At 38.6% G+C, this 57,671-nt stretch carries 54 protein-coding genes (1 of these 54 running past the window's edge); 36 read left to right on the forward strand and 18 right to left on the reverse strand.

Annotated elements, in window-relative coordinates:
* From ltrA to DHD80_RS07255, 7 genes are all read left to right on the forward strand, one after another.
* Positions 1 to 1,109, forward strand: a 1,109-nt coding sequence (gene ltrA / locus DHD80_RS07225) for a group II intron reverse transcriptase/maturase (RefSeq protein ID WP_251740492.1), incomplete at its 5' end; no start/stop codon positions are given.
* 144 nt (positions 1,110 to 1,253) lie between these two features.
* Entirely contained in the window at positions 1,254 to 1,934 is a 681-nt protein-coding gene (locus tag DHD80_RS07230) for a hypothetical protein (RefSeq protein ID WP_251740493.1), read from the forward strand.
* 108 nt (positions 1,935 to 2,042) lie between these two features.
* The gene (eno, locus tag DHD80_RS07235) at positions 2,043 to 3,332 is read left to right on the forward strand and encodes a phosphopyruvate hydratase (RefSeq protein WP_251740494.1); all 1,290 of its coding nucleotides are present in this window, start codon (positions 2,043 to 2,045) and stop codon (positions 3,330 to 3,332) included.
* 159 nt (positions 3,333 to 3,491) lie between these two features.
* Complete coding sequence (locus DHD80_RS07240; protein ID WP_251740495.1) at positions 3,492 to 5,030, forward strand: glycogen/starch synthase; 1,539 nt, start codon at positions 3,492 to 3,494, stop codon at positions 5,028 to 5,030.
* Positions 5,031 to 5,203: 173 nt separating this feature from the next.
* Positions 5,204 to 6,490, forward strand: a complete 1,287-nt coding sequence (locus DHD80_RS07245) for a citrate synthase (protein ID WP_251740496.1) — start codon at positions 5,204 to 5,206, stop codon at positions 6,488 to 6,490.
* A gap of 73 nt (positions 6,491 to 6,563) precedes the next feature.
* A complete protein-coding gene (locus DHD80_RS07250; protein WP_251740497.1) occupies positions 6,564 to 7,475 on the forward strand; it encodes an arginine deiminase-related protein in 912 nt (303 codons plus the stop codon).
* A 1-nt stretch (position 7,476) separates the two neighbouring features.
* Positions 7,477 to 8,403: an arginine deiminase-related protein gene (locus DHD80_RS07255; protein WP_251740498.1), complete on the forward strand. Its 927-nt coding sequence runs from the start codon at positions 7,477 to 7,479 to the stop codon at positions 8,401 to 8,403.
* Here the strand turns inward: DHD80_RS07255 and DHD80_RS07260 are convergent.
* Together DHD80_RS07260 and DHD80_RS07265 are read right to left on the reverse strand one after the other, a co-directional pair.
* The gene (locus DHD80_RS07260; RefSeq protein ID WP_251740499.1) at positions 8,400 to 9,890 is read right to left on the reverse strand and encodes a BCCT family transporter; all 1,491 of its coding nucleotides are present in this window, start codon (positions 9,888 to 9,890) and stop codon (positions 8,400 to 8,402) included. The genes DHD80_RS07255 and DHD80_RS07260 overlap by 4 nt on opposite strands.
* A 4-nt stretch (positions 9,891 to 9,894) precedes the next feature.
* The gene (locus DHD80_RS07265) at positions 9,895 to 11,331 is read right to left on the reverse strand and encodes an SDR family oxidoreductase (protein WP_251740500.1); all 1,437 of its coding nucleotides are present in this window, start codon (positions 11,329 to 11,331) and stop codon (positions 9,895 to 9,897) included.
* A gap of 70 nt (positions 11,332 to 11,401) precedes the next feature.
* Here DHD80_RS07265 and DHD80_RS07270 point away from each other — a divergent pair, with 70 nt between their 5' ends.
* Positions 11,402 to 11,605: a hypothetical protein gene (locus tag DHD80_RS07270; RefSeq protein WP_251740501.1), complete on the forward strand. Its 204-nt coding sequence runs from the start codon at positions 11,402 to 11,404 to the stop codon at positions 11,603 to 11,605.
* 136 nt (positions 11,606 to 11,741) lie between these two features.
* On the opposite strand, the gene DHD80_RS07275 is transcribed toward DHD80_RS07270, so the two are convergent.
* A complete protein-coding gene (locus DHD80_RS07275; RefSeq protein WP_251740502.1) occupies positions 11,742 to 12,167 on the reverse strand; it encodes a hypothetical protein in 426 nt (141 codons plus the stop codon).
* Between the two features lie 107 nt (positions 12,168 to 12,274).
* On the opposite strand from DHD80_RS07275, the gene argS reads away from it, so the two are divergent.
* Entirely contained in the window at positions 12,275 to 14,053 is a 1,779-nt protein-coding gene (argS, locus tag DHD80_RS07280; RefSeq protein WP_251740503.1) for an arginine--tRNA ligase, read from the forward strand.
* Positions 14,054 to 14,200: 147 nt separating this feature from the next.
* On the opposite strand, the gene DHD80_RS07285 is transcribed toward argS, so the two are convergent.
* Positions 14,201 to 14,833, reverse strand: a complete 633-nt coding sequence (locus tag DHD80_RS07285) for an MOSC domain-containing protein (RefSeq protein WP_251740504.1) — start codon at positions 14,831 to 14,833, stop codon at positions 14,201 to 14,203.
* 573 nt (positions 14,834 to 15,406) lie between these two features.
* Here DHD80_RS07285 and DHD80_RS07290 point away from each other — a divergent pair.
* The 5 genes from DHD80_RS07290 to DHD80_RS07310 all read left to right on the forward strand — a co-directional run bounded on the left by DHD80_RS07290 (position 15,407) and on the right by DHD80_RS07310 (position 21,480).
* Entirely contained in the window at positions 15,407 to 16,966 is a 1,560-nt protein-coding gene (locus DHD80_RS07290) for a thioredoxin family protein (RefSeq protein ID WP_251740505.1), read from the forward strand.
* 368 nt (positions 16,967 to 17,334) lie between these two features.
* A complete protein-coding gene (locus tag DHD80_RS07295; RefSeq protein ID WP_251740506.1) occupies positions 17,335 to 18,594 on the forward strand; it encodes a DEAD/DEAH box helicase in 1,260 nt (419 codons plus the stop codon).
* Between the two features lie 204 nt (positions 18,595 to 18,798).
* Positions 18,799 to 20,127, forward strand: coding sequence for a signal recognition particle protein (gene ffh, locus DHD80_RS07300; RefSeq protein WP_251740507.1), 1,329 nt, complete (start codon positions 18,799 to 18,801; stop codon positions 20,125 to 20,127).
* A gap of 54 nt (positions 20,128 to 20,181) precedes the next feature.
* Positions 20,182 to 20,553 (forward strand): four helix bundle protein, encoded by a 372-nt coding sequence (locus DHD80_RS07305; RefSeq protein WP_251740508.1) that lies wholly within the window; start codon positions 20,182 to 20,184, stop codon positions 20,551 to 20,553.
* Positions 20,554 to 20,586: 33 nt separating this feature from the next.
* A complete protein-coding gene (locus DHD80_RS07310) occupies positions 20,587 to 21,480 on the forward strand; it encodes a bifunctional 5,10-methylenetetrahydrofolate dehydrogenase/5,10-methenyltetrahydrofolate cyclohydrolase (RefSeq protein ID WP_251740509.1) in 894 nt (297 codons plus the stop codon).
* A 36-nt stretch (positions 21,481 to 21,516) separates the two neighbouring features.
* Here DHD80_RS07310 and DHD80_RS07315 read toward each other — a convergent pair whose 3' ends face one another.
* Genes DHD80_RS07315 through DHD80_RS07325 form a run of 3 tightly spaced genes read right to left on the reverse strand, consistent with a single transcriptional unit; the run spans position 21,517 to position 23,405 of the window.
* The gene (locus DHD80_RS07315; protein WP_251740510.1) at positions 21,517 to 21,921 is read right to left on the reverse strand and encodes a YkvA family protein; all 405 of its coding nucleotides are present in this window, start codon (positions 21,919 to 21,921) and stop codon (positions 21,517 to 21,519) included.
* 18 nt (positions 21,922 to 21,939) lie between these two features.
* The gene (locus tag DHD80_RS07320) at positions 21,940 to 22,959 is read right to left on the reverse strand and encodes an AI-2E family transporter (RefSeq protein ID WP_251740511.1); all 1,020 of its coding nucleotides are present in this window, start codon (positions 22,957 to 22,959) and stop codon (positions 21,940 to 21,942) included.
* 23 nt (positions 22,960 to 22,982) lie between these two features.
* The gene (locus DHD80_RS07325) at positions 22,983 to 23,405 is read right to left on the reverse strand and encodes a VOC family protein (protein ID WP_251740512.1); all 423 of its coding nucleotides are present in this window, start codon (positions 23,403 to 23,405) and stop codon (positions 22,983 to 22,985) included.
* A gap of 282 nt (positions 23,406 to 23,687) precedes the next feature.
* Between DHD80_RS07325 and DHD80_RS07330 the strand changes: the two genes are divergently transcribed.
* On the forward strand, positions 23,688 to 24,611 hold the full coding sequence (locus tag DHD80_RS07330) for a hypothetical protein (protein ID WP_251740513.1): 924 nt from the start codon (positions 23,688 to 23,690) through the stop codon (positions 24,609 to 24,611).
* Positions 24,612 to 25,233: 622 nt separating this feature from the next.
* Here DHD80_RS07330 and rluF read toward each other — a convergent pair.
* The gene (gene rluF, locus DHD80_RS07335) at positions 25,234 to 25,977 is read right to left on the reverse strand and encodes a 23S rRNA pseudouridine(2604) synthase RluF (RefSeq protein ID WP_251740514.1); all 744 of its coding nucleotides are present in this window, start codon (positions 25,975 to 25,977) and stop codon (positions 25,234 to 25,236) included.
* A 172-nt stretch (positions 25,978 to 26,149) separates the two neighbouring features.
* On the opposite strand from rluF, the gene DHD80_RS07340 reads away from it, so the two are divergent.
* From DHD80_RS07340 to dnaG, 4 genes are all read left to right on the forward strand, one after another.
* Positions 26,150 to 26,716: a sigma-70 family RNA polymerase sigma factor gene (locus DHD80_RS07340; RefSeq protein WP_251740700.1), complete on the forward strand. Its 567-nt coding sequence runs from the start codon at positions 26,150 to 26,152 to the stop codon at positions 26,714 to 26,716.
* A complete protein-coding gene (locus DHD80_RS07345) occupies positions 26,703 to 27,494 on the forward strand; it encodes a hypothetical protein (RefSeq protein ID WP_251740515.1) in 792 nt (263 codons plus the stop codon). Before DHD80_RS07340 ends, DHD80_RS07345 begins: the two co-directional genes overlap by 14 nt.
* An 83-nt stretch (positions 27,495 to 27,577) precedes the next feature.
* On the forward strand, positions 27,578 to 28,603 hold the full coding sequence (locus DHD80_RS07350) for a hypothetical protein (RefSeq protein WP_251740516.1): 1,026 nt from the start codon (positions 27,578 to 27,580) through the stop codon (positions 28,601 to 28,603).
* 97 nt (positions 28,604 to 28,700) lie between these two features.
* Entirely contained in the window at positions 28,701 to 30,659 is a 1,959-nt protein-coding gene (gene dnaG / locus DHD80_RS07355) for a DNA primase (RefSeq protein ID WP_251740517.1), read from the forward strand.
* On the opposite strand, the gene DHD80_RS07360 is transcribed toward dnaG, so the two are convergent.
* Positions 30,652 to 31,290, reverse strand: coding sequence for a response regulator transcription factor (locus tag DHD80_RS07360; RefSeq protein WP_251740518.1), 639 nt, complete (start codon positions 31,288 to 31,290; stop codon positions 30,652 to 30,654). The genes dnaG and DHD80_RS07360 overlap by 8 nt on opposite strands.
* A gap of 113 nt (positions 31,291 to 31,403) precedes the next feature.
* The gene (gene nadE / locus DHD80_RS07365; protein WP_251740519.1) at positions 31,404 to 32,195 is read right to left on the reverse strand and encodes an NAD(+) synthase; all 792 of its coding nucleotides are present in this window, start codon (positions 32,193 to 32,195) and stop codon (positions 31,404 to 31,406) included.
* Positions 32,196 to 32,298: 103 nt separating this feature from the next.
* On the opposite strand from nadE, the gene gldB reads away from it, so the two are divergent.
* The 3 genes from gldB to DHD80_RS07380 are packed head-to-tail and all read left to right on the forward strand — an operon-like array spanning position 32,299 to position 33,955.
* Positions 32,299 to 33,258 carry a gliding motility lipoprotein GldB gene (gldB, locus tag DHD80_RS07370; RefSeq protein WP_251740520.1) on the forward strand — a complete coding sequence of 320 codons (960 nt, stop codon included), beginning with the start codon at positions 32,299 to 32,301 and terminating at the stop codon, positions 33,256 to 33,258.
* The gene (gene gldC / locus DHD80_RS07375; RefSeq protein ID WP_251740521.1) at positions 33,258 to 33,593 is read left to right on the forward strand and encodes a gliding motility protein GldC; all 336 of its coding nucleotides are present in this window, start codon (positions 33,258 to 33,260) and stop codon (positions 33,591 to 33,593) included. Before gldB ends, gldC begins: the two co-directional genes overlap by 1 nt.
* A gap of 2 nt (positions 33,594 to 33,595) precedes the next feature.
* Complete coding sequence (locus tag DHD80_RS07380) at positions 33,596 to 33,955, forward strand: GTPase (RefSeq protein ID WP_251740522.1); 360 nt, start codon at positions 33,596 to 33,598, stop codon at positions 33,953 to 33,955.
* Here the strand turns inward: DHD80_RS07380 and DHD80_RS07385 are convergent.
* Genes DHD80_RS07385 through DHD80_RS07395 form a run of 3 tightly spaced genes read right to left on the reverse strand, consistent with a single transcriptional unit; the run spans position 33,936 to position 36,012 of the window.
* The gene (locus DHD80_RS07385) at positions 33,936 to 34,622 is read right to left on the reverse strand and encodes a hypothetical protein (protein WP_251740523.1); all 687 of its coding nucleotides are present in this window, start codon (positions 34,620 to 34,622) and stop codon (positions 33,936 to 33,938) included. The genes DHD80_RS07380 and DHD80_RS07385 overlap by 20 nt on opposite strands.
* A gap of 16 nt (positions 34,623 to 34,638) precedes the next feature.
* A complete protein-coding gene (gene yihA / locus DHD80_RS07390) occupies positions 34,639 to 35,238 on the reverse strand; it encodes a ribosome biogenesis GTP-binding protein YihA/YsxC (protein WP_251740524.1) in 600 nt (199 codons plus the stop codon).
* A gap of 9 nt (positions 35,239 to 35,247) precedes the next feature.
* Positions 35,248 to 36,012 carry an alpha/beta hydrolase gene (locus tag DHD80_RS07395; RefSeq protein WP_251740525.1) on the reverse strand — a complete coding sequence of 255 codons (765 nt, stop codon included), beginning with the start codon at positions 36,010 to 36,012 and terminating at the stop codon, positions 35,248 to 35,250.
* A 290-nt stretch (positions 36,013 to 36,302) separates the two neighbouring features.
* Here DHD80_RS07395 and mraZ point away from each other — a divergent pair, with 290 nt between their 5' ends.
* The 13 genes from mraZ (at position 36,303) to ftsZ (ending at position 51,843) form a co-directional block, all read left to right on the forward strand.
* Positions 36,303 to 36,770 (forward strand): division/cell wall cluster transcriptional repressor MraZ, encoded by a 468-nt coding sequence (mraZ, locus tag DHD80_RS07400; protein WP_251740701.1) that lies wholly within the window; start codon positions 36,303 to 36,305, stop codon positions 36,768 to 36,770.
* Positions 36,757 to 37,653, forward strand: coding sequence for a 16S rRNA (cytosine(1402)-N(4))-methyltransferase RsmH (gene rsmH / locus DHD80_RS07405; RefSeq protein ID WP_251740526.1), 897 nt, complete (start codon positions 36,757 to 36,759; stop codon positions 37,651 to 37,653). Before mraZ ends, rsmH begins: the two co-directional genes overlap by 14 nt.
* Before the next feature lie 6 nt (positions 37,654 to 37,659).
* The gene (locus DHD80_RS07410; protein WP_251740527.1) at positions 37,660 to 37,977 is read left to right on the forward strand and encodes an FtsL-like putative cell division protein; all 318 of its coding nucleotides are present in this window, start codon (positions 37,660 to 37,662) and stop codon (positions 37,975 to 37,977) included.
* A gap of 6 nt (positions 37,978 to 37,983) precedes the next feature.
* Complete coding sequence (locus DHD80_RS07415) at positions 37,984 to 39,975, forward strand: penicillin-binding protein (RefSeq protein WP_251740528.1); 1,992 nt, start codon at positions 37,984 to 37,986, stop codon at positions 39,973 to 39,975.
* The gene (locus DHD80_RS07420) at positions 39,972 to 41,438 is read left to right on the forward strand and encodes a UDP-N-acetylmuramoyl-L-alanyl-D-glutamate--2,6-diaminopimelate ligase (RefSeq protein ID WP_251740529.1); all 1,467 of its coding nucleotides are present in this window, start codon (positions 39,972 to 39,974) and stop codon (positions 41,436 to 41,438) included. Before DHD80_RS07415 ends, DHD80_RS07420 begins: the two co-directional genes overlap by 4 nt.
* Positions 41,438 to 42,670, forward strand: a complete 1,233-nt coding sequence (gene mraY, locus DHD80_RS07425) for a phospho-N-acetylmuramoyl-pentapeptide-transferase (RefSeq protein WP_251740530.1) — start codon at positions 41,438 to 41,440, stop codon at positions 42,668 to 42,670. Before DHD80_RS07420 ends, mraY begins: the two co-directional genes overlap by 1 nt.
* Before the next feature lie 3 nt (positions 42,671 to 42,673).
* Positions 42,674 to 44,008: a UDP-N-acetylmuramoyl-L-alanine--D-glutamate ligase gene (murD, locus tag DHD80_RS07430; RefSeq protein ID WP_251740531.1), complete on the forward strand. Its 1,335-nt coding sequence runs from the start codon at positions 42,674 to 42,676 to the stop codon at positions 44,006 to 44,008.
* 98 nt (positions 44,009 to 44,106) lie between these two features.
* A complete protein-coding gene (locus DHD80_RS07435) occupies positions 44,107 to 45,309 on the forward strand; it encodes an FtsW/RodA/SpoVE family cell cycle protein (RefSeq protein WP_251740532.1) in 1,203 nt (400 codons plus the stop codon).
* A complete protein-coding gene (gene murG / locus DHD80_RS07440; RefSeq protein WP_251740533.1) occupies positions 45,310 to 46,401 on the forward strand; it encodes an undecaprenyldiphospho-muramoylpentapeptide beta-N-acetylglucosaminyltransferase in 1,092 nt (363 codons plus the stop codon).
* Positions 46,398 to 47,756 (forward strand): UDP-N-acetylmuramate--L-alanine ligase, encoded by a 1,359-nt coding sequence (gene murC / locus DHD80_RS07445; protein WP_251740534.1) that lies wholly within the window; start codon positions 46,398 to 46,400, stop codon positions 47,754 to 47,756. The genes murG and murC overlap by 4 nt, the downstream gene beginning before the upstream one ends.
* Positions 47,746 to 48,462, forward strand: a complete 717-nt coding sequence (locus DHD80_RS07450; RefSeq protein ID WP_251740535.1) for a cell division protein FtsQ/DivIB — start codon at positions 47,746 to 47,748, stop codon at positions 48,460 to 48,462. Before murC ends, DHD80_RS07450 begins: the two co-directional genes overlap by 11 nt.
* A gap of 3 nt (positions 48,463 to 48,465) precedes the next feature.
* Complete coding sequence (gene ftsA, locus DHD80_RS07455; protein ID WP_251740536.1) at positions 48,466 to 49,824, forward strand: cell division protein FtsA; 1,359 nt, start codon at positions 48,466 to 48,468, stop codon at positions 49,822 to 49,824.
* Positions 49,825 to 49,851: 27 nt separating this feature from the next.
* Positions 49,852 to 51,843, forward strand: coding sequence for a cell division protein FtsZ (ftsZ, locus tag DHD80_RS07460; RefSeq protein WP_251740537.1), 1,992 nt, complete (start codon positions 49,852 to 49,854; stop codon positions 51,841 to 51,843).
* A 62-nt stretch (positions 51,844 to 51,905) separates the two neighbouring features.
* Here the strand turns inward: ftsZ and DHD80_RS07465 are convergent, their stop codons facing one another.
* The 5 genes from DHD80_RS07465 to DHD80_RS07485 form a co-directional block, all read right to left on the reverse strand.
* Positions 51,906 to 52,109 (reverse strand): hypothetical protein, encoded by a 204-nt coding sequence (locus DHD80_RS07465; protein WP_251740538.1) that lies wholly within the window; start codon positions 52,107 to 52,109, stop codon positions 51,906 to 51,908.
* A gap of 109 nt (positions 52,110 to 52,218) precedes the next feature.
* Positions 52,219 to 52,788 carry a hypothetical protein gene (locus DHD80_RS07470; protein WP_251740539.1) on the reverse strand — a complete coding sequence of 190 codons (570 nt, stop codon included), beginning with the start codon at positions 52,786 to 52,788 and terminating at the stop codon, positions 52,219 to 52,221.
* A gap of 7 nt (positions 52,789 to 52,795) precedes the next feature.
* The gene (locus tag DHD80_RS07475; protein WP_251740540.1) at positions 52,796 to 54,310 is read right to left on the reverse strand and encodes a helicase HerA-like domain-containing protein; all 1,515 of its coding nucleotides are present in this window, start codon (positions 54,308 to 54,310) and stop codon (positions 52,796 to 52,798) included.
* Positions 54,311 to 54,316: 6 nt separating this feature from the next.
* Positions 54,317 to 55,375, reverse strand: coding sequence for an LD-carboxypeptidase (locus DHD80_RS07480; RefSeq protein WP_251740541.1), 1,059 nt, complete (start codon positions 55,373 to 55,375; stop codon positions 54,317 to 54,319).
* Positions 55,376 to 55,421: 46 nt separating this feature from the next.
* Entirely contained in the window at positions 55,422 to 56,732 is a 1,311-nt protein-coding gene (locus tag DHD80_RS07485; protein WP_251740542.1) for a D-alanyl-D-alanine carboxypeptidase, read from the reverse strand.
* A 191-nt stretch (positions 56,733 to 56,923) separates the two neighbouring features.
* Between DHD80_RS07485 and DHD80_RS07490 the strand changes: the two genes are divergently transcribed.
* Positions 56,924 to 57,671, forward strand: partial view of a SusC/RagA family TonB-linked outer membrane protein gene (locus tag DHD80_RS07490; protein ID WP_251740543.1) — the start only. It continues 2,339 nt past the right edge of the window; 748 of the gene's 3,087 nt are visible here — the first part of the coding sequence; it begins with the start codon at positions 56,924 to 56,926; its stop codon lies beyond the right edge, outside the window.

Below are 57,671 nucleotides of genomic sequence, written 5' to 3' on the forward strand. Positions count from 1 at the left end.
TGTACAAACTTTGGAATCGTATGGCATCGGGGAGTTATTTCCCCCCTGCGGTCAAGGAAGTGGAAATCCCGAAAAAGGACGGTAAAGTCCGCAAATTAGGGATTCCCACAGTAAGTGACCGAATAGGGCAAATGGTGGTAAAAATGTACCTAGAGCCCCGTTTAGAAAATGTATTCAATTCAAACTCCTTTGGGTATAGACCAAATAAAAGTGCCCATCAGGCACTTGAACAGGTCAGGAAAAACTGTTGGAAAATGGATTGGGTTATTGATCTGGACATTAAAGGGTTCTTTGACAACATAGATCACCATAGAATGATGCTCGCTGTAGAAAAACATGTTCCCGAAAGATGGGTTAGGTTATATATAGCACGATGGCTCGCAAGCCCAGTAATGACAAAGTCGGGACGTTTAGTCTCTAACTCAGGAAAAGGAACTCCTCAAGGAGGTGTTATAAGCCCATTATTGGCAAACCTTTTCCTTCACTATGGGTTGGATCAATGGCTGGAAAAGAACGACAAGGCAGTAAAATTCACACGTTATGCCGATGATGTGATTGTGAACTGTGAAAGTCAAAAACACGCCGAGCAAACACTTAAAGCTATCAAAAGCAGGATGCAACAAATAGGTTTGGAGTTACATCCAGAGAAAACCAAAATTGTATACTGCAAAGATTACCGAAGGCAAGAAAAGTATTCCAATGTGAAGTTTGATTTTCTGGGTTATTCTTATCAACCCAGGACCACAAAATCTAAGAAATCAAAGGGACTTTATCTAGGCTTTGATTGCGGCATAAGTATAAGTTCGAGGAAACGAATTGCAGATAAACTTGAAGAACTGAAAGTAGAGCGAATGACATCTGATCGTATAGTAGGCATTGCTGCCATCCTCAATCCAATGATTAGAGGGTGGGTGAACTACTATGGTAAATTCAGAAGCTCAATGCTACATAAAGTCTTCAAGTTATTGAATAATCGTATAGTGAAATGGGCAAGAAAAAGGTATAAACGTTACAAAACCAGTATAAAACGTGCGTATCAATGGTTTGAAAGGGTTAAGGAACAATACCCTAAACTATTCTATCATTGGCAAATGGGATATATATGGTAAATTGTAATTTAGATTGTATAACAAGAGCCGTATGATGGGAGACTATCACGTACGGTTCTGTGAGAGGCTTGGGGTGAAACTCCCCTTGTCTACTCGACACCGTAACCGTTCAATAATTACCTATTATTACTTTCAATCTTTCCCATGCTTAAGAAGATTAAGAAAATACTCCTTATCTTATTTTTTATAAACCTTTCAGCTTTCAGCCAGAAGCATCCGGTTTTTTATGGGGGAGTAGAAGGCTATCTTTTTCCGCAATCTGAAAACAATGTTTTTGCAGGCATCAGTATTGGTTCGCAAATTTATCAGTTTAAATTTTTTGCTCCAGAAATTGGTTTGGATCTGTATGCGGGCGTGGTAGAACAACGGGAGATAAATGAGGGATGGCCAGATGCTACTAAATTACCCGATGCATTAATGAAACAGGATTTTAGGGCTTCGGTACTTACACTCAATCCCAAATTTAAATTTGGTAATGAAGACGCCTTTATTACATTTTCACCAAAATATCATATTGGCAGGATAACGGGCAGGGCAAGATTATATGAAAATAGGTTCGATGATGGCCGTTTTCCTTTAGCAAGTAATCAAACTATTAAAAATAGGGTGGCATACTGGAGTTTTGCCGTTGGTTTTGAGGGGCTTAACATTAGTGACAGGTCATGGTTTGCACTTAGTTTGAATCTTACCCAATTAAACGCACGTGATGCATGGGGTGAAATCGATTTTCAGGATCCTAACGTAAAACTTTCATCGATGAGCCGCACATCTATTGGAATGGGCATAAGATTCTATTACAATCCCTTCGCTTCCGAAAACGATTGAGTGGATTTTAATGTTATAAATGCTTTAAAACTAACTTCTTCAGGCGTTTTTTTAGCCTTGTCTTTGTATCTTGCTGTTTAATCGACAAACTAAAAAAATTATAAAATTATGAGTGCTATTTTAGATATACATGCCCGTCAGATTTTTGATTCCAGGGGAAATCCAACTGTAGAAGTAGATGTTTTAACAGAAAACGGGATTTTAGGACGTGCTGCTGTTCCGTCTGGTGCATCAACCGGAGAGCATGAAGCTGTGGAATTGCGTGATGGTGGAAAAGATTATATGGGCAAAGGTGTTTCTAAAGCTATAGAAAACGTGAATGGCGAAATCGCTGATCAGCTTTTAGGTTATTCTGTTTTCGATCAGAATTTGATCGATCAAACCATGAGGGATCTTGATGGTACTCCCAATAAATCAAAATTAGGTGCGAATGCAATCCTTGGGGTTTCACTTGCCGTGGCCAAAGCCGCAGCCAATGAACTGAATATGCCGCTTTATCGTTATGTTGGTGGGGTTAGCGCCAATACGCTACCGGTTCCCATGATGAATATTATTAATGGTGGATCGCATAGTGATGCGCCCATCGCCTTTCAGGAATTTATGATTATGCCGGTAATGGCAGATAATTTTTCTCATGCTTTAAAAATGGGAACGGAAATCTTCCATAATCTTAAAAAAGTATTACACGATCGCGGTTTAAGTACTGCCGTAGGTGATGAGGGTGGTTTTGCGCCAACTTTAGACGGAACGGAAGATGCTTTGGATACTATTTTAAAAGCAATCAAAAATGCAGGATATAAACCTGGAAAAGAAGTAATGATCGCTTTAGACTGTGCTGCTGCTGAATTTTATGTAAAAGGAAAATACGATTATACTAAATTTGAAGGTGATAAAGGTAAAGTGAGAACAAGTGAAGAGCAGGCAGACTACCTTGCGGAATTAGCTTCTAAATATCCAATTATCTCCATCGAAGATGGAATGGATGAGAATGACTGGGACGGTTGGAAATATTTAACCGAAAAGATTGGAGATAAAGTCCAGCTGGTGGGAGATGATCTCTTTGTTACGAATGTTGAAAGATTAGGCCGCGGAATTAAAGATAAAACAGCAAACTCCATATTGATTAAAGTAAATCAAATTGGGACATTATCTGAAACTATTGCGGCAGTGAATATGGCACATAATGCAGGATATACTTCGGTAATGTCCCACCGTTCTGGAGAAACTGAAGATAATACCATTGCAGATTTAGCGGTGGCTTTAAACACGGGACAAATTAAAACAGGTTCCGCTTCAAGGAGTGATCGTATGGCAAAATATAATCAGTTATTAAGAATTGAAGAGGAGTTGGGCGACATGGCTTATTATCCACAGGATAAAGCTTTCAAAATAAAATAGGCTTCCTAAATAATCAAATGAAAAGCTGCTTTGTGAAAAAGCAGCTTTTTTATGCCCAAATTTTACTTTTTATTACACTTATGCCAATGATTTATTGAAAATTTAATAAAGTTAATTTTTCATAATTGTAACTTTCTGGTCTAACTAACCAAAAATAAATTGAAAACGAGATTTTTATTTGTTTCTGCGGAAAATGATGGAATAGCCCACTGCAAAGCAGGTGGGATGGGAGATGTGGTAAGGGATGTTCCCAGGCATATCGCAAAAAGGGGTGACGAGGCTTTAATAGTTACTCCGTCCTATTCAAGGTTACACCATTCAGGAGAGAAAATTGGGGAAGTTGATTTTATTTTTAGAGGTCAGCCGCAAGTTGCTGAAGTTTTTGAAGTTGCGGGAAAGAAAGAGCTTTTAGGAATTAGGCATTTTGTGATCCATCACCCGGAAATCAAATCGGGGGATATTGCGCATATTTATTTCAACGATCCGGAGCAGCCTTTTTATACAGATGCAAATATGTTCAGCCTTTTCTGTACGGCAGTTGCTGCTGCGATAAGGGAAGAAGTTTTTGAGGATATTCAGATTGTACATTTACACGACTGGCATACCAGCATGCTTTTGTTTTTGAGGGAATTCAATGAGCGGTTCGAAAATTTAAAATCCATAAGATTTGTTTATACAATACATAATCTGGCCATTCAGGGAATTCGCCCTTTTGATGGAAATTTTTCATCTGTCAAGGCATTTTTTCCTTATGTACCATATGATGAGGAACTGCTTCGCGATCCCAGATATAACGACTGTATTAATTTGATGGCGGTAGGAATACGGCTGGCAGATGCGGTTCATACGGTCTCACCCTCTTATATGCAAGATATTCAGCAACCAAGTAATCCTCCACATTTTATTGGGGGTGAAGGTCTTGAATTAGACTTGCGAAAAGCAGCTTCTGAAAATCGTCTATTCGGAATATTGAACGGAGCGAACTATACAAATATCAATAAAGTGCAAAGTGGTATTCTCTTCAGGCAATGTATTCGCAGGTTATTTAGATGGTTACAGGAAGAAAAAAAGGATTATAAAGCTCACTATTTGGCGCATACCGGTGAGAAATTAACCCGATGGCAGGAGAAACCGCCGGCATTTATTTGTAGTAGCGTAGCCAGGTTAACGGAACAAAAATTCTATTATTTCAAGCAGGATCCCAGCTTGCTGGAGTTTATTTCAGCAACAATGGAAGAAGTGAATGGGCTGTATATTTTATTGGGAACGGGTGCCCCGGAATATGAAAACGTATTTAGGCAGGCCAGTTATAAATACAAGAATTTTATTTTTATAAATGCCCAGTCTGAAAGTATTATCGATATGCTCTATCAGGAATCTAATTTGTACCTGATGCCCAGCCTTTTCGAACCCTGTGGGATTAGTCAAATGCTTGCGATGAGGAACAGGCAGCCATGTTTGGTACATCATACCGGAGGATTAAAAGATACGGTAATCCACGGCAAAACCGGATTTAGTTTTTCCGGGGAAACTATTGATGGGCAAATTGAAAATTTCAAAAAATGTTTTGCAGAAGCAGTACAGGTTTTTATTTCAGATCCGGAAAAATGGAAGAAAATTTGCAAAAAGGCAGGCGAAGAAAGATTTACCTGGGAGAAATCTGTAGAGGAATATTATCGCCAACTTTATCTGCTTTAGATCAAAACTTTAAGGTGGAACTTTCAATAGGATTATCTTGAGGTTAAAATTTTGAAAAATTCTATGAATACAGGCCTTTTCGTAAATATCCATTCTCAGGATAAAACATTTTTAACGCTAAATTTTGTAATTTAGCAATTCTTAAATTTTAATCTAAAAGAACAATATATAGTATGTCTAAAACAGCAACACTCGAATATGATGGTAAGAAATATGAGTTTCCTGTCAGCATTGGTACCGAAGATGAAATAGGAATTGAAATTAAATCTTTACGTGGCGAAAGTGGTTTAATTACCCTTGATCCCGGATATAAAAACACGGGGAGCTGTGAAAGTGCAATTACATTTTTAGATGGAGAGAAAGGAATTTTAAGATATAGGGGTTATGCTATTGAAGACCTTGCCGAAAAAGCAGATTTTCTTGAAGTAGCCTATTTGCTGATTTTTGGGGAACTGCCCAATAAAGACCAGTTAGAGAAATTTACGAATGATATTAAAGATCAATCCCATGTAGATGAGGAAATGAAAAAGATCCTGGATGGATTTCCAAAATCTGCCCATCCCATGGGTGTTCTTTCTTCCCTAACCAGTGCATTAATAGCTTTTAACCCTTCTTCTGTAGATGTCTCTTCGGAAGAGGAGATGTACAAAGCAATTGTGAAAATCTTAGGGAAATTTCCTGTGCTTGCCGCATGGACTTTGAGAAAGAAAAATAGCCTTCCATTAAATTATGGTGATGAATCTTTAGGTTATGTAGAGAACCTACATAAAATGATGTTTGAGAGGCCAAATAAAAGTTATTCTGTAGATAAGGGGATTATTGATGCAATGGATAAATTATTAATTCTACACGCAGATCATGAACAAAACTGTTCTACTTCTACGGTAAGAATGGTAGGATCTTCCCACGCAGGTTTATTTGCCTCAATTTCTGCGGGTATTTCTGCACTTTGGGGACCACTTCACGGTGGCGCAAACCAGGCAGTGATCGAAATGCTTGAAAAAATTAAGGAAGATGGTGGGGATACACATAAATTCATGAATAAAGCTAAGGATAAAAAAGATCCTTTCAGATTAATGGGCTTTGGTCACCGTGTGTATAAGAATTTTGATCCAAGGGCAAAAATCATCAAAAAATCAGCTGATGATGTACTTAGCCAGTTAGGAGTAGAAGATCCGGTTTTAGGTATCGCAAAAGGTCTGGAAAAAGAAGCTTTAGAAGATGATTATTTCGTTAAGAGAAAATTATATCCAAATGTAGATTTCTATTCGGGGATCATTTATCGTGCTTTAGGAATTCCCGTGGAAATGTTCACGGTGATGTTCGCTTTGGGTAGGTTACCAGGATGGATTGCACAATGGAGGGAAATGAGACTTCAAAAAGAGCCAATTGGCCGTCCCAGACAAATTTATGTTGGGGAGGCACTTAGAGATTTCAAACCACTTGGTAGCAGAGCCTAATTCGAAATTAAAATAGAATATATAAAGCTTCATCACCTTATGGAGCTTTTTATATTTGGGAAAATTTGAACCTATGAGGTTGCATATTAATAACGAGACGTCCAAATTGCAGGCAGTGATTCTGGGAATCGCTACCAGCAACGGCCCTATTCCTACTTTAGATGAAGCTTATGACCCAAAGTCAAAAGAATACATCAAAGCCGGGACCTATCCTTCGGAAGAGGATATGGTGGAGGAAATGGAAGCGGTGGCAAAAGTCTTTGAGAAATATGATGTTCAGGTTTTTCGACCTAAAATTATTGAAGATTACAACCAAATATTTGCCCGGGATATCGCCTTTGTGATCGAAGATAAATTTATAAAATCTAATATCCTGCCAGATCGTGAAAAAGAAATTGACGCCATCAAACATGTGATCGATCAAATAGATCCTGTGAATATTATAAGGTTGCCTGAAGAAGCACATATTGAAGGTGGGGATGTAATGCCCTATGGCGATTATATTTTCGTGGGGACTTACAAGGGCCAGGATTACCCAAATTTTATTACAGCTAGAACGAATATTCAGGCGGTGAATGCCCTTCAGGACCTTTTTCCTAAGAAGAAGGTTGTAAGTTTTAGTCTAAAAAAATCAAATTCCATTGCCCGGGAGAATGCCCTGCATTTGGATTGCTGTTTTCAGCCGGTAGGAAAGGATCAGGCGATTATTTATAAAGAAGGTTTTTTAATAGAAGAAGAATATAACTGGCTGGTAAATTTCTTCGGAAAGGATAAAATTTATGAGATTACCCGTGATGAAATGTACCATATGAATTCCAATATATTTTCAATTTCAGAAAAGGTAGTCATTTCAGAAACAAATTTTAAAAGGTTGAATGCGTGGCTTAGAAATGAAGGATATACTGTTGAAGAAGTTCCTTATGCTGAAATTTCCAAGCAGGAAGGATTATTAAGATGTTCCACCCTACCCTTAATTAGAGAATAACATGAAGCAAATAACAAATTCAGTTTTAATGGTTCGTCCGGTGAATTTCAGGATGAATGAACAAACTGCGGTAAATAATTATTTTCAGAAGGAAATAAATGCCGAAAATATTAATGATCTGGCCACGGCCGAGTTTGATGAATTTGTAAGCAAACTTCGCAAAGCCGGCGTAGAGGTAATCGTGGTGAACGATGTTAAAGGTGACGATACTCCAGATTCCATTTTCCCGAATAACTGGGTATCTTTTCATGAAACCGGTAAAACGGTTTTATATCCCATGTTTGCAGAAAACAGAAGAAAAGAACGCAGGCTTGAATATTTTGCTGAACTGGAAGAGGCAGGATTTAAGATCAATGAAATTGTTGATTATACTTCAGCTGAAGAAGATGATGTTTTTCTTGAAGGCACGGGAAGTTTAATTCTGGATCGCATAAACAGAAAGGCATATTGTGCAATTTCTGCCAGGGCAGATGAAGAATTACTGATCGAGTTTTGTGAAGATTTTGAATTTTCCCCGGTAATTTTTAATGCCTATCAAACTGTAGATGGAAGGCGTAAACAAATTTATCACACCAATGTGATGATGTGTGTAGCCGAGGAATTTGCCGTGATTTGCCTGGATACTATTGATGATAAGAAAGAAAAGAAAAATGTGCTGAAGCATCTAAAAGAAGATGGGAAAGAAATAATTTCACTTACGGAAAAACAAATGCACGAATTCGCTGGGAATATGTTACAGGTTGAAGGTGCTTTTGGTAAAAAGTTACTGGTAATGAGTGCTCGTGCCCATGAAAGTCTTCATAAAGACCAGATAGAAAAAATTGAAAAGCACTGTGAAATCTTAAGTTCCCCGATCCCTACCATAGAAAGTTGCGGCGGTGGCAGTGCACGTTGCATGCTGGCAGAAATCTTTCTTCCGAAGGCTTAATGGTTTTTAAGCAATTTTCGAAATAAAAGAATCATTATCAGTAAAGATAAAACTGCAAAAGGCAGGGAAGTAATGATCAAAAATTTCTGCATAGCCGTTAACACGTTTGAGTTGGGTTTCACCTGTCCTAACACAACGATGGCTTCGCAGAAGATAAAAATGATGATCGCCCAGGCTAATCGAAAGGGTTTCCGGGGTTCTTTTTTACCATAATCTGTAAACATACTTAACACAAAAATTGCAGAATCTACCGAGGTTACAAGAAAGCTGATCAACAATAAAATAACCAGGATACTGGTAAACCCCTGTAAAGGGAAGTTTTCAAAAAATACAAATATAGAGGTAAAGACATTTCCGAATTCTTCATTATAAACAGGAAGCGCCTCCACAATTTCGAATGCGGAACTTCCAAATACACTAAACCAAAGGAATGTCCCCAGAGAGGGCAGGATCAATACTCCCAAAATCATCTCTCTTAAGGTTCTTCCTTTGGAAATACGCGCGATAAAAATTCCGGTAAACGGTGCCCAGGCAAGCCAAAATGCCCAATAATAATAGGTCCAGTCGGTTAAAAATTCAACACCCGGATCATATTTTCCCATAGCTAAACTCATGGGAATAAAATCGATGAGGTAATGATATCCCGCGACGAAAAAATTGTTAAAAATTTCACCAATATCCCCCAGGATGAAAACAAAAATCATGAGAGCCAAAGTGATATAAATATTCCAGTTGGAAATTATTTTTATTCCCTTATGAATGCCATTCCAGGCTGATATAAACGCCAGGAAGCAAATGATGAAAACCAACATGAGATTCAATAATAATGAACCGGGGTTTTTTTGCAAAAGATGGCTTGCCCCACCTTCAATCTGGCTGGTTCCCAGTCCAATCGCGGCGACCAGGCCTATTATGGTGGTGAGAATGGTAAGAATATCAATTCCGTCAGGTAAAATTTTAGACTTTCGAAATAATGGAAAACCTGAACTTAACCGTACATCTGTTTTTTCAACAAAAATGGAATAACCTATTACCACTGCAAAAATTCCGTAGAAAGCCCAGGCGGTAAATCCCCATTGATAAAAGGTGTATTCAAGCGCGATGATTTTCTCCTCGGCACCTGTATTAATTGGAGGATTTAGATACATGTAAACCGGCTCCTGAACGGCTCTCAACAAAATTCCAGCGCCCATTCCCGCGCTATAGAGCATGGCAATCCATGATAATCTATCAAATTCAGGAGGGGAATTCCCAAGTCTTATTTTTCCAAACTTTGAAAATGCAAGAAGAAGCAGAAACAACACGCAGCCTAAACCTAAATACAAATAAAATTTTCCGAAGTAATACCTCACCCATAGTGAGCCCGAGTTGATGGCATCATAAAACCAATCTGTAAAAAGAAAAATGACGATGGAGCCCAGAAAAAGTATCCCGCCCGAAATGAGAAAAACTCTATTTCTTATTAGTTTGTCTAAAAATGAATGCAATAGTCTATTCTTTATTATTCCCTAAAGCGATCTGGTTGATCATTCCTTCAAAGATAAAAAAATGGAATGGGTACATGGAATACCAGTAAGCACGGCCTAACAAACCCCTCGGTCTAAAAGTTGCGTTTTGGTGGAGCACATTGTTTTCGTCTATAGTAAATTCCAGCCAGGCCTCACCCGGAACTTTCATTTCAGCAAAAAGCAATAATCTTTTGGCCTCACGATCTGCCAGTAAAACCCTCCAGAAATCGAGCGAGTCTCCAGCGGTTAATTTGTCTGGATGTGTCCTTCCCCTGCGCAGGCCCACACCGCCAAAAAGCTTATCAATATAGCCGCGGAATTTCCACAACCAGTTTCCATAATACCAGCCATTCAGGCCACCAATTGTCCAAATTCGGTTTAAAACTGCTTCGGGATTTTCGACCTTAATGGACTTTTCATCTATTAAACAACCATATTTTGGTATCTGGATATATTTATTGAATTCTTTTCTGAACCTTCCGCTGCTTAAGGAGTCTTTCCAACTTGAAAGCACTTCATTTTGTTCAATTTTATAAAAAGCAAGTTTGATAGCTTTTTTGTAACTAATAGGTTTAATATTTAGCATTTCCTGCAAGCGGGTGTCCCGTGTGATCACTTCCACGCTCATACTATCCACCAGGTTTTGGGCGAGTTTATAAGATGTTGAGGTGACAAAATAAAGCCAGTAGGAACTTAATTTTGGCGACATTACGGGCAGATTAATGATCCATAACTTCAAATTTCTAACTTCAGCATATTGGTGCATCATTTCTTCGTAAGTAAGCACGTCTGGCCCACCAACATCAAATGAGTCATTGTAGCAATCTTCCCTATCTAAAACTCCGGTAAGATATTGAATGATATTTCTAATCGCAATGGGCTGGGAGCGGGTTTTCACCCATTCTGGAGTAACCATAACCGGTAATTTCTCGCAGAGGTCACGAATAATTTCAAAAGAAGAACTTCCGGAACCTACTATAATGGCCGCTCTGAGAACAGTTAAATTAAATGAACCTTTATATAAAATATCCTCTACCTTTTTTCGCGATTTAAGATGTTTTGAAAGTTTCTCTTCATTTACAATCCCGCTTAAATAAATAACCTGATTTACGGAAGTGCCTGCCATCATTGTGTTGAAATTTCTGGCAGCAGTTGCTTCCTGCGTGTCAAAATCATTCGTGTTGGCGCTCATTGAATGGATAAGGTAATAAGCAGCATCAATATTTTTGATCGCTTCGGGTGGAATAGTATTTTCCAGAAAATCTATTTCTACGATCTCCACCTGTTCTTCAAAATCTTTTGTTGAGGAAAATCTGTTTTTATTTCGAACGGCGCAAACCACCTGGTGACCCTGCTCTAACAATTGCGGCAAAAGTCTCATTCCAATATATCCATTGGCACCGGTAAGTAATATGCGCATAGCCTTAATTTGCTTATCAAATTAGAGAAATATTGATTACTTTCCCTTTAGATTAGTAAAATATTATCAAATGAATAACGTATTGAAAACCGTTCTTTTAATAATTGGAATTGGTTTAATTGCTTACGGTTTATATACCATCATTACTCCGGAATTTGCCGTAGATGCCGGGCCCATCAAAATAAAGGCTCAAGGCGATCATACCCAAAGTTACGCCATGATTGCTTTTGGGGTTCTAGCGCTTATCGGTGGCCTTGCTTTTGGGAAAAGATGAAATAATGAACAATTTGCAATGAACAATTGACAAGTATCTGATAAAATTTAAAAGGGGTGAATGAACTTCATTTATTCTTAAAGCCACGAATGCACTAATTATTTTTGACTTTAATAACTTGAAAATTATCAATTAATCAAAGATCGTCGATCTGGGTGGGTGCATTATCTGCCTTATAGTCGATGATCTTTTTAAAAAATTTATGGATTCCCGGCGAATCTGCCTTTACCTTAATAAAATATTGATCCCTATACATACTGTATTCTTCAGCCTTTCCTTTGTATAGGCTAAGTTTATAATAGGGGATTACCAGCGCATAGGTTTCCAGCAGGGATCTAAATCGAATGATGATTCCATTGTTCCTAAGTTCCACATTGCAATTATTTGCATTGTTATCCAGGATGAGGAGATTATGGATTTCAATGCTGGTTGAGGTAATTTGTAATTTTGGCGAGCCGGTTCCTTTTAAGCGAACACGTTCCATCAAATTAAAAGGCTTTCCAACTTCTTTATTAACTTTTTCAGTAATTCCCGAGCGATTGTAGGAAACGTTCAACAGCATTTCTTTTTTCTAAATATAAGAATTTGAAGGGCAAGCGAGGCCTTCAAGACTTCAATTATTTTTATCTTTGCGCTCCTAATTATAAGAATTTCAACTAAGCGAAGGAAATGAATATTGAAAAATTACTTGCTAAAAAAGTAAATGCTGCCGTAAAACAACATTACGATCAGGATGCTGAAACGATCGAATTTCAGCCTACCCGTAAGGATTTTGAAGGTGATATTACTTTGGTGGTCTTTCCTATGCTGAAGCAGTTGAAAACAAACCCAGCCAAACTTGCCCATGAAATTGGGGAATATCTGGAAAAGGAAGTGGAAGCAGTTTCAGGTTTTAACGTGGTTTCCGGTTTTTTAAATATCATCATCAGCAACCAGTTTTATATCGATTTTTTCAATAATATTAGGGAACTGGATGATTTCGGGATTCTTTATCCGCAATCTGATATCAGTGGGATTATGGTAGAATATTCTTCGCCAAACACGAATAAACCCCTGCATTTAGGGCATATAAGAAACAATCTTTTAGGATATTCGGTTTCTGAAATTTTGAAAGCCGCGGGTAACCAGGTTTATAAAGTTCAGGTGATCAACGATCGGGGGATTCATATTTGCAAATCGATGATCGCCTGGCAGAAATTCGGAAATGGCAAAACTCCGCAGTCTACCGGTTTGAAAGGAGATAAACTGGTGGGGAACTATTACGTAAAATTCGACCAGGAATATAAAAGGGAAATCGCACATTTAAAAGAAGCGGGAAAAAGTGAAGAGGAAGCGAAAGCTGAAGCGCCCATCTTTATTGAAGCTCAGGAAATGCTTCGAAAATGGGAGGCGAACGATCCTGAAGTAGTAAAGCTCTGGTCTACGATGAATCAATGGGTTTATGATGGTTTTGAGAAAACCTATGATGCGCTTGGGGTTAATTTTGATAAAAATTATTACGAAAGTGAAACCTATTTGCTGGGCAAGGACAATGTTCAACAAGGTCTTGAAGATGGGGTTTTTTATAAAAAAGAAGATGGTAGCGTTTGGATCGATCTAAGCGATGAAGGCCTGGATGAGAAAATTGTTTTACGAAGCGATGGCACCGCGGTGTATATGACCCAGGATATTGGAACTGCCATCCAGCGTTTCGAAGATTATAATATCAACCAAATGGTTTATACGGTTGGGAATGAACAGGAATATCATTTTAAAGTTCTTTTTCTTATTCTGAAGAAATTAGGCTATGACTGGGCAGAATCTCTCTTTCATTTAAGCTACGGAATGGTGGACCTTCCTAGCGGGAAAATGAAAAGCCGTGAAGGTACCGTGGTAGATGCCGATGATTTGATGGCTGAAATGACGGAAACTGCCAGGAAAATTTCCGTAGAATTAGGAAAACTGGAAGAATATTCCGCAGAAGAGAAAGAGGAGCTTTACAGAATTATTGGTCTTGGGGCTTTGAAATATTATATTCTGAAAGTGGATCCACGAAAGAGGATTTTATTCGATCCCAAAGAATCTGTAGATTTTCAGGGAAATACGGGTCCGTTTATTCAATATACCTATGCCAGGATCCAATCGATTTTAAGAAAGGCAGATTTTGATATCACCGCTGCTCTGGAAAAGAGTTATGATTTTCATGAAAAGGAAAAAGAGTTAATTAAAACAATTCAATTATTCCCGGAAACCATCGCCCTGGCTGCAGAAAACAATTCACCTGCTTTAATCGCCAATTATACCTACGATCTGGTAAAATCATTTAATTCATTCTATCAAAACGTTCCTATTTTAGGGGTTGAAGATGAAGCTGAAAAAGTTTTTAGGGTGCAATTATCCAGGACCGTGGCGAAAGTTATAAAATCAAGTTTTAAGCTGCTGGGAATTGAAGTCCCGGAGCGGATGTAATTTTTTAATTTGAAAATGAAATAATTTGAAAATTTGAAAATGAAATAATTTGAAAATTTGAAAATGTGTTGATTTGAAAACTAATCAATGTGAAAATGTAACTTCGCAGGGTAGAAAATTTAAACATAGAGCAAACTTATAACCTGCCTACAAGAAGGCTGCTAGTTTTTCCATTTTCTTTTTTGGTAAGCCATCGGTGCTAATCAACATTTGGATATGCTCCTTATTTTTATCTTTCGAATATAATAGCTCAAAAAAGTCCCAAACTGAAACCCCAGTTTCAGATTCTTCTTTCAGTTTTAAAATATCCCCTTTGGAAACCTTTCCTTGTTCTAAAACGCTCACATAGGTTCCGGGGCATCCGCGTGCTATAAATTGCTTAAGAACTTTCTGTGTTTTGAATCGTATACCCAATTTATAGCAGGGCTCCCTTGGTTGTGTTATTTGAACGATTGCATCACCTAATTGATAAATAGAACCAACCATTATTTCCTTTTCATGGAATCCTTCTATCGTAAGGTTTTCCCCGAACATACCGTACTTCCAATTCAAATCAGGGTAAAGTTTTTTCCAGTAGGGATACTGTTCCGCAGCAAATAAATAACAGGCTTTATGGGCGCCTCCATGATGTTTTCTATCTGATATCTCATCCCCTTTGACCTCTTCCTTTTCGAGGTAAATTGGCTGATCTACCGGATATTTATAGATGCCGGTTTTTACCTTTTGGCCCCGCCATTTAACAATTTTCTGTTCAGCGATATTTGTTGATATGATTTTCAATTTTGTATTTTTTTATAATTTTCCTGGAATTCTAAAATGCTCTGCGAAGTTCTCCCCGGAGGACGGGGGCAACATCGCGGAGCTAATATTAGAAAATATTTCAAATATAGATATTAGAGTTATTCTATTGCTTTATTAAATAAGCTTCAGAAGTCCCCTGGTACCTAAGTTTCAGGACTATTTGATTATAAATTCACTAAACGGAATTTTCTGAATATAGTAAGCGCCTGTTTCCGGGACAATAATTTCCCCATCTTTCCTTTTAATGGTGAATTCATAGGAAGTTTCGTCTACTTTTTGATCAACAATCAACTCATTTGAACCATAATCTTTGGTAAAATCTATATAGGGTTAATTGCTATATCCAAGTAATAAAGAGTGATGCAAATAAATAATCACGGACTTTCTTCATCTAATGGACAATTAAAACTGCTTTATAAATATAAGTTGAATGTGATGAATTCTTATATTGGCAGACAATTTTTATACCTACATGTGTGGAAGTTTTCAACCGTGTGGCAGGGAATTATATGCATTATGCCTTCAAATTCTTATCTTTTATAAAAATAAGATATGCGATTAAATTTTAATTTAATTCTTTCCTTAATATTTTTTATATCCTTACTTTCTTGTAAGCAAGATCAAAAGCACGAAAAGGATATAAAAGGCAGCGATAGCATTAAAAACGATATTGAGCAACCAGCTGTGCTTATAGCCCACGGTGATGATCCCAAAGCATTTGAATATTTTAATGTTATGGATAATTCTTATCTGTTTGGAACCAATCATAAAGATGTAGAAAAGAAAATTTTTAAAGATTCCATGATCTTAAAATTGAATTCTATAGTAGATTCCCAATTAATGGAAATTATAGCTTTCGGAAATAACAAAAATTACCGAACGAAGTTTTTCATAGAACCTGGCGATACCATTAGGTTTGAAATGAAAAATGGTAGAATTTATTCTCTTGGGCTTGGTGATTTAGAAAACAGTGTTTATCAGTATTTGGATGATTCTACCCCTTCATACGCTGAAAATAATTATTTAGGAAATATTAATTATTACGGAGAAAAAACTAAAGAAATCTATCAAAAGAAAGTGAAATTTCTTGAAGAATATATCTCCAGAGAAAATACAATGTCAAAAGACGCTCTACTTTCCATTCGAAAAGATCTAAAATTTGAATATTTTAATAATCTAATTCAACCGCGAAATATCCCGTCATCTGGTCGGAATTTTTATTTTAATGAACAAGATGGCTTGCTTCCTATTTTACAGAGAGAAGCAGGTGAATCAGAAAATATATTTTATTACGAAGATTACTTTGGAAATATTCACATTGGGGATTTTACTGCTTCCCCTGATATTTCAAATACCTATTATAAGAACTCCATAAATCCTTTTATTAGATATTATTTTCTGTCATCTGAAGACCTTCCATATACGAAAGCTAAATTCTTAGCTGAAAAGGATTTCATTGAAAAACACTTTGATGGAGAAGTAAGGGATTATGCTATCGCTAGGATGATAAGTGATTATCATAAAAAAGGTTTTGGCTATAGTACCGGGAATATTCAATTAGTGAAAGATGCTATTGCTGAATATGAACCGAGGTTTACCAAAGAAAGCTACATCTCTAAGATGAATGAAATTATAGCAGAGTTAAATAATTTTAATTTCAAACTCTCAGACAAAGCTCTTAATGCTCAAATAGTGAACAGCGCTGGAGACACTCTTAAATTAAAAAGTATTCTGAAAGGTGCTTCTAAAATAAAGGTTTTGGACCTATGGGCCAGTTGGTGCCCGCCTTGCATTCGAGATATTAGGGAAACTTTCGATTTTAAGAAAGAGCTAAAGAAAGAAGTAGATATGCAATGGATTTATTTGTCCCTTGACACTAATTCTGAAAATTGGGAGAAGGGATCTAAAGATTTGAGACAAAATCTAAATTCAGAAAATAGCTATTTAATCGTAGGGGATTTTAAATCTAATTTCGCGAAATTTTTCAAAATCAATAGTATTCCCCGTTATATCATTTTAGATGAAAAAAATAATATTATTCTTGAAAATGCGCCAAGTCCTTTCGCTCAAGACAATTTTAAAAGAATGATAGATAATATCTCAAATAATTAAAAGACGTCGTTCTGAACTTGTTTCAGAATCTGATTACCCTGTAGATCATTACAGTAATAGAAACCCCGCAATCGAAGATTCGACGGAGTCAAATAAATTGCCATTGGCGTATTTTTTTCTAGCACAAAATAGACCCTGAAACCAGGTCAGGGTGACGCTGCCGGTTTTTAGAATTATCGTCATGCTGAACTTGTTTCAGCATCTCATTAGAGATACATTTATTTTTTATCTGCTCTGCGAAGTTGCAAACTTCACAGATTATCCTCACCCCATTCCTTTATAAAAATTCGATCTTAAAATTAGCAGTACCTTTGCCGCTTATATAAAAATGGCACTAAATAAGATTTGCTGTTTTTTAAACAATTTTTATGTCATTCACATCCCTGGGTTTATCTGCCCCTTTGCTCAAAGCTGTTAGCAAAAAAGGATATACTACTCCATCTCCCATTCAGGAAAAAGCGATTCCACTAATACTGGAAAGAAAAGATATTCTTGCTTCGGCCCAAACCGGTACAGGAAAAACAGCGGGGTTTACCTTGCCCATGCTTCAAATATTGGCGGAAGGACAAACTTTAAGGAAGAGACCTGTTCGCGCCCTGGTGTTAACTCCCACGCGTGAACTTGCAGCTCAGGTATATGAAGATGTTAAGGATTATGGGGTTTTTCTGGATTTGAAAGCCAATGTCATTTTTGGAGGGGTAAATGCTACCCGCCAAATTCGCAGCCTGCAACAAGGAGTGGATATTGTAGTGGCGACTCCGGGACGTTTGCTGGATTTACATAACCAAAAAGCACTTTCCCTGGCCAATGTGGAAATACTGGTACTGGACGAAGCAGACAGGATGCTAGATATGGGATTTTTGCGGGATATCAGGAAAATACTGGCACTAATGCCGGTGAAACGGCAAAATTTGCTTTTTTCGGCAACTTTCTCTAAAGAAATCAAACAACTGGCCAATACTTTTTTACATCACCCGGTTTTAGTGGAAGCTACTCCGGAAGTGACCACTGCGGAAAAAGTAAACCAAAAATTTTATAAAACTGATAAATCCCGAAAAACAGATCTAACTGTCAAACTTATTTCTGAAGGGAATTGGGAACAGGTTTTGGTTTTTACCCGCACCAAGCATGGTGCCAACCGGCTTAGCCAAAAGTTGGAAAAGAATGGGATTACCTCTGCTGCCATTCACGGAAATAAAAGTCAGGGCGCGCGCACCAAAGCCCTGGCCGGATTTAAAAAAGGAAATGTCAGGGTATTATGCGCCACTGATATTGCCGCGCGTGGGTTGGATATTCCCCTGTTACCACATGTGATCAATTTTGAACTTCCTAATGTACCGGAAGATTATGTGCACAGGATTGGGCGAACAGGCCGCGCTGGTGCCAGTGGCGAAGCAATTTCATTGGTAAGCGTTGATGAAAATGACTATGTGAAAGCAATAGAAAAATTGCTCGGTGAAACTTTGACCAAAGAGGTGATTGTTGGTTTTGAACCTACCGAAAGCCTTCAGGAAGTTCTTGAAACCAAAGCCCATAATAAGAAACAGCAGAATGCTGGTAGAAATGCACGTTCTTCAAGAAATTCAAGAAATTCCAAAAGTGGTTCCGGCAGACGAAACAGAAACTAATTTATAATTTTTCATATCCCTACACACCTTTTTTGTGGGTGCATTTCATTCGCTTTTTTCCTGAATTTGAACGTCAAAAGGGAGCTGCGCAATGCCTGGAATGTATATGCGCATTTTGCATAGAAAAATTTAAATCTCAAGAAACTTTATTTTTCACCGGTACATCTTTTCTTATCTTTGCCTTTCTAAAAATGTAGCAAGTGTATGTTTGATAATTTAAGCGATAAGTTAGATAATGCCTTACACGTCCTGAAAGGACACGGCCAGATCACCGAAATTAACGTAGCTGAAACTTTAAAAGAAGTTCGACGTGCTTTGGTTGATGCCGATGTGAATTATAAAATCGCCAAGGAGTTTACCAGTATTGTAAAGGAAAAAGCTTTAGGACAGGATGTTTTAACAGCCCTGAAACCTGGGCAGTTGATGGTGAAGCTAGTAAAGGATGAGCTAACCCAATTAATGGGTGGGGAAGCTGCCGACATTAACCTAAGCGGGACTCCATCTATTATTTTAATGTCTGGTTTACAGGGGAGTGGTAAAACAACTTTTTCAGGTAAACTGGCTAATTTCCTTAAAAACAAGAAGGGCAAAAAGCCTTTGCTGGTTGCCTGTGATATATACAGGCCTGCTGCCATCAATCAATTACAGGTAGTTGGAGAACAGGTTGGGGTAGAAGTTTATTCAGAAGAAGGGAACCAGGATCCGGTAGCTATTTCAAACAACGCGATCGCCCACGCTAAAGAAAATGGTCATAATGTGGTGATTATTGATACTGCAGGTCGTCTTGCCGTAGATGAGGCCATGATGACCGAAATTTCAAATATCCATAAGGCTATTCAGCCTCACGAAACCTTGTTCGTGGTAGATTCCATGACCGGTCAGGATGCAGTGAATACAGCAAAGACCTTCAACGAACGCCTGAATTTTGATGGGGTGATCCTCACAAAATTAGATGGTGATACCCGTGGTGGAGCGGCTATTTCGATTAAATCTGTGGTAAATAAACCTATCAAATTCATTGGTACCGGTGAAAAGATGGATGCGATCGATATCTTCTATCCTTCGCGTATGGCTGATAGGATCCTGGGGATGGGGGATGTTGTATCCCTTGTGGAAAGGGCCCAGGAGCAGTATGATGAAGAAGAAGCGAGAAAACTTCAGAAGAAAATTGCCAAAAATAAATTCGGTTTTGATGATTTCCTGAATCAACTTCAGCAAATTAAAAAAATGGGATCGATGAAAGATCTTTTGGGAATGATTCCGGGAGCAGGAAAAATGCTGAAAGATGTGGATATTGATGATGATGCCTTTAAAGGTATTGAAGCGATTATTCATTCCATGACCCCGGAAGAACGAAGTAACCCGAAAATCATCAATGCCAGCCGTAAAAAACGAATTGGTAACGGAAGTGGAACTTCAGTTCAGGAAGTAAATCAGCTTCTAAAACAATTTAATCAAATGGGTAAAATGATGAAAATGATGCAGGGTGGCGGCGGAAAAAAAATGATGCAAATGATGAAGGGAATGAAATAAATTATCAGTTGGCAGTCTCAGTATCCAGTTTCAGTAAGCAGAAAAAAATTAAAAATGGATTTTAAATCTTTAAAGGCTTACGAAAAGGCTTTTGAGTTGGCCATGGATCTTTTTGAAATTTCAAAAAGCTTCCCTAGAGAAGAAACCTATAGCTTGACAGATCAGATAAGAAGAAGTTCGCGATCTATTTGTACAAATATTGCAGAAGCATACAGAAAAAGAATATTCCCAAGACATTTTATAAGTAAACTTACTGATAGTGATGCTGAAAATGCGGAAACCCAAAGTTGGTTGCAATTTGCCAGAAGATGCAATTATATTAATGAAACTGATTTTAAAAATTTAACCAATCAAAGTTTAGAGGTGGGCAAGCTATTAAATTATATGATCAATAACCCAGGCAAGTTTGGAGCTAGGGTAGAATAACTGCCAACTGAGACTGCCTACTTAATACTAAATATGACAATTCTCGACGGAAAAAAAATCAGTGATGACATTAAAGATGAGATCAAAGCTGAAGTTGAAAAATATAAAAAGAAAGGGCAAAAAGTCCCTCATCTTGCAGCAATCATAGTGGGTAAGGACGGGGCAAGTTTAACTTATGTAAACAGTAAAGTGAAAGCCTGCGAACGTGTAGGTTTTCAATCTTCTTTATATAGGCTCCCGCATACGGTAAGTGAACTGGAATTACTTGATAAAATCGAGGAGCTTAATAAAAATGAGGATATCGACGGATTCATTGTTCAGTTGCCCTTACCTCCTCAAATTAATACGCAAAAGGTTTTGAATGCGGTAGATCCAGATAAAGATGTGGATGGTTTCCATCCCACTAATTTCGGGAAAATGGCGTTGGATATGACCACTTTCATCCCCGCTACACCTTTTGGGATTTTAGAAATTTTGGAACGTTACGACATTCCTACCAAAGGAAAACATACTGTGGTTATTGGGCGAAGTTATATTGTAGGTCGGCCCATGAGTATTTTGATGGGGAGAAGCGGATTTCCAGGTAATTCCACGGTTACACTTACGCACGAATTCACCAAAAATATTACCCAGGTAACCTCACAGGCAGATATTATTATCATTGCGGTTGGTATCCCAGATTTTCTCAAAGCTGAAATGATCAAAGACGATGTGGTGATTATAGACGTTGGGATCACCCGTGTTCCAGATGAAAATGCTGAAAGGGGTTATGTTATAAAAGGAGATGTTGACTTTGAAAATGCCAGTAAAAAGGCCTCCTATATAACTCCGGTCCCTGGAGGTGTTGGGCCCATGACCGTTGCCATGTTGTTAAAAAACACGTTGCTGGCGAGGGAAAGGCACGCAAAAAGGATATTAGAGAATTAATTATAAAAAAAGCGGGATTTTTAAATCCCGCTTTTTTTATTCTACATCGTTGTTGGCCAGTTTCCAGTCAAGATATTTGTGAAGATCGGTTTGTATAAACCGAATTCCAAACGTTATTACAGCGAAATCATCTACATATCCTATGCCCGGGATAAAATCGGGAATAAAATCAAATGGATTTAGAATATATAAAAAGCTGAATGCGATGGTCGCAATGGTGAACCAGGGCACCTCATGATAAATACCTTTTCGGTAATCCTTCATCATCCCGTACATGACATTGGCCAGTTCAGAATATTTCTTCAGAATATTGCTATTGTTCAGCTTCTTGTCGATTTCCTCTTGATTGTCCATAGCGATCTTAACATCGTCGTCATCAATTTTAGCAATTTCAGCTTTTACAAAGCTTTCGTCTAATTTTTCGTTATCATCTTCTTTCATAAGTCTATTTTTAAGTTATTATAATCTGTGATTGGCATTTCCATATTCCTTTTTATAGATTTTAATGATCAACAGGAATAAGGATACTAAAAGAGGTCCAAATATTAATCCTATAAATCCGAAGAGCTGCACTCCCACAATTACTCCAAAAAGTGTTATTAAAGGATGCACACTGGCTAATCGATCTAATACATAAAGCCTTATAATATTATCTGTAGCTCCAACAACCGTGAAGCCATAAATAAGCATCGCTATTGCCTGCCAATTGTGTCCCTGTGCCAATAGCAGAATGACCGCAGGTACAATTCCAATAGCCGTTCCTATAAATGGGATCATACTCCCAATAGCTGTAATTACAAACCAGAAAAATGGATCTGGAACACCAAAAATCAGGAAACCAACTAAAGCAATCACTCCTTGAATGACAGCGACCAGAGGAATGCCTAGGGCATTTGATTTCACGAGATTATTGCTTTCTTTTCCAATGATCTCTAAATTTTCTTTTCCTAATGGAATGTATGTGATCATCGAGGCCCGCATACTCTTGCGATTGATAAGCATATAGTACAACATAAAATACATGATACCAATGGCAATCAAGGCATTGAAGGTGCCTCCCGCGAGATTTTGAAGATTGTTAGAAACCCAACTTGTAATAGATTGGGTGTCTATGGACCCACTAATATTATAGCCTATATCTTCTTCAATATAATTTAGCTGTTCTTTTAGAGCGGAGATCACTTTTTCAGAATTAGAAACCGCCTTCCCAATTTTAGCGGTCAGCATAATGGTGATTAGGGTTACCGGAATAAGAATTCCAATAAAACTTCCAAACATTAACAATGCTGCTGCCAAAGGAGGTTTCCATCCACGATTGACCAGTTTCTTCATCCATTTTTTTAGAAGGACATATAAAGTGATCGCTCCCAAAACTCCGGAAAGGTAGGGGATGATTTCTCTAAAAATAAGGATGCTCAAAAATAGGATGAGCAATAGCACGAACAGTTGTCGTACTAGTGAAGGTTTCAATCTATCCATTTATGGTTGGTTGGACTCTTGGCCTATGTGGCAAAAAGCTGGTCTATATTTTTAAATGCTTTGAATTCCAGGGCATTTCCACAGGGGTCTTTAAAAAACATGGTTGCCTGCTCTCCCGGTTTTCCTTCAAATCTAATATAGGGTTCGATCACAAAATTTACTTTCTTGCTTTTTAGAATTTTTGAAAACTCCTGAAAAACATCCCATTGTAGCACCACTCCAAAATGTGGGACCGGAACATCTTTCCCGTCAACCGGATTTGAAATTGCCTGGGCTTTATCTTTGGGATCCTGGTAGTGTATAACAAGTTGGTGGCCAAAAAAATTGAAATCCACCCAATGATCACTGCTTCTTCCTTCACCACATCCCAATGTTTCTTTATAAAATTTGCGACATTTTTCCAGGTCGTACACCGGAATAGCAAGATGGAATGGCTGAATCTTCATGGTAAATTCTTATGTTTTAATTACTGGCGACTTTAGTATTTCGCTAAAGACTAAAATTAACAAGAAGTCCTTACAATATGATGTCATATTGCGCTAATAATCTGTTAAGATTTAAGATTTTGAAGTTTTAATCTATAAAATTCCCCGACGGCTTAGCCTCGGGGTTTCCGTTTCACCTCTCCCAGGGGCAATGTCATTTAGTTAAGGGGGAGCAATTAAAAAAACCATTGGGTTACGAACCGAATAAAGGTTCTTTGTAATCGCAAAAAAACATGCAACCCAATGGTAGAGGCAAATTTAAGAATAATAGAGGAGTTAAAGACATTTTTGGACATGGTCTGTGAACAAAAAGAATTAAAGGACTTATTGGTGCAAAACCCTTCCGACTTCAGCAGGGATCGCAAGCTTACCCTTCGTAGGGTTGCCGGGATGATCCTCAACATGCCCAAGCGCAGTCTGAACATCGAGCTTCGGGAATTCTTCGAGGCTCTGGGCGTGGGTTCCTCTACAGCAAGCAAGGGAGCTTTCAGCCTACAACGGACCAAGTTGCTGCCAATGTTCTTCGAGGTATGGAACGATCTGCTTGTGGACTGTTTCTACCACTATTACGGTGAAAGCGCCAAGCGCTGGAAAGGTTTCCGCGTACAGGCTGTGGACGGCTCCACGGCCTATCTGGTCTCCAGGCCGGATGTGGTGGCCGAGTTCGGCACCCAACCCAACCAACACGGGGACATCCCGATGGCAAGGGTTATGCAACTTTATGACGTGCTCAACCAGATCAACATATGGGGCTCCATCCTCCCATTCAAGCTGGGCGAACAGGCCATTATGGCGAAACGTGTTCACAGTCTCTACCCGGATAGTTTGACGCTTTTCGACAGGAACTACCCCAGTTATTCGCTGATATACTCAATGCTAAACGAAGAATCGCCGCGCCATTTCGTGATGAGGTGCAAATCGAACTTCAACAAAGAGGTGCGGCGATTCGTCCAGAGCGATAGCACTAGCGAGATCGTGCAGTTTAGGCCTTCCACCAGTGCCATTTCGACGCTATGGGGGAATGGACATCATGTTACCGCTGACACTGAAATAACCGTTCGTATGGTAAAGGTGGTACTATCTACGGGCGCCATGGAAATATTGCTCACCAACCTGTACGACGAGGATATATATTCTATTGGGGACCTCAAGTATTTATATGGATGACGATGGGGAATAGAGACCACCTATGGCACACAAAAGAACCAACAGCAGATGGAACAATTCAGTGGGCACAGACCAATCTGCATAAAGCAAGACTATGCGGCCGGCCTGTTGTTGTCCAACTTACAGAGCCTAATAGAAAAACAATGCATGCCATACCTGGACCAGTTGGGCGGGAAAAGAAAATACCAATACAAAGTGAACAAGAACATTAGTTGGGCCTGTATGAAACACAAGGTGGTAAAGCTGTTCCTGGAGACCCAGCCCAGGGAACTCCTAATCGAACTGCAGTATGCTTTCGAGAGGAACGTAGAACCCATAAGGCCTGGAAGGCACTACGAAAGACAGAGAAAAACAAAACGGACCAAAGGCAAATATCAAACACTAACCAATTATAAACGAGCAATATAGAGCTTAACTAAATGACATTGCTCCCAGGGGAGAGGTCAGATCTGCTTTTTCGCAGTTCTGGGTGAGGGGAAATATAAAATTTCGGTTTTTTAGTCTAGAGGCCAAAACATAACTGGTGAGACCTGCCAGCCGGCAGGCTGGTACCCCTAAGGCCTGCCTCGGGCCTGCCAGCCGCAGGCAGGGATAGTCGGTTTCAAGAAATTTTTATTGAGCTTCATAACTTTGAACCTTCTTCTGTCTTCATAGATTTTTCTGAAAGTTTATTAATCGTATCCAGTTCTTCCGGGCTAAGATCACGCCACTTACCCACAGGAATATCCAGATGAACATTCATGATCCTGATCCTTTTTAAAGCGGTTACTTCATATCCTAAGACTTCACACATCCGGCGTATTTGCCTGTTGAGTCCCTGGGTAAGAACGATTCTGAAGGAATATTTAGCTATTTTTTCAACTTCGCATTTTCGGGTAACCGTATCTAAAATGGGAACCCCACTGCCCATTTTATTTATAAAATCTGAAGTAACCGGTTTATTCACCGTAACCACATATTCTTTTTCGTGATTGTTACGGGCACGCAGAATTTTATTTACAATATCACCGTCATTAGTTAAAAATATCAGGCCTTCACTGGGTTTGTCCAGTCTGCCGATAGGGAAAATACGTTTAGGGTAATTGATGTAATCGATGATATTGTCTTTTTCTACTCGTGTATCTGTTGTGCAAACGATACCAATAGGTTTATTAAAGGCGATATAAACATTGGGTTCTTTCAATTCGGCTTTAGAAACAATTTTGCCGTTCACTCTCACTTCATCCCCCGGCATTACCTTTGTTCCCATTTCAGGTTTTTCACCATTCACGGTAATCCTTCCCTGGTCGATCAATTTATCTGCAGCCCGTCGTGAACAATAACCTAACTGACTCAAATATTTATTTATTCTAACTTCTTCGGCCATATTTCTTATCCTTGTAGCAAAGATAACGGAATAAGGTAAAAAAATCCTCAGATTTAATTTCAATACAATCAGGGTTTTAGAACATTTTTTAAAATAATTTTAGAAAAAAATAAATGCTCAGGCAACCTTTTATAATTTTCCTGCGTCTATATAAATAGAAGGCCTTTTGGATATGGTTAAAGTAATTCAGCTTTTTAAAAACGAAAATTTGCTTATAAGACGAGCAACTAACGGTAGTAGGGAAGCACAAAAGAAGATTTATGAAATGCACTCTCCTAAGATGTTGAGCGTTTGCAGGCAGTATGTCAAGGATTTTCACCACGCCGAGGAGGTTATGCTGAATGGGTTCTTTAAAGTATTTCAGTATTTGGATTCCTTTAAAAGCGAAGGCAGTTTTGAAGGCTGGATACGAAAGATTATGGTAAGGGAATCGATTTCATTTTTAAGGCAGTATAAAAAACTGCAATTTCAGGAAGATCTGGGATATGAAAGTGCAGAATCTATAAATAATATTAAATCTGAAATGGATGTGGCAGACATCCAGTCCCTTATAGATAATTTGCCGGAAGGTTACCGGATGGTTTTTGTCCTTTACGCAATTGAAGGGTATAAACATCAGGAGATAGCAAAAATGCTTGAAATCACTGAAGGGACCTCAAAATCCCAATTGTTCAAAGCACGGAAAATGCTCCAGGATCAAATTAAAAATAATAATTCAACAGGTTATGGCACCAATTAAATTTGAAGAACATATAAAGGAGAAGTTGGATTCACGGGAAATTCAGCCATCTGCGGGGAGTTGGGATAAATTAAATGCCCGGTTAGATAATTCTGAAGGGAAGAAGAACAAAACTGGTCTTTGGATCACGTCCATCGCTGCGGTTATGATCTTATTAATTGCCGGAATTTTTTACATAAATCAGCAAAAAAATGATGGTCCGGCTTTAGTAGATGAACCGCTGACACCTGAAGAAATTCTTCAGCCTAAGACTAATGAAACCTTTGATTCCCCTTCAGAATACGCGGTTCAGGAAAATAGTGAAAAAGAGAATGCACCAAAAGTTTCCGAAATGAAGGATCAGAAGAAAGAAGCATTCGCAGCAAATCCAGTAGTAAAAGAAAGGACAAAACAAAGATCTATTGATGCGTTAGCAATCCTGAAAAAGGACTCTGTGGCACCTATCAACCTTCAGGGAAATGGAATTGAAGAAATTAAGGGAAATATTGATATACAACTTGAAAACCTTCTTGCCGAAGTAAAAAGCAGGAAGATGAACAATGAAAATATAAGTGATGCTGAAGTGGACGCGCTTCTCATGAGAGCAGTAACTCAAATTAGTGAAAATAGGGAGAGTTACGGCAGCAATAACTTAGATGCCAAAGCACTGCTTGCAGATGCCGAGGAGGAACTTTACCAGTCTTTTAGAGGAAAAGTATTCGATTTTCTAAAAGGGGAAGTTCAAAAAGCAATGGTCGCTGTTGCAAATAGAAATACTACACAGCCACAGGACTATTAATTAAATAATTTAATTTTTAACAAGGGTCATTTATCAATCATCAACTTCCATAAAATACGTGGGAGACTAAAAAACACATCATTATGAAAAGCATTATTATCTATCTCGTATTGTCCATTTTCACTTATACCATGGGCAATGCCCAAACTATAAAGATCGAAAACAAGAGTACTATCGAAAGCCTTGAAAAACAACGGGAAAACATAGTGACTCAGGAAAAAGAAAAACTTAAACAAGAGGTAGAAACCATCAACAATCGTCTCGATAAGAATGAAATTACCATTGAGGAGGCTAAAGAGCTTAAAGAAGAAGCCGCTAAAAAACACGCCCTAAACATCGAAAATAAATTAGCGATTATTGACAATAAGATCGCATTATTAAGCAGGAATGAAGATATTGATACAGACGAAAGGCTTGTACTCGAAATTGGCGAAAATAAAGACAAAGCGGCTAAAGACTCCTATCGCGATAAAAGAACGGAATCCACCCTGGTATTGGCTGCAGGTTTTAACAACGCGATAAAGGAAGGGCAGTCTTTAAATGACTCTGACTTTAAAATTGGGGGGAGCCGTTTTTTTGAAATTGGTTGGGCCTGGAAAACAAGGGTGTTTGAAGATTCTAACTGGTTGCGTTTGAAATATGGGGTTTCTTTTCAATTTAATGGTTTAAAACCAACCGATAACAGATATTTTGTTGAAGATGGGGATCTAACCACGCTTCAGGAATTTGATGTAGACCTGGATAAATCTAAATTCAGGATGGATAATCTGGTAGTGCCTATACATTTTGAATTTGGTCCTTCAAACAGATACGACCGGGATAACGGAACTACTTTTTCCACCTATAAAAAATTAAAAGTAGGATTAGGTGGCTATGGCGGATTCAATATTGGAGAGCGTCAAAAATTAAAATACAAACTTGATGGTGATAAAAGAAAAGATAAATTAAAATCTGATTACAATACCAATGATCTCGTATATGGATTGAGTGGATATTTAGGTTGGGGCGGCACAGCACTGTATGTAAAATATGATCTTAATCCAATTTTCCAGGAGCCAAACGTAGAAATGAATAATATATCCCTGGGACTTCGTTTTGATTTAGATTAATTAGCCAGTTTAGTTTAGTTTTGCAGGGCTTCAGAAAAATTCATTAATTTTCTGAAGCCCTGCATTTTTCATATATTTCAATTTATACTCATAAAATTTGATTTCTAAAACCACCGTTGATACTGTTTTTGAAACTTCCCGTGTTGAGGAGGTTATCGGTGATTTTGTTCAGCTTAAAAAATCTGGGAGTAATTTAAAAGGTTTAAGCCCTTTTACCGATGAGCGTTCTCCTAGTTTTATGGTATCCCCGGTAAAACAGATCTGGAAAGATTTTAGTAGTGGGAAAGGCGGGAATGTCGTGGCTTTTTTAATGGAACACGAACATTTCACCTATCCTGAAGCCATTAAATATCTGGCCAGGAAATACGGGATCGAAGTTGAAGAAACTGAACAAAGCGATGAACAAAAGGAGCAGGCTAATGAACGGGAGAGCATGTATCTCGTTTCAGAATATGCCAGCAAGTTTTTTCAGAATACGATGTGGAAAACTGATGTAGGACAGGCGATTGGGTTAAGCTACTTTAAAGAAAGAGGCTTTACTTCTGAAACTATTAAAAAATTTGATCTGGGATATTCCCCAGATGAATGGGATGCTTTTACCAATAAAGCACTTGGCGATGGATATAAATTAGATTATCTTGAAAAGACAGGGCTAACCATCGTAAAAGAGGAAAAGCGATTCGACCGTTTTAAAGGCAGGGTCATGTTCCCCATCCACTCCATGTCTGGACGGGTTTTAGGTTTTGGCGGAAGGATTTTAACCAATACTAAAAAAGCAGCTAAATATTTAAACAGTCCCGAGAGCGATATTTACCATAAAAGCAAGGTGCTCTATGGTATTTATTATGCGAAACAGGCAATTGCCAAGGAGGATAATTGTTATCTGGTTGAAGGATATACCGATGTGATCCAGTTTCATCAAAGCGGAATTGATAATACTGTCTCCTCTTCGGGAACCGCGCTTACTTCGGAACAAATTAGGCTTATCAACCGGCTTACCAGGAATATTACAGTTTTATTTGACGGTGATGCTGCCGGGACACGTGCCTCTATGCGCGGGATTGATCTTATTCTTGAACAGGGAATGAATGTGAAGGTGTGCCCTTTTCCGGAAGGGGAAGATCCTGATAGTTTCGCCAGGGCAAATTCTGAAGAAGAATTAAAGGAGTTTTTAGAAGAAAATTCATCTGATTTTATAAGTTACAAGGCTTCTTTACTCATGAAGGAGGCGAAAAGTGATCCCATTAAAAAAGCTGAATTGATCCGCGATATGGTAAACAGTATTGCGAAGATCCCGGATAATATTCAACAGGAGGTTTATATTCAGGAATGTTCCAGGATTATGGATATTTCTGAAAATGTGCTTTATGCGACCCTCGCTCAAATTCAGAAAAAGGAAGGCAAAGATTCCCCAACCCCGCGGAAAAGGGAAATGGCTGTGGTTAAGGAAGATGCTCAGCCAACCAAGAAAGTAGATCAGCTTTATGAATTGGAAAGGAAAATAATCAGCCTGTTAATACTATACGGAAGGAAGGAAGAAGACTTTCAGGATTTGTTGTTAAAACAAAATGAAGAAACGGGTCAGTTAGAATTAGAACCTGAAACGCAGCACGCCAAAGTTTTCGAAAAGATTTTTTTAGACCTTCAGGAGGATGAAATTGCTTTTTCGAATGATGATTTTCAGCAATTATATTCCGTGCTTATTGAGCGACTCAATAGTGAGGAAGAATTTGCTGTGGAAACGATTATTAATAATCTGGAAGCCAGTCAGGCAAAAGAAATTACCGATATTTTGATGGAGGAGGAGCAATATGAATTGCATGATTGGGATAGACGCGATGTACCGGTAAAGGCTAAAGAAGATTCTATCTCAAGGTTGGTAAGTGAAACAATTCTAAACCTAAGGCGCTATCTGGTTTCCAAAAAGATAGAAGAATTATCTGAAGAAATAAAGACTCCTGCAGATGATATGGATAGTTCAGAAATACTTCAGGAAATTATGAATTATCTAAGTTTACGGAAAATCCTAAGCGACCGTTTAGACAGGGTTATGTAGCATTAAGCTGCAATAACCTGGATTGGGTGATCAAATCTGCCACATTATCGACTTTTAGTTTTTTCAGTAGACGTGTTTTGTAAGTACTAACCGTTTTCTCATTAATCTCTAAAGCTTCAGCGATATCTTTATTTCTTTTACCGGAAGAAAGTAAGTTCAGTACTTCAGATTCCCGGGTAGAGAGCTTCTTGAATTTTGTAATTAAACTCTTACCTCTGGAGATTCCGGAATTTAATCTTTCGGTAATTTTCCTATTAAGATAAATTCCACCTCGTGCTACCTGATAAATTGCTTTTTCCAAAGTCTCAGAATCAGTATGTTTTGATATGTAGCCCGCAGCTCCAGCTTTTATAGTACTTAAAGCATACATTTCTTCAGGATGGTTACTAAATATAAGGGTTTTAACTTCAGGAAATTCCTGTTTTATCCTACGAACCGCGTTTATTCCATTGATCTGGGGTAAATCCAGTTCCACAATAACAACATCTGGAGCATCCTTCTCTAAATGGTTAAATAATTGTGTTCCTGTTCCTACACGCCCAACTACCTGCAGTGCAGGGTTGTTTTTTAAAATACATTTAATCCCATCCATAATTATGGGATGATGGTCTGCAATTAATACTCGATACATATTTTAAGATTAAAACAAGTCGGGGGTAACCTGTTGACAGTTATTTAATTAAATTAAAATTACTGTATAGAAATATCATATCAAGAAACTATGTTAGATATTCGATGAGATGCTTATTTCTTTAGATGAATGGGTATGTCGCAAACCGGAATCGGTAACATCTTATGCTGGTTAGCGCTATTAAGTCTCTGGTAAATTTCAAAAACCTTCCTTTTCCTACCTTCATAATCATCAGCATTTTTTCCTGCTGAATTTGCATTCATGGCCCACTCCAGTTCATCATAACTGGCGCCCAGCTGGTCTTCATCACTTCGGCTGTCACCAAATAAACCATCTGTAGGGGCGGCATGCATAATTTCTTCTATGATGTTTAAATACCCGCCTAATATGTAAACCTCGCTTTTCATTAAATCTGCCAGGGGACTTAGATCTACCCCGCCATCTCCATATTTGGTATAAAAACCAACCCCAAAATCTTCCACCATATTACCGGTCCCGGCCACTAAAAATTTATGGATACCTGCAAAATAATACAGGGTGGTCATTCTTAAGCGGGCGCGTGAATTTGCCAGGCTTAGATCTACATTGGATGTTTCCCTTTCCTGAGGCATTGCATTTCGAAATTCTTCAAAAACTGAGGTTAAGTTGATTTCAAGAGAACTCACATTGGCGAAATTATGTTCTAGTTCATCAATATGTTTTCTGGCCCGGCTTACCTGATTCGGATCCTGATGTATGGGCATTTCCAAGCATAATACCCGCATCCCGGTTTTTGCACATAGAGTTGAGGCCACTGCGGAATCTATACCGCCACTTACGCCAATTACAAAGCCTTGCATATTGGCATTTATCGCGTACTCTTTTAACCAGTTTATAATATATTCTGCGACTTTTTCGGTTTGCATAATGTTGGGCGGTTAGGTTTGTAAATAATACCTTTGCACAAATCTAATACTAAAACTCAATTTTTAAAAAATAGGTGCGTTAAAGCATTCATAATAGCCGATAATGCAAAGATTTCTAATTGCTTTTTTAAGTTTTTTATTGCTGTCTTCCTGTGATGAGAATTCTACGAAGGAAGCTGAAATTGAGAAAATCCCGGTAGATTTCGAGCTTATTAGATTTGATCAGAAATTTGCCGAAGCTACCCCGGAAACCCTTCCGCAGCTTAAACAACAATATCCCTTTTTATTTCCTGAGCAGTTTCCGGATAGTTTGTGGCTGAATAAATTAACGGATACCCTTCAAATTGAACTGGACAACGCGGTTTCAAAAGCTTTTCCTGAATTTTCTGCGGAAACTGACGATTTTGAAAATCTTTTTCAGCATGTGAAATATTACTTTCCCAATTTCCAGCCACCAACGGTCATTACTGTGACCAGCGAGGTAGATTATAAGAATAAGATCATTTATACCGGGCAGTATTTGTTCGTTTCCCTGGATACTTATCTGGGAGAAGACCACCCGTTTTATGTGGGAGTTCAGGATTATTTAAAAAAGAATTTTTCTGAAGATCAAATTTTGCCAGATGCGGCTGAGGCTATTGCAAAAAATTATGTTCCGCAGCCGGAGTCCAGGGAGTTTATTGAACACATGCTGTATTATGGCAAATTACTGTATTTAAAAGACCTTTTTATTCCGTTTAAAACGGATGCGGAGAAAATTGGATATACCGAAGCGGAATTAGATTGGGTGAAAGCCAATGAAGATCAAATCTGGAGGTATTTTATTGAAAAGGAACTTCTTTACGATACGGACACAAACTTATATGTGCGCTTTCTTTTTCCGGCCCCGTTTTCAAAATTTTACCTTGCCCTGGATAGCGAATCCCCGGCAAGAACCGGCCAGTATATTGGTTGGAATATCGTGCGGAGTTATATGAACAAAAATGACGTTTCGGTCGAAAAAATGCTTAAAACTTCTGCGGAAGAAATTTTCGATCAGGCGAAATATAAACCTAAGAAATAATGGCTAATTACAAAAAGTCTGATATTAATATTGAAGTGGTAACCGATGAAAATCAGGTTCCTGAAAGTATCACCTGGTCTGCTGAAGATGGGAATATTTATAAGGAAGAAGCGAAAGCTTTGATGCTATCGGTTTGGGATAGCAAACAACAGGAAACTTTACGCATAGATTTATGGACGAAGGAAATGCCGGTAGACGAAATGAAGAAGTTCTTCCATCAAACGCTGGTTTCTATGAGTGACACGTATTTTCGCGCGACCCAGGATGAGAAAATGCAGGCTACGATGAAAGATTTCTGCGATTATTTCGCTGAAAAAACCGAGATCAAAAAATAGTTTTGGAAAAACTTATTTTCGTCTATAATGCCGATTCCGGTAAAATGAATGCTTTGCTGGATTCCATCCATAAAACCTTAAAACCCAAAACCTATTCCTGCAAACTTTACGCATTGACCTTCGGAAAGTTTTCAGAAAAAAAGAACTGGAAACAATTTCGGGAAACTTCAGAAGTGGAAATGGAATTTCTACACAGGGATGAGTTTAAGAAACAGTATGCTTCAAAATTTGGATATAAGTTTAAATTCCCCGTGATCCTCGTTGCAAATAACAAAGGTTTTGAACTTCTTGTCCCTTCAGAGGAAATGGAGAAAATTGAAAATGAAATGGAGCTGATTGAAGTTATTGAGAGTCGGTTATAATTTTTTCAGAAGTGTGCGGAAAAAATAACTTCCAGTTTTTTTGTTTTAAATATTCAGCCATAAATTCAGGTCCGGATTCTCCATTGTAAACCAGAATATTATTGTCTGGATTTATAATAGCATGATGACCGCAATAAGCGCGAATTTGAAAAAGCGTTTTTTTAAAGATATTTTTTGAATCTGAATAAAAGATTTTTCTCTTTCCATCGGTTTCTTGAAATGTTATACTGTTTTCAAAAAGATAAAGTACAACGGTATTCTCATATTTGGACTCAAACCATTTTATCTTTGGCTGGACAAACTCTTTCCAATGCGCCGTTTCCTTTTTGGACCAATAGTTAGGATCTTTGATGCCATGACAATAATCATTTTTAACCGTATATTCAATTAAGAAAATTGTGTTTTCAGGATACGATTTTCCGGTGATTTCTTCAATTACTTCCTTTATCGCCGTATAATTTCCACTAAAAGTTTCAACTTTATTGGCTTTGTTAATTTTAGAAATGCTTTTATCATTACGATTTGTGCGCCAGCTTGAGTAAGTGTTCTGTAATTCCCGATATTCTTTATAGTTAATTTCTTTGCCATTTTGATCTAAATAAATATTGGCCTTTTGAGCAGAAATTATGACAGGAAAAAGTAAAAAAAGGAGCAGTAAATTTCTCAATATTTTGAAAATTATATTAGGATAAATCTTTATTAACCCCTTCAATATAATTTAAAATTTCTTCTTTTCCCAATTGTGAAGTCGCCGAGGTCACGAAATATTGTGGCATCGTAGCCCATGTCTCCAACATTTTGGCCTCGTAGTTTTTTAAATTCTCCTCAAGATGTTTTTCTTTGAGTTTATCGGCTTTGGTGAAAATGATACAAAATGGAATGTTATGTTCTCCCATCCATTTCATGAATTCCATATCTATAGGTTGGGGAGTGTGCCTGGAATCTATTAAAACGAAAGCGCAAACCATTTGGGTACGCTTCTCAAAATAGGCCGTAATAAACTTCTGAAAAACCTTTTTAGTAGATTTTGAAACCTGGGCATAACCATATCCCGGGAGATCTACCAAATGCCAGTTATTGTTAATTAGAAAGTGATTGATCAATTGTGTTTTACCCGGTTTCGCTGAAGTTTTGGCCAGGGATTTTCTGCCTGTAATCATATTGATAAGGGAAGATTTTCCCACATTACTCCGACCAATAAACGCATATTCCGGTAAAGTGGAATTAGGGCAGTGGTCTACCTTCGAATTGCTCATCACAAATTCTGCAGACTTGATTTTCATAAGTTCTAATTAAATTGCGCGGTCTTTCAACCAGGCGTGAAGTACCTCATTAAATTCTTCAGGATGTTCCATCATAGCGGCATGACCACATTTGTCGATCCAGAATAGATCGGCATCAGGAAGTAGCTCATTAAAATCTTCTGCAACTTCAGGTGGCGTAACATTATCATTTTTACCCCAGATAATACAAGTTGGTGTTTCCATTTTTGGAAGATCCTTCGCCATATTATGTCGTATAGCGCTTTTCGCAATGGCCAGAGTTTTTACCAGCTTATTGCGGTCGCTTACTGTATGGTACACCTCGTCAACAATTTCCTTTGTGGCTATTGCAGGATCATAAAAAACTGCTTCGGCTTTCTTTTTGATAAATTCGTAATCACCCCTGCGCGGGTAACTTTCCCCCATCGCATTCTCATAAAGACCGGAGCTACCGGTAATGATCAAAGCACCAATACTTTCAGGGTACATTTTTGTGGCAAGCAGTGCAATATGTCCTCCCAGCGAATTGCCTAAAAGGATCACGTTTTTGTAATCTTTAAAATCAATGAATTCCTTGATATATTTTGCAAAAGTCCCCACACTGGTCTTAAGAAGGGACATCGAGTATAAGGGTAATTCAGGAATAACAACTTTATAACCGTTTCGCGGAAAGTAATCTACAACACCATCAAAATTACTAAGGCCACCCATAAGTCCATGAAGAATTACAATTGGGGTTCCTTCGCCTTTTTCTAAGTATGTAAATTTACCCTCTTGCTTTAGGTGGTCTTTCATTGGTTTCCTTTGCGGTTAGGAATCGCAAATATAGCGAATTCGTTACAAGTATAATCATTTTTACCCAATACGAAACCCTTTTATCTAAAGTGGGAATAATTAATTCAGGTGGTAATTTTTTGATTTTTTTGTGCTTTTTCCCACCATTTTTCAAATTCCTGAATCATAAGTAAATAGGGCTATTCTAAAGGATTTCAAGGATATACAAGACCATAACTTATCAACATTGTGGTAAAAAGTGGTAAATTGTGGTAATATTTTCGATATATTTGACTTTATTAAGACTTGACGTGGTAAACCTAATTGGAACATACGAGTGTAAAGTAGACGCAAAAGGCCGTTTGATGGTGCCTGCCGCGCTAAAAAAGCAACTCGCTCCAATGCTGCAGGAAGGCTTTGTAGTTAAACGATCAGTTTTTCAACCTTGTCTGGAACTTTATCCCATGAGTGAGTGGAATGTTCTGATGAACAAAATGAATGCCCTTAACCGATTTAAAAAGAAAAACAACGATTTCATAAGAAGGTTTACGGCCGGTGTGAAAACTGTTGAAGTTGATACGAACGGGAGATTGCTTATACCTAAAGACCTTACTGCTTTTGCTGATATTAATAAAGAAATCGTGCTTTCTTCAGCCATTAACATTGTAGAGATCTGGGATAAGGATAAGTATGAAAATACCCTGGAAGCCTCATCTGATGATTTTGCAGATTTAGCTGAAGAAGTGATGGGTAACGAAGAGATGGATGGAATATCATAACCCGGTCCTGCTACGCGAATCTGTTGATGGTTTAGACATAAAACCCAACGGAATTTATGTAGATGTGACCTTTGGGGGAGGAGGCCATTCTAAAGAAATATTAAAAAGGCTTGGTGAAAAAGGAAAGCTTTTCGCTTTCGACCAGGATAAGGACGCTCTTGAAAATACGGTGAAAGATCCAAGGTTTACTTTGATCAACGAGAATTTCAAATTTCTGAAAAGATTTTTAAGGTTCTATGGAGTAAAGAAGGTTGATGGGATTTTAGGTGATTTTGGGGTTTCCTCCCATCAGTTCAATGAAGCTGAAAGAGGATTTTCCACAAGGTTCGATGCGAAGCTGGATATGAGAATGAACCAATCGAATGCCTTAAGCGCTTATGAAGTCATCAACCATTATGAAGAAGATAAATTAAAGCAGTTGTTCTATGAATTCGCTGATTTGAAAAATGCGCCGAAACTTTCCAGGACTATTGTTTCTGAAAGAAAAAATGGAGCGATCGAAACGAGCGAACAATTAAATGAGCTTTTGAAGCCTTTGCTTTTTAAAGGAAAAGAAAATAAGATCCTGGCACAAATATATCAGGCGATTCGAATAGAGGTGAATCAGGAAATCCAGGTTTTAAAGGATTTCCTAATGCAAACAGAAGAGGTGTTGAAGGTAGATGGGAGATTAAGTCTTATTTCTTACCATTCTCTGGAAGACAGGTTGGTGAAAAGGTACATACGAAGTGGGTTATTTGAAGGAGAACCGGTAAAAGATATGTATGGAAACATACAGGTCCCATTTAAAAAGGTGAGCCAGCTTATTGTTCCGTCGAAAGAAGAAATTAAAGAGAATAATCGCGCGAGAAGCGCAAAACTAAGAATAGCTCAAAAGCTCTAAACTTTTATGAAAAAAGGTTTTTATAACATATTAAAGGCAAATTTTTTAGTAAACAATGATGCGGTAAAAAACTGGCGCTTTATTGTTTTCTGTACTGTTTTGGCGATTGTAATGATCGCAAGTTCGCATAGCGCAGAAAGAAAAGTACATCAAATTGCAAAACTGAATAATGAAGTGAGGGAATTACGAAGTGAATTTGTGGAAAGACGTTCAGATCTAATGAAAATAAAGATGGAATCATCTATCACCAGGCAAATGGCTTCTAAAGGAATTGCTCCTTCAGAGACTCCTCCTAATAAAATAAGAGTAATAATTAAAGAATAACCAACGATGGCTACAACCGAAAAAAGCATTCTGAATCGTATGTATTTCGTAGCTGGCTGTCTCTTTATTTTTGCGATAGCAGTTGGTTTTAAGCTACTTAACATCCAGTTCGTTCATGGTGACTACTACAAAGAATTAGCTGAAGAAAGCACCTTTAAACATTTTAATATTCCGGCAAACCGTGGAAACCTTTATGATTCCAACGGAAATCTTTTAGCTACTTCAGTGCCAAAATATGATATTCGTTTTGACGCAGTGACCGTAAGCGATAAGGATTTCGAAAAGCAAATTGGTCCCCTTTCCCAAAGTTTATCCAAAATGCTGGGAAATACTTCAGGTTATTATTCCCAGAAATTGCGAAGTGCGCGTGTCAACCGCCAGCGTTATGTTTTGATTGCCAGAAATTTGGGCTATTCAGAATATATGAAAATTAAAGATTTTCCCATGTTTAACCTGGGAACCTATCGAGGCGGAATGATTACCGAGCAAAGTACGGTGAGGGAACATCCGCTAGGGAAAATGGGTGAAAGAACGGTAGGTTACGAAAGAAGGGATGAAAATGGATATTATACCCGGGTAGGCCTGGAAGGCGCTTTTAGCCATTATTTACAGGGAACTGATGGCAGAAGGCTAAAACAGAAGATCGCCAAAGGCCAATGGAAACCTATTAGCGATAATAATGAAATGGAGCCTAAAGATGGCTATGATGTAATTTCTACCATAGATGTGAATATTCAGGATATCGCACATCACTCGTTACTAAGACAACTTCAGAAATTTGAAGCGGAGCATGGGACGGTAGTGGTGATGGAAACTGAAACGGGTGAGATCAAAGCCATGTCTAATCTTGGCAGGTCTGAGGATGGAACTTACTTCGAAAAAAGGAATTATGCGGTGTATGAATCCCATGAACCGGGCTCTACATTTAAACTAATGGCCATGGTCGCTGCTTTGGAAGACAAAGTAATAGATACGAGTCAGATTATAGATACCGAAAATGGAGTGGTGAAATTTTATGGAAGATCGGTACGGGATTCCCATTATGGAGGATACGGTAAAATTTCAGCAGCTAAAGCTTTTGAGCTTTCTTCTAATACAGCATTTACAAAAATGATTACTGAAGGTTACAAAAACAATCCTTCAAAATTTGTAGACAGATTATATAGTATGGGACTTAACCATAAACTTGGTCTTGAAATAAAGGGTGAGGGCTCCCCCCGAATTCCTCATCCTCAAGACAAGACCTGGAATGGATTAAGCTTGCCCTGGATGGCATTTGGTTATGGTGTTTCTATAACGCCCTTGCAAACGCTAACTTTTTACAATGCTATTGCGAATGATGGAGAAATGGTAAAACCTCGGTTTATACGGGAAGTTAGGGATCGGGATAAGCAAATTGTAAAAATGGATAAAGAGGTAATGAATCCTGCAATTTGTTCTGTAGAAACAGCGAAAAAAGTTCGCAAAATGATGGAAAATACGGTGTTGCGTGGAACGGCCGCGAATATTTATACTGAAAATTTTTCAATGGCTGGTAAAACTGGAACCTGCCAGACGGAATACTGGATAGAACCCGGAAGGTATATCGCGTCTTTTGCCGGATATTTTCCTGCTGAGAAGCCCAAGTATTCCTGTATTGTAGTCATTCACAAACCGAATAAGAGAAAGGGATATTACGGAAATATTGTGGCTGCCCCGGTTTTTAAAGATATCGCCAGAAAAATCTATACCGATACTCCGGTGATGGATGAACTGGAATCCCTGGATGTAAAAGATGAGGTGGTAGAAGACAGTTTTGAAAAATATTACACCAAGATCGAGAATGAAAAATTACAAATGCCAGATGTTATGGGTATGCCGGCGATGGATGCCATAAGTCTCCTTGAGAATCTTGGATTGAAAGTAAAGGTTCAGGGTAAAGGAAAAGTAAAGCGCCAGTCGATCGCGGTGGGACAGAATATTAAAAATGATCAGGAAATAAATCTGGAATTAAGTTGAAGATTTTAAAAGACATATTATACAGGGTCAATATCAAGGCAATTGCCGGGAATACCGGAATAGCTGTTGGTGACCTGCATTTTGATTCCAGAAAAGTTCAGCTAAATGATGTTTTTATTGCCATTCGGGGAAGCCTTTCTGATGGGCATGATTTTATTAAAAAAGCGGTAGATCAGGGAGCACTGGCAGTGATTTGTGAGGAAATGCCAGAGCATAAGGTAAATGGGATCACCTATGTTGAGGTTGAAGATTCCAAGAGAGCTTTGGCTTATATGGCTTCCAATTATTACGAGAATCCTTCGGAGAAATTGAAACTGGTTGGGGTTACGGGTACCAATGGGAAAACCACGATCGCCACGCTATTATTTCAGCTTTTTACCAATGCGGGTTATAAAGTTGGTTTGCTTTCCACCGTTAAAGTGATGGTTGGGGATAAAGAATATTCAGCCATAAGAACCACACCAGATTCAATCACGATCAATTCCTATTTAAATGAAATGAATGATGCCGGGGTGGAATTTTGCTTTATGGAAGTGAGTTCCCACGGAATCGATCAACATAGAACCACCGCTTTAAAATTTGAAGGCGGAATTTTCACCAATCTTAGTCATGATCATTTAGATTATCACAAGGATTTCGCGGAATATCGGGATGTGAAAAAGCGCTTTTTCGATGAACTTCCCGCTTCAGCCTTTGCTATTGTAAATACTGATGATAAAAATGGATCGGTGATGATCCAGAATACAAAAGCAAAAACCTTCTCCTACGCGTTAAAATCTTATGCCGATTATAAGGCACAGATCCTGGAAAATCAATTTACCGGATTGCTCCTGAAGATCAATGACCATGAATTATGGACGAAGCTTATTGGGCATTTCAATGCCTATAACATTTTGGCAATTTATGCCACGGCAGAACAATTAGGTTTAAAATCACTGGAAATCCTTCAGCTTATTTCTGAATTGAATTCGGTAAGCGGAAGGTTTCAATATGTGGTTTCAGAAAAGGAAAAGATCACGGCGATCGTAGATTATGCACATACTCCCGATGCATTAAAAAACGTATTGGAAACGATCAATAGCATCCGTACAAAAAATGAAGAGTTGATCACGGTTGTGGGTTGCGGTGGAGATCGTGACCGCACAAAAAGGCCGAAAATGGGTCATATTGCTTCGGCATTAAGCACTAAAGTGATTTTCACCAGTGATAATCCCAGGACAGAGAATCCTGAAACTATCATCGAAGAAATTGAAAAAGGCGTAGAGCCACAAAATTTCAAGAAGACCATGTCGATTACCAATAGAAAACAGGCCATTAAAACAGCCTGTCAGCTGGCAGAAAATAAAGACATCATTTTAATCGCGGGAAAAGGGCACGAAACCTATCAGGAAGTGAAGGGGGAGCGTTTCGATTTTGATGACCTTAAAATAGTAAACGAAACTTTAAAACAATTGGGTAAATAATGCTGTACTATCTATTCAAATATTTAGAAGAAGAGTACGACCTTCCCGGGGCGCAGTTGTTTGGGTTCCTAACTTTTCGGTCGGCGATGGCAATTATCCTTTCGCTGGCTATTTCTACAATTTACGGAAAAAGGATTATTAATTATCTGCGTGCCAAACAAATTGGTGAAAGCGTTCGTGATCTTGGCTTAAAAGGCCAGGCTGAAAAAGCCGGGACACCAACCATGGGAGGTATAATTATCATTATCTCCACCTTAATCCCGGTCTTGCTGCTTGCCAGGTTGGATAATATTTATGTAATCCTTTTGATCATTACTACTTTGTGGATGGGCACCATTGGTTTTATTGATGATTATATTAAAACCTTTAAAAAAGACAAGGAAGGATTAAAGGGAATTTTTAAAGTAATCGGTCAGCTTGGACTTGGTCTCATTGTAGGTTCTACCATGTATTTCCATCCGCAGATCACCACGAAAGAAGTAGTAACAAAGACCAATCCTACGGAAAATGTGATCGCCCGGGCAGAAGTTATTGATATGGGTCCTGAAATTAAGGATACCAGTACCACGATTCCTTTTGTAAAAAATAACGAATTCGATTATGCCACGCTAATAAGCTGGATCAACCCGGCATTGATTAACTATGCCTGGCTCATCTTTATCCCCATTGTGATTTTTATTGTGACCGCCGTTTCGAATGGTGCGAACCTTACTGATGGGATCGATGGACTGGCCGCGGGGACTTCAGCAATAATTGTATTAACTCTGGGCATTTTCGCCTGGGTTTCCGGTAACATTATTTTCTCAGATTATCTGAATATTATGTACATCCCACGTTCCGGGGAAATGACTATTTATATCACTGCTTTTGCCGGGGCTTTGGTTGGGTTTTTATGGTACAACACCTATCCCGCCCAGGTTTTTATGGGAGATACGGGAAGTTTGACCATTGGGGGGATCATCGCGGTGCTCGCTATTGCGACCCGTAAAGAGTTACTTATTCCATTGCTCTGCGGAATTTTTGTGGTAGAAAATCTATCAGTAATCATGCAGGTAAGCTGGTTTAAGATCACCAAAAGAAAATATGGGGAAGGAAGAAGGATTTTTCTCATGTCACCCTTACATCATCATTATCAGAAGTTGGGACAGCATGAGAGTAAGATCGTTGTGCGGTTCTGGATTATTGGGATTTTCCTAGCGATCCTTACGATTGTGACCCTTAAGGTGAGATAGAAGATGAAGAAGCTGGTCATTCTTGGTGGTGGTGAAAGCGGAATTGGAACCGCAATTCTGGCGAAAAAAGAAGGATATGAAATTTTCCTTTCAGATAAGGGAAGAATCAAAGATAAATACAAGGAAGTTCTTAGAAATATTGAGATAGACTGGGAAGATGAACAGCATACAGAGTCCAGAATTTTCGAGGCCGATGTGGTAATGAAAAGTCCGGGAATTCCAGATAATACACCATTGGTAAAAGCCATCGTGGAAAAAGGGATTCCGGTGATTTCTGAAATTGAATTCGCTTCAGCATTTTCTAAAACTCCTGTAATTGGAATTACGGGTAGCAACGGAAAAACTACGGTAACCAACTGGATTCAGCATGTTTTGCAAGAAGGAGGGATCAACTCCGGAATGGGTGGAAATGTTGGAAACAGCTACGCGAAAATGCTTGCTGAAGAAGAGCATGACTGGTATGTGTTGGAATTGAGCAGTTTTCAGCTGGATGGAATAAAAAATTTCAGGCCAAAAATTGCCATTTTAACCAACATCACTCCAGATCATTTGGATCGATATGATTACAAGCTGGAAAATTATGTTGCTTCTAAATTCAGAATTATCGAAAATCAGGGTGAAGATGATTTTTTCATCTATGATGCCGATGATGAAAATATTCAGAAGTGGTTGAAAGGTCATAAAGTCAAATCTCAAAAATTACCTTTTTCACTGGTCAAAACCTTTGAAAATGGAGCTTATATAGAAAACGAAAATATTGTTGTAAAAATTAATAACACCACATTCACTATGCCAACACAAGACCTTGCCTTACAGGGTAAACACAACACCAAGAATGCCATGGCGGCCGCTACGGTTTCCCAATTGCTTCGCATTAGAAAGCAAACGATTAGGGAAAGTATGGCCAATTTTCAAGGGGTGGAACACCGCCTTGAAAAAGTATTAAAGATCAATAATGTGCTTTATATCAATGATTCTAAGGCCACGAATGTAAATGCCACTTTTTATGCTTTGGAAAGTATGGAAAGTGAAACCGTGTGGATCGTTGGGGGTGTGGATAAAGGCAATGTTTATGACGATTTGCTGCCCCTGGTCAATGAGAAAGTAAAGGCCATTATTTGCCTTGGGGTAGATAATGCCAAGATCATCAATGCTTTTGGTAATTGTGTGGAAATGATGGTGGAAACAAATTCTATGAACGAGGCGATCCAGGTCGCTTATCGTTTAGCGGAAAAAGGGGATACCGTGTTGCTTTCTCCTGCTTGCGCGAGTTTCGACCTTTTTGAAAACTATGAAGACCGGGGCAGACAATTTAAAAATGCAGTTAGAAATTTATAAAATATGGCATGTGTCATCCTGAACTTGTTTCAGGATCTGTAGATAAAGAAACTTAAAATTATAGAAATTCAGTTTGAAGAGTAAAGAAAAAGAATAGAATGAGCAATTTATTTTCAAATCTTAAAGGGGACAAAGTGATCTGGGCGATAGCCGGTTTGTTGGCAATTTTTTCATTTTTGCCGGTTTACAGCGCCAGTAGCAACCTTGCCTATCTTCATGGAGATGGAAGTACTTCCGGATTTTTGATCGTTCATTTCTTTCACCTGGTTTTGGGATTTTGTATCCTGTTTGCGGTGCATAAAATCCCCTATCGTTATTTCCGCGGAATTTCAATGCTTCTTTTACCGTTGGTCATCATATTATTGATTTTTACCATTTTCCAGGGGACTACTATCGATGGCGCGAACGCCAGCCGATGGATTCGTATTCCCGTAATAAACGTCTCCTTTCAAACTTCAACTTTTGCCGGGGTGGTGTTAATGGTGTACGTAGCAAAATATTTATCCAGAATTCAGGAGAAGACCGTCACCTTTAAAGAAACATTGTTACCCTTGTGGTTACCGGTCGGGATCGTGTTAGCGCTTATTTTGCCCGCCAACTTTTCAACTACGGCTATATTATTTACCATGACCTTAATCCTCCTGTTTTTAGGAGGTTACCCCATAAAATATCTCGCCTTAATCGTAGGTGCAGGATTTATATTTTTAAGCATCTTCATTCTTACCGCTAAAGCTTTTCCGGGCATTATGCCAAATCGCGTAGATACCTGGACCAGCCGAATTGAGACTTTTTTTGATGACGAAGAAGGCGCAGAACAATATCAGGTGGAAAAGGCAAAAATAGCCATCGCCCAGGGCGGAATCACCGGAACCGGAATTGGGAAAAGCGTGCAAAGAAACTTTTTGCCACAATCCTCATCAGATTTTATTTATGCCATTATTGTGGAAGAAATGGGTTTGATTGGCGCTTTTGGAGTCATGCTGGCCTATTTATTTTTGCTCTTCAGGATTGTGATCGTGGCGACAAAAGCCAACAGTGTTTTTGGGAAATTACTGGTCATGGGTGTTGGCCTTCCGGTCATTTTTCAGGCTTTGATCAATATGGCGGTAGCCGTGGAATTATTTCCGGTAACGGGACAAACCTTGCCCTTAGTGAGTAGCGGGGGAACTTCCATCTGGATGACCTGCATTGCTTTGGGAATGATTTTAAGCGTAAGTGCTCGAAGGGAAGAAATAAAGGAATCAGAAAATTTACCTATGGAAGAGCAAAATCCATTGGATATTTTAAGTGAAGCATTATAAATGGAGAATTTGAAAGTCATATTATCCGGAGGTGGAACAGGAGGACATATCTATCCTGCAATTGCGATTGCAGATGAGATTATGCGCCGTTTCCCAAAGGCTGATATACTTTTTGTGGGTGCGAAAGATCGCATGGAGATGGAGAAAGTTCCCCAGGCCGGTTATAAAATTGAAGGACTTTGGATTAGCGGACTGGAGCGGAAACTGAGCTTTAAGAACCTGCAATTCCCCTTTAAATTGTTGAGTAGCCTGGCAAAATCGCGCAAGATCATTCAACGGTTTAAACCGAATGTAGTGATTGGAACGGGAGGTTTCGCCAGTGGGCCTTTATTAAAAGTCGCGAATTCTAAAGGGATTCCCACCTTGATCCAGGAGCAAAATTCACTTCCGGGAATAACGAACCGGTTATTGTCAAAATCAGCCAACATCATTTGTGCAGCTTATGAAGAAGTAAAAAAAGTTTTTCCTTCAGAAAAAACCATTATCACCGGTAATCCCGTGCGGAAAGATCTTCTGAATGTGGATAATTTAAGATCTGAAGGAACAGAATATTTTAAACTGAATCCAGCGAAAAAAACAGTATTGGTTCTTGGGGGGAGCCTGGGTGCCAGGAGGATTAATACGCTTATTGAAAAAAACCTTAAAAAATTTCAAACCGAAAATGTTCAGTTGATCTGGCAGGTTGGAAAATTATACTATTCAGAATATAAAAAATACGGCAGTTCCAACGTTATAACTAAAGAATTCATCAATCGAATGGATCTTGCTTATGCCGCGGCAGATGTTATAATTTCCAGGGCAGGAGCGGGAAGTGTTTCAGAATTATGCATTGTGGGAAAACCGGTTGTGTTTATTCCCTCTCCAAACGTTGCCGAAGATCACCAGACTAAGAATGCACAGTCTATTTCGGGTAAAAATGCCGCCATGCTTTTAAAAGAAAGTGAACTGAAGCAAAAGTTTGAAACCGATTTTTTTTCATTGCTGAAGAACGATCAGAAACTGGAAGAATATTCCGCAAATATTAAAAAACTGGCCAGGCCAAATGCCACTTCAGCTATTGTAGATGAAGTTGAAAAATTGATCAAAAAATGATGCAGTTTAACCACATACAAAATTTTTATTTCGTCGGCATCGGCGGGATAGGAATGAGCGCGCTGGCCCGGTATTTTAATGCCATGGGTAAAAGTGTGAGTGGCTATGATAAAACTGCTTCTGAAATTACCCGAAAGCTGGAAAACGAAGGCATTCAGTTAATCTTACAAGATTCCGTAGAAGAAATTCCGCGGAACGTTATGGATAATCCTGACAAGACATTAGTGGTGTATACACCGGCAATTCCGAAGGATCATAAACAATTCGAGTATTTTAAAAAACAGGAATTTGAGATCATAAAAAGAGCCCAATTGCTTGGAAAATTATCTAAAGATATTTTCACCATGGCAATTGCGGGAACGCATGGAAAAACTACCACTACAGCCATCCTTGCACATTTGCTGAAAGAAACCAAAGCTGAAGTGCTCGCGTTTTTAGGTGGAATTAGTGAGGATATCAATTCTAACCTGATCATGAAAGGTGAGAAAGTGATGGTCGTGGAAGCTGATGAATTTGACCGTTCTTTCCTGAATTTATCTCCAAATTTTGCGGCAATAACTTCTATGGATGCAGATCATTTGGATATCTACGGAGAGAAAAGTGTTTTGGAAGATTCTTTTAAAGAATTTGCCGAAAAAATTCCCAGGGATGGGAAATTATTTATAACCAACGGATTACCGCTTAGCGGAATTACTATTGGGATTGAAGATGATAGTGATTACAAAGCCGAAAATATACGAATTGAAGACGGAAGTTATATTTTCAATTTAACTACCCCAGCCCAACAAATAGATAATTTAAAATTTAATCTACCCGGGCAGCATAATTTGCTGAATGCTATAACAGCCCTGGCCATGGCTATCGAATATGGTACCCCAACCCACGACCTCGCCAGGGCTTTATATAGTTTTAAAGGGGTAAAGAGAAGGTTTAGTTATAAAATCAAGACCGATGATCTGGTGCTGATCGATGATTATGCCCACCACCCTACTGAAATTGCTGCAGTGCACCAGGCGGTTAGGGAAATGTACCCCAACAAGAAAGTTTTAGCGGTTTTTCAACCCCACTTGTTCAGCCGTACCCGTGACTTTGCTGAGGATTTTGCCTCCAATCTTTCAAAATTTGATGAGGTTTTTCTGCTGGATATTTATCCGGCAAGGGAATTGCCTCTGGAAGGCATTTCCTCAGGCTGGTTACTGGATAAAATTGAAAATAAAAATAAGAGGCTCGTCTATAAGGTAAATCTTACAGAGGAGATCAAAAAAACAAAACCTGAAGTTGTGGTTATGTTGGGAGCAGGAGATATTGGTGAGCAGGTAGAAATTGTAAAAAAAAGCTTGTTGAATGAAGCGTAGCATGGGATATATAAAAGCATTTTGCGTGATCGCCTTGGTGGCATTTCTATATGGTTTTGCTGCAGAGCGAAACAAAGGTCGTGGGATCAGGGATATAAAGGTTCATTTCACCGATACGGAAAACCTGTATGTCACTGAGGAAGTGGTTAATAAATTGTTAATACAAAATAATGCTTCTGCCTCGAGCATAGATAAAGAAACTTTAGATTTGAATAAGGTGGAAGACCTTTTAAATAGTCACGAAATGATTGAAAATGCTGAAGTATATCTCACCCTGGATGGGAAATTGAGAGCAGAAGTAAATCAAAGAAAACCAATAGGACGTGTTATGGGAAACGCATCATTTTATCTTGATAAACAGGGGGAATTGATGCCACTTTCGCCATTCTTTTCCGCCAGGGTGCCCATGATGTTTGGATTTGACGGGAAGAATGTAAAAGAAGCCTATCCGGTTGTTAATTACATCAAAAATGATGAATTTTTAACCAGTCACATCGTTTCAATTCAGCGGAAGCCGGGCGGCCATTTTGAATTGGAATTAAGGGAGCAGGATTTCAAGGTTTATTTTGGTGATTCGACCCACGTGGCTACTAAGTTCAACAATTTTAAAGCCTTTTATAAAAAGGCCCAAAAAGATAAAAAATTAGATACCTACAAAAAAGTGAATTTACAATTTGGAGATCAGGTTGTATGCACTAAAAAATAGTTTATGGAAGAAAACGATATTGCAGTAGGCTTAGATATTGGAACCACAAAGATCGTAGCGATGATTGGTCGCAAAAATGAATACGGTAAAGTGGAAATAATTGGGATTGGAAAATCCAAATCTCTGGGGGTGCACCGGGGCGTGGTAAATAATATTACCCAAACCATCCAGTCTATCCAACAGGCAATTCAGGAAGCAGAAGCCGATAGCGGTTTAAAGATTAGTGAAGTAGTGGTAGGTATTGCCGGGCAACATATTCGAAGCCTTCAGCATAGCGATTATATCACCAGGCAAAATGCTGATGAAGTTATTGATGCTGATGATATACACACGCTTTGCAACCAGGTGCACAAACTGGTCATGTTACCGGGAGAAGAGATTATTCATGTACTTCCGCAGGAATTTAAAGTAGACGGGCAGGCTGAAATTAAAGAACCTATTGGGATGTACGGCGGTAGACTGGAAGCTAATTTCCATGTGGTCGTAGGTCAGGTTTCTTCAATCAGGAATATTGGAAGATGTGTGAAGAGCTCCGGTTTAGAACTTTCCGCAGTGACTTTGGAACCCTTAGCTTCAGCAAATGCGGTTTTGAGTCAGGAAGAAAAAGAAGCAGGTGTTGCTTTAATTGATATAGGGGGAGGTACAACAGATCTTGCCATTTTTAAAGATGGGATTATTCGCCATACCGCGGTGATTCCTTTCGGCGGAAATGTGATCACGGAAGATATCAAAGAAGGTTGCTCCATTATTGAAAAACAGGCAGAATTACTGAAAATTAAATTTGGTTCAGCCTGGCCGGGAGAAAATAAGGATAACGAAATAGTATCAATTCCGGGATTACGCGGAAGAGAGCCTAAAGAAATCACCCTTAAAAACCTTTCAAAGATCATTCATGCCCGCGTTGTAGAAATTATTGAACAGGTTTATCTTGAAATTAAGAACTACGGGCACGAAGAGCAGAAGAAAAAATTAATTGCCGGAATGGTAATCACCGGTGGTGGAGCACAGTTGAAGCATTTAAAGCAACTGGCAGAATACATTACCGGAATGGATACCCGAATTGGCTATCCTAATGAGCATTTAGCAGGAAATAACGATTCCGAAACCACCAGTCCCGTGTATGCTACGGCGGTAGGTTTGGTGATGAACAGCCTGGAAAAAGGCAATAGTAAATTTCAGGAGGAAGCTGTTTTATCTGATTCTCACCAGAATGAAACTTATGATTATAATAATGATGAAGAGCATGATGGAATGGAAAATGAGAATAACCAGGAACAGGGAACTCAGAGAAAACCTGTCCGAAAAAGTATTTTCGACAAGTGGGCAGAGAAATTTAAAGATTTTTTAGACAACGCAGAATAATTACATACAACCAGTAAAACAAAGTTTATGAGCAGTACAGAATTTGGAGACATCTCTTTCGATTTACCAAAAAATCAATCGAACGTCATCAAAGTGATTGGTGTAGGTGGTGGAGGAAGCAATGCGATTAACCATATGTTCCAACAGGGAATAAAAGGGGTTGATTTTGTTGTTTGCAATACCGACTCGCAGGCACTTGAGAACAGTCCGGTTCCTAATAAAATTCAGTTAGGTGTTACCCTTACTGAAGGTCTTGGCGCTGGAGCAAATCCTGAAATAGGGGAGAAAGCAGCAGAGGAGAGCTTTGAGGAGATCAAACGCATGTTAGATACCAATACCAAAATGATATTTATCACTGCCGGAATGGGTGGTGGTACAGGTACGGGAGCAGCCCCGGTCATTGCCAAACAGGCGAAGGCATTGGACATCTTAACCGTGGGTATTGTAACGATTCCATTTCAATTTGAAGGAAAGAATCGAAATGAACAGGCCCAGCTTGGAGTTGAAAAACTTAGGGCGAATGTAGATTCACTCATTGTAATCAATAACAACAAACTGCGTGAAGTTTATGGAAATCTTGGTTTTAAAGCCGGTTTCTCCAAGGCAGATGAAGTTCTAGCAACAGCCTCCAGAGGAATTGCGGAAGTAATAACACATCATTATACGCAAAATATTGACTTGCGTGATGCGAAAACCGTATTAAGTAAAAGTGGAACTGCAATCATGGGGTCGGCTCAAGCCTCAGGAGCCAGCAGGGCTACAGATGCTATTATGAAAGCGCTTGATTCTCCGTTGTTGAATGATAATAAAATTACCGGTGCTAAAAATGTTTTACTGCTTATTGTTTCCGGTAACGAAGAGATCACTATAGATGAAATTGGAGAGATCAACGATCATATCCAGGCAGAAGCCGGCCATAGCGCCAATATCATTATGGGTGTTGGGGAAGATGAATCTTTAGAAGACGCTATTGCCGTTACGATTATCGCTACGGGTTTTAACGTGGAACAGCAGAATGAGATCACCAATACTGAAACAAAGCGAATTATCCATACCCTGGAAGATGAGCAAAAAGCAGTACATGATTTAACTTCAAAAAATTCAGGTCACTTTAATAAATTTTCAGACAGGCCTTCAGAAAATAGAAATGATAATAAACAGAATCCTGAAGAGCCCAAAGCACCTCAAATGATCGTGCATACGCTTGATGAAACCGAAGAAGAAGTTGATGAAGTGGGACAAATTCAGAAGAAAGTAGACGAGATGCTTAAAACCCCGGATTTCGCCAGAAAACTGGAAGTTTATTATGAAGAGGTAGATCCTGAAGAATTTATCATTAACGATACCAGTGATCGTATGGATGTGCATGAAGTCCAGGAGCAGGAAGAACCGAATGAGGATCAGTTCATGTTTACTTTTGATATTCCACTGAAAAAACAGGAGGAGAAAGGAAATTCGAATACTTCATCTTCAAAAGCTTCAAATTCAGGGACAACTACGCATCAACTAGAAGATAGTGGAGAAGATACCAAAGATATTGAAGTGAATGAAGCTATTGAGATCATTCCGGTTACTGAAGCTTCTTCCAGTGGCATCAAGCGATATAGCCTTGACGATTATATGGAAATGGAGCAGAAACTGGAAAATAGCAAAGCGCCTAAGAAAGAGGAGCCAAAAGATGAAACTATAGCTTTTGAGAAGAAAACAGTCGCTCCGGCACCAAATCAGGAAGTAGATGAAAATAATCCTTTTGAGAATCCTATTTCTTCGGAAGTGGTCCGTATGAGGACGGAAGAGCGCAAGGCAAAAATGAAGGAGTTCAACTATAAATTTAGGACCGGCGGTACAGCACAAATCGATGAAATTGAAAAGCAGCCGGCTTATAAAAGGGCAGGAATAGAGCTGGATAACTCAAAACGATCTGATGGAAAATTATCCCGTACAAGTCTGGATCAGGATGATAATGATGAGATACAATTCAGAAAAAACAACTCATTTCTACATGATAATGTAGACTAACCTGAATTTAACCTATAGAAAAGGCGGCCATTGGCCGCCTTTTTTTATTTAAAAGTAATAATCTAATTTTGCTTCTCCGCCTGCACTTCGTCCGTATCCTTTCTATACTTCAGCATAGAAATTCCTGCAACAAAAAATACAAATCCCAAAATAGTCAATGCCCAGGGGCTTAACATAAGGGCTACACTACCAAAAATTCCTAATACGCCCATTACCAGAGCAATTGCTCCACCAAGGGTCATAATAAGTGCTAATACTTTAATCATAACTTGAAATATTGGTTAAGCATTAAAAGTAAATATTCTTTAATAAAATCAGTAAAAAATTAACAAAGTTTAAAGTTTTAACTTTTTTATTGGTCAAATTCATCGATTTCTAATTCCAGTAAATCATGAAATATTTAAAAGTTGCATCATCGGGAATTTGGGATTGCATAATGGTGGAATCTGTATCATATCTCAAATTTGCGGGAAGTTTTGCTTTGTCTATAGTAATATAGGCATTGATCTCATCTAGAAATACAACCGCCGCATTTATGGTATTTTCGATCCTTGAAATACTATAATTCTCTACAACATCCTTAAAAGTACTATTGATATTGAGACCTTTTTTGGTTTCATACCTTGGATCCAGAACCCTGATATAGCCAACGGTACTTGTGGAATCAAATTCTTCCAGAGGAGCAATCGTTAATAGCGGAGTTCCATCTTTTTCAAAAACCTTAATTTCTTCAGTAGATCTAAATTCGCTGTTGCCATTGGTTTTTCTAACCAGGCTGTCCTGACTAAAAATAGAGTCAAGCTGATTGATCCTAATGTTTTTTGAAATAGCACCCACCTGCCCTGCGTTGATTAGAAACGGATTCTCACTATCTTTTTTACAGGAAAAGAAGGTGGTCACTAATATGATGATGGCCAATGAGTGAGTTAATATTTTAGATTTCAAGTCTTCTTTATTTTAAAAGTTTGTTCATTATTCCCATAACTCCTCTAATGAAAGTGGCGCTAGTCAATACTTTAATAATGGGATTTTGTCGTGTACTTTTGCGGGAACTGCCCTTGCTAACTTTTTTACGGTCTTCTTTCGCTTTTTCCCTGGCTTCTTCTTTATCGGCTACCTCAATTTTTTCATTCAGAATTTCATAAGCACTTTCACGGTCAATTTCCTCATTATATTTTTCTACCAATGGGGAATCGTCTATAAGATCCTGTAATTCCTTATTGGTAAGAACATCCATTCTACTCATTGGCGCCCGAAGGTATGTTGCCACCAGTGGGGACGGTCTTCCTTTTTCATCCAATGCTGAAATCAATGCCTCTCCAATCCCTAACGTGGTAAGTACATTTTTCGTATCATAAAAATCAGATAATGGATAATTTTCCGCAGCGAGTTTTATTGCTTTTCGATCTTTCGCGGTAAAGGCACGCAAGGCATGTTGCACCTTTAGCCCCAATTGTCCCAGGACACCTTCAGGAACATCGGTTGGGTTTTGCGTGACAAAATAAATCCCCACACCTTTAGACCGAATCAACTTCACAATATTTTCAATCTGGTCCAAAAGGGCATTGGAAGCTTCGTTAAAAATTAAATGAGCTTCATCAATGAACATAACAAGTTCCGGTTTATCGCTATCTCCTTTCTCCGGAAAAGTGCTGTATATTTCAGCTAAAAGACTAAGCATAAAAGTTGAAAAAAGTGTTGGCCTGTCCTGTATATCAGTTAATCTTAAAATATTGATCATGCCTTTTCCTTCCGAAGTTTTCCGCTGCAGATCCTTCACTTCAAAAGATTTCTCACCAAAAAAAAGATCGGCTCCCTGTTGTTCCAGGGCGACCACTTTTCTTAAGATCGCACCGGTAGATGCTTTTGAAATCCTCCCGTAATCTTTTTCAAATTCTACTTTTCCGTCTCCTGTAGCGTATTGAATTATTTTCTTCAGGTCTTTGAGATCCAAGAGTGGCAAATGGTTATCATCACAATATTTGAAAATGATAGCAAGGATTCCGGTTTGCGTAGAGGTAAGTTCAAGGATCCTGGCCAGTAAGATGGGTCCAAATTCACTTACGGTAGCTCTCAATCTTACACCTTTTTGATCTGAAAGACTTAGAATTTCTACCGGAGAACTTTTTGGTTCAAATGCGAACTCAAGTTTTGCATGACGCTCGTCTATAAATTCTGCGCCATTTGAAGCTTTGGCAATCCCGCTTAAATCACCTTTTACATCCATGAGCATTACGGGAACTCCTTTATCAGAAAGGTTTTCAGCAAGAATTTGCAGGGTTTTGGATTTACCGGTTCCGGTAGCTCCTGCAATTAAACCATGTCGATTCATGGTTTTAAGGGGAATTTTTACCGCAGCTTCGCTAAATACTTTGCCTTCCAGCATTCCCGCTCCCATATAAATATAGTCACCTTTAGATTGATAGCCTTTGGCAACGTGTTCAATAAATTTTTCTTTCGAACTCATTTTGATTTATAGTTTTACAGCCGATTCTAAAAGTTGAATTTCACCTTTACCGGCATTTATTTCCGCATTTATACTGTTTGGTAAGGTGACATTATCGCTAATATGGCCAATCATAGCTCCGGAATATGCTGGAATATTTAATGGTTTGATATAATGATCTAATACCTCTTCCATGGTCAATGATCCATAACCGCTACCACCTGGCTCGCAATCATTACATTTCCCAAAAATAAACCCTGAAATTTGATCCAGTACCCCGCCCAGCTGCAATTGAGACATCATCCTGTCTACTGCATAGATTTTTTCCCCAATATCTTCAAGATATAGAATTTTATTCTGCCAGTTCTTCGGGAAATAAGGCGTACCCATAATGGCAGTTAATACGGAAAGATTTCCGCCTAAAAGTTCTCCTTTGGCAATTCCCGGATTAATGGTGCGAATGCGATTGGAAGTTTGGGTGAGTTGCCCCCCTTTGGATTGTGGGTTTTGATACAAGATCTTTTCAGCATCAAATAGCAATCGCCTGAAATAATCTGAACTAAAGCTATTCCAGGTAGAAACCGCCACGGGTCCATGATAGGTTACCAATCCGGTCTTTTCAAAAATTGCCAGGTGTAGGGCCGTAATATCACTGTAACCTATAAATATTTTCGGATCTTTTGCGATGAGGTCATAATCTAATTTATCGAGAATACGTGCTGAACCCGATCCCCCACGCAAAGCAATAACCGCCTTAATATCAGGATTGGCAAACATGCTGTTAAATTCATTGGCACGTTCATCATCAGTTCCAGCCAGGTGACCGTAACGACTATGGGCAAATTCCCCAAATTTCACTTTTAAACCCATGGCCTCAAAAGATTCCCGGGCAATTTCATAGGGTTCAGAATCAAAAATCGCACTGGCCGGACTTACAATTCCAATAGTATCACCCTGCTTTAAAGCCTGAGGGATGATTCGTCCGGTTTGCGAATTATTCTCTAAGGAAGGAAAAATAGTATTTGCGGCTAAGGGAAAAGCCGCGCTGGCCAGACCAAGGTTCAAAACAAAATTTCTTCTTTTCATGGGTTAAATCTATTCTGTTCCCAAATTACCAATTTATTTGCAGTTTTTAGTTCCCGTAATGATCTCTTACTTCTAGTAAGATCTTTTCCATCCCTGCTTTGATTTCTGCTGAAGGCACGGTGAAATTAGAATTCATAAAGCTAAAAATAAGATATTTTCCGCTTTTTGTTTTAAGGAAACCACTTAAACTATGGTTATTACTAAGGCTTCCGGTCTTTGCAAAAACATACGGTTCATTTGCTTTATAATAGTTCTTTATCGTACCGCTTTGTCCTCCGGTTGGCAAAAAATCCAGCAGTTTTTCCTGGGGGATTTCCTGAGAAATTTTTTCGAGGAGTTTAACAATGGAGCTTGGGGTAAAAAGATTATATCTGGAAAGTCCGGAGCCATCCCTCCAAAAAGCTTCATCGGGAAGATCTTTCAGGTAATTTTCTTTCATATAGTTGATGGCGATTTCCGTTTTTAAGCTATCGCTAATTTTTTCAGAAGCCATTAAAAGGATTTGTTCCGCAATAAAATTATCACTCACCTGTAACATTTGCTTATACACGCTGTCGCTGGAAATGCTGTAAAAGGTATTTTTAAGTTCTTCTGCAAAGCTTTTTTCATTCCTGATAAAGACATTTTTATGTAAGGTGTCTTCCAGTAAATCTTTTAATATTTTATCTGAAAATCGAATCGGGATATATTGGCTGAAATCATCATCCCTTTTCATCTTCTGAAAGCGGAACTCATTTTTTTCCAAATCACGCTGAATATATTTATTATCTGATGTTTTCAAATCTGTAAAAACAGAATCCTGAAAAATCTTAGGTTTCACCGAAGGAGACGTTTGCCCGGCACCAAAATTAAAGATGGCCAGATTCCCATACATGGGAAATGGAAATTTTTCCGCGGAATAATAAGAATCGAAATCGTCCCAGGACCAACCCGGACCTAATCTTTTATCCTGATATTCGGGTTTAAGGTAGACTACAGAATTACCATTTTTCTTTAGAAATTTATAAGCACCTGAAGATGGAAGATCAGGGTTTAGAAAGGAAGGGTCTCCCGTAGGTTTTATATATAAAGTATCATTTTTTATGGTGTAGTGAAAAGCAGGAATAGAATCCCCCAATAATTTTAAGCCGGTATAAAAAGTAAATAATTTAGTATTAGAGGCAGGGGTAAAATACTTTCCGGAGTTATGCTCATAAAGCATTTTTTTAGTTTCGAGATCATAAATGGCCAGACCAGAAAATCCTTTTTGGAAAGCTGCCGTATTTTCAAAGCTTGCATTCAGATCTTTTTTTAATCTTTTGGTAACAGAACAGGAAGATAAAATGAGGCTAATTAAAATAAATAGGAATTTCCGCATGATCAATGAGTGGGATTGTAAGGTGTGTATTAACAATAATGAAATTTAAAAAGGTGAAAATAGCAGAAATCTTAATAATGAAAACAAAAACTACTGAATTGGAAAATTATCATTTATTATGAAACAACTCTTAAGGGACTCTAAATAAATGCCTATATTTAATAATCATTCACAATTAATTAACAAAAGGTATGGAATTAAAAAATTACTTAATAGTCATTTTGGCTGTTTTTCAATTTACCACTTTACTGGCGCAACAAAATACTGTTGAGGGTTTTGTCACAGGAGCCGAAAACAATGAGCCGCTTTCCGGAGTTAATGTTATAATTCAGGGAACCAGTAGGGGTACAATTACAGATCTGGACGGCAATTACCAAATAGATGTTGTTCTGGGTGAAATTCTCGTTTTCTCATCTGTAGGTTTCGAAACTCAAACTGTTCCTTTTACCGGGCAGTCTACAATCAACGTAACACTCGTGGAAGACCTTGAAAGTCTGGATGAAGTAGTGGTCACTTCTTTTGGTATTGAACAGGAAAAGAAATCACTTGGATATGCGGTGCAGGAAGTAGGAGCAGAAGAAATCTCTCAAACTAAACAACAAAACCTTGTTAGTGCCTTGCAAGGTCAGGCTGCAGGGGTTCAGGTAACCAATTCTGGAGGAGCTCCGGGAATGAGCGCCAGAATTATTATTAGAGGGATCAATTCATTAGATCCAGGGGCTGATAACCAACCTTTATTTGTTATAGACGGGGTGCCTATTGATAATTCAACCATCGAATCTGGGGGGACTCCCCGTGGACTTTCAAACAGGGCAGCCGATATTAACCCAAATGATATTGAATCTATGAATATCCTGAAAGGCGCTGCCGCAACTGCTTTGTACGGAGTAAGGGCAGCAAATGGTGCAGTGATCATTACCACCAAAAAGGGGAAAGCAG

The organism is Gramella sp. AN32 (assembly GCF_023718305.1).
In the GTDB taxonomy this organism is placed as follows: domain Bacteria; phylum Bacteroidota; class Bacteroidia; order Flavobacteriales; family Flavobacteriaceae; genus Christiangramia; species Christiangramia antarctica.

Bases quoted from the DNA above. Each gene is read 5' to 3' on its own strand.
- DHD80_RS07230 (WP_251740493.1), top strand. From the start codon at position 1,254: ATGCTTAAGAAGATTAAGAAAATACTCCTTATCTTATTTTTTATAAAC.
- eno (WP_251740494.1), top strand. From the start codon at position 2,043: ATGAGTGCTATTTTAGATATACATGCCCGTCAGATTTTTGATTCCAGG.
- DHD80_RS07245 (WP_251740496.1), top strand. From the start codon at position 5,204: ATGTCTAAAACAGCAACACTCGAATATGATGGTAAGAAATATGAGTTT.
- DHD80_RS07250 (WP_251740497.1), top strand. From the start codon at position 6,564: ATGAGGTTGCATATTAATAACGAGACGTCCAAATTGCAGGCAGTGATT.
- DHD80_RS07255 (WP_251740498.1), top strand. From the start codon at position 7,477: ATGAAGCAAATAACAAATTCAGTTTTAATGGTTCGTCCGGTGAATTTC.
- DHD80_RS07265 (WP_251740500.1), bottom strand. From the start codon at position 11,331: ATGCGCATATTACTTACCGGTGCCAATGGATATATTGGAATGAGACTT.
- DHD80_RS07270 (WP_251740501.1), top strand. From the start codon at position 11,402: ATGAATAACGTATTGAAAACCGTTCTTTTAATAATTGGAATTGGTTTA.
- DHD80_RS07275 (WP_251740502.1), bottom strand. From the start codon at position 12,167: ATGCTGTTGAACGTTTCCTACAATCGCTCGGGAATTACTGAAAAAGTT.
- argS (WP_251740503.1), top strand. From the start codon at position 12,275: ATGAATATTGAAAAATTACTTGCTAAAAAAGTAAATGCTGCCGTAAAA.
- DHD80_RS07290 (WP_251740505.1), top strand. From the start codon at position 15,407: ATGCGATTAAATTTTAATTTAATTCTTTCCTTAATATTTTTTATATCC.
- DHD80_RS07295 (WP_251740506.1), top strand. From the start codon at position 17,335: ATGTCATTCACATCCCTGGGTTTATCTGCCCCTTTGCTCAAAGCTGTT.
- ffh (WP_251740507.1), top strand. From the start codon at position 18,799: ATGTTTGATAATTTAAGCGATAAGTTAGATAATGCCTTACACGTCCTG.
- DHD80_RS07305 (WP_251740508.1), top strand. From the start codon at position 20,182: ATGGATTTTAAATCTTTAAAGGCTTACGAAAAGGCTTTTGAGTTGGCC.
- DHD80_RS07310 (WP_251740509.1), top strand. From the start codon at position 20,587: ATGACAATTCTCGACGGAAAAAAAATCAGTGATGACATTAAAGATGAG.
- DHD80_RS07315 (WP_251740510.1), bottom strand. From the start codon at position 21,921: ATGAAAGAAGATGATAACGAAAAATTAGACGAAAGCTTTGTAAAAGCT.
- DHD80_RS07320 (WP_251740511.1), bottom strand. From the start codon at position 22,959: ATGGATAGATTGAAACCTTCACTAGTACGACAACTGTTCGTGCTATTG.
- DHD80_RS07325 (WP_251740512.1), bottom strand. From the start codon at position 23,405: ATGAAGATTCAGCCATTCCATCTTGCTATTCCGGTGTACGACCTGGAA.
- DHD80_RS07330 (WP_251740513.1), top strand. From the start codon at position 23,688: ATGGTAGAGGCAAATTTAAGAATAATAGAGGAGTTAAAGACATTTTTG.
- rluF (WP_251740514.1), bottom strand. From the start codon at position 25,977: ATGGCCGAAGAAGTTAGAATAAATAAATATTTGAGTCAGTTAGGTTAT.
- DHD80_RS07340 (WP_251740700.1), top strand. From the start codon at position 26,150: ATGGTTAAAGTAATTCAGCTTTTTAAAAACGAAAATTTGCTTATAAGA.
- DHD80_RS07345 (WP_251740515.1), top strand. From the start codon at position 26,703: ATGGCACCAATTAAATTTGAAGAACATATAAAGGAGAAGTTGGATTCA.
- DHD80_RS07350 (WP_251740516.1), top strand. From the start codon at position 27,578: ATGAAAAGCATTATTATCTATCTCGTATTGTCCATTTTCACTTATACC.
- DHD80_RS07360 (WP_251740518.1), bottom strand. From the start codon at position 31,290: ATGTATCGAGTATTAATTGCAGACCATCATCCCATAATTATGGATGGG.
- nadE (WP_251740519.1), bottom strand. From the start codon at position 32,195: ATGCAAACCGAAAAAGTCGCAGAATATATTATAAACTGGTTAAAAGAG.
- gldB (WP_251740520.1), top strand. From the start codon at position 32,299: ATGCAAAGATTTCTAATTGCTTTTTTAAGTTTTTTATTGCTGTCTTCC.
- gldC (WP_251740521.1), top strand. From the start codon at position 33,258: ATGGCTAATTACAAAAAGTCTGATATTAATATTGAAGTGGTAACCGAT.
- yihA (WP_251740524.1), bottom strand. From the start codon at position 35,238: ATGAAAATCAAGTCTGCAGAATTTGTGATGAGCAATTCGAAGGTAGAC.
- DHD80_RS07395 (WP_251740525.1), bottom strand. From the start codon at position 36,012: ATGAAAGACCACCTAAAGCAAGAGGGTAAATTTACATACTTAGAAAAA.
- rsmH (WP_251740526.1), top strand. From the start codon at position 36,757: ATGGAATATCATAACCCGGTCCTGCTACGCGAATCTGTTGATGGTTTA.
- DHD80_RS07410 (WP_251740527.1), top strand. From the start codon at position 37,660: ATGAAAAAAGGTTTTTATAACATATTAAAGGCAAATTTTTTAGTAAAC.
- DHD80_RS07415 (WP_251740528.1), top strand. From the start codon at position 37,984: ATGGCTACAACCGAAAAAAGCATTCTGAATCGTATGTATTTCGTAGCT.
- mraY (WP_251740530.1), top strand. From the start codon at position 41,438: ATGCTGTACTATCTATTCAAATATTTAGAAGAAGAGTACGACCTTCCC.
- murD (WP_251740531.1), top strand. From the start codon at position 42,674: ATGAAGAAGCTGGTCATTCTTGGTGGTGGTGAAAGCGGAATTGGAACC.
- DHD80_RS07435 (WP_251740532.1), top strand. From the start codon at position 44,107: ATGAGCAATTTATTTTCAAATCTTAAAGGGGACAAAGTGATCTGGGCG.
- murG (WP_251740533.1), top strand. From the start codon at position 45,310: ATGGAGAATTTGAAAGTCATATTATCCGGAGGTGGAACAGGAGGACAT.
- murC (WP_251740534.1), top strand. From the start codon at position 46,398: ATGATGCAGTTTAACCACATACAAAATTTTTATTTCGTCGGCATCGGC.
- DHD80_RS07450 (WP_251740535.1), top strand. From the start codon at position 47,746: ATGAAGCGTAGCATGGGATATATAAAAGCATTTTGCGTGATCGCCTTG.
- ftsA (WP_251740536.1), top strand. From the start codon at position 48,466: ATGGAAGAAAACGATATTGCAGTAGGCTTAGATATTGGAACCACAAAG.
- ftsZ (WP_251740537.1), top strand. From the start codon at position 49,852: ATGAGCAGTACAGAATTTGGAGACATCTCTTTCGATTTACCAAAAAAT.
- DHD80_RS07465 (WP_251740538.1), bottom strand. From the start codon at position 52,109: ATGATTAAAGTATTAGCACTTATTATGACCCTTGGTGGAGCAATTGCT.
- DHD80_RS07475 (WP_251740540.1), bottom strand. From the start codon at position 54,310: ATGAGTTCGAAAGAAAAATTTATTGAACACGTTGCCAAAGGCTATCAA.
- DHD80_RS07480 (WP_251740541.1), bottom strand. From the start codon at position 55,375: ATGAAAAGAAGAAATTTTGTTTTGAACCTTGGTCTGGCCAGCGCGGCT.
- DHD80_RS07485 (WP_251740542.1), bottom strand. From the start codon at position 56,732: ATGCGGAAATTCCTATTTATTTTAATTAGCCTCATTTTATCTTCCTGT.